At 60.3% G+C, this 56416-nt stretch carries 53 protein-coding genes and 2 tRNA genes (2 of these 55 running past the window's edge); 30 read left to right on the top strand and 25 right to left on the bottom strand.

Annotated elements, in window-relative coordinates:
• Positions 1-165, top strand: the end of a protein-coding gene (locus ACR0JC_RS03050; RefSeq protein WP_170338468.1) for an alpha/beta hydrolase. It extends 501 nt beyond the left edge of the window; the window shows 165 of its 666 coding nt (coding positions 502-666); its start codon lies off the left edge, out of view; the stop codon is at positions 163-165.
• A gap of 10 nt (positions 166-175) precedes the next feature.
• On the opposite strand, the gene ACR0JC_RS03045 is transcribed toward ACR0JC_RS03050, so the two are convergent.
• Positions 176-601 (bottom strand): VOC family protein, encoded by a 426-nt coding sequence (locus tag ACR0JC_RS03045; RefSeq protein WP_170339010.1) that lies wholly within the window; start codon positions 599-601, stop codon positions 176-178.
• A 31-nt stretch (positions 602-632) separates the two neighbouring features.
• Positions 633-1238 carry a pseudouridine synthase gene (locus tag ACR0JC_RS03040; RefSeq protein ID WP_170340050.1) on the bottom strand — a complete coding sequence of 202 codons (606 nt, stop codon included), beginning with the start codon at positions 1236-1238 and terminating at the stop codon, positions 633-635.
• 213 nt (positions 1239-1451) lie between these two features.
• Between ACR0JC_RS03040 and ACR0JC_RS03035 the strand changes: the two genes are divergently transcribed.
• Positions 1452-2039 carry an HNH endonuclease gene (locus ACR0JC_RS03035; protein ID WP_093962158.1) on the top strand — a complete coding sequence of 196 codons (588 nt, stop codon included), beginning with the start codon at positions 1452-1454 and terminating at the stop codon, positions 2037-2039.
• 2 nt (positions 2040-2041) lie between these two features.
• Here the strand turns inward: ACR0JC_RS03035 and ACR0JC_RS03030 are convergent, their stop codons facing one another.
• On the bottom strand, positions 2042-2506 hold the full coding sequence (locus tag ACR0JC_RS03030; RefSeq protein WP_170339012.1) for a disulfide bond formation protein B: 465 nt from the start codon (positions 2504-2506) through the stop codon (positions 2042-2044).
• The gene (locus ACR0JC_RS03025) at positions 2503-3081 is read right to left on the bottom strand and encodes a YqaA family protein (protein WP_093962156.1); all 579 of its coding nucleotides are present in this window, start codon (positions 3079-3081) and stop codon (positions 2503-2505) included. Before ACR0JC_RS03025 ends, ACR0JC_RS03030 begins: the two co-directional genes overlap by 4 nt.
• A 143-nt stretch (positions 3082-3224) precedes the next feature.
• Between ACR0JC_RS03025 and ACR0JC_RS03020 the strand changes: the two genes are divergently transcribed.
• The 5 genes from ACR0JC_RS03020 to ACR0JC_RS03000 all read left to right on the top strand — a co-directional run bounded on the left by ACR0JC_RS03020 (position 3225) and on the right by ACR0JC_RS03000 (position 7779).
• Positions 3225-3310: transfer RNA gene (locus ACR0JC_RS03020), tRNA-Leu, on the top strand.
• Positions 3311-3885: 575 nt separating this feature from the next.
• Entirely contained in the window at positions 3886-5304 is a 1419-nt protein-coding gene (locus ACR0JC_RS03015) for a UbiA family prenyltransferase (protein WP_170339015.1), read from the top strand.
• Positions 5301-5723, top strand: coding sequence for a GtrA family protein (locus ACR0JC_RS03010; RefSeq protein WP_170339017.1), 423 nt, complete (start codon positions 5301-5303; stop codon positions 5721-5723). Before ACR0JC_RS03015 ends, ACR0JC_RS03010 begins: the two co-directional genes overlap by 4 nt.
• Positions 5720-7045 (top strand): FAD-binding oxidoreductase, encoded by a 1326-nt coding sequence (locus tag ACR0JC_RS03005; protein ID WP_170339019.1) that lies wholly within the window; start codon positions 5720-5722, stop codon positions 7043-7045. Before ACR0JC_RS03010 ends, ACR0JC_RS03005 begins: the two co-directional genes overlap by 4 nt.
• Before the next feature lie 2 nt (positions 7046-7047).
• The gene (locus ACR0JC_RS03000) at positions 7048-7779 is read left to right on the top strand and encodes an SDR family oxidoreductase (protein WP_254430705.1); all 732 of its coding nucleotides are present in this window, start codon (positions 7048-7050) and stop codon (positions 7777-7779) included.
• 23 nt (positions 7780-7802) lie between these two features.
• On the opposite strand, the gene ACR0JC_RS02995 is transcribed toward ACR0JC_RS03000, so the two are convergent.
• Positions 7803-8792 carry a hypothetical protein gene (locus ACR0JC_RS02995; protein WP_480763181.1) on the bottom strand — a complete coding sequence of 330 codons (990 nt, stop codon included), beginning with the start codon at positions 8790-8792 and terminating at the stop codon, positions 7803-7805.
• A 474-nt stretch (positions 8793-9266) separates the two neighbouring features.
• On the opposite strand from ACR0JC_RS02995, the gene ACR0JC_RS02990 reads away from it, so the two are divergent.
• The 3 genes from ACR0JC_RS02990 to ACR0JC_RS02980 all read left to right on the top strand — a co-directional run bounded on the left by ACR0JC_RS02990 (position 9267) and on the right by ACR0JC_RS02980 (position 13385).
• Entirely contained in the window at positions 9267-10235 is a 969-nt protein-coding gene (locus ACR0JC_RS02990) for a TAXI family TRAP transporter solute-binding subunit (protein WP_170338481.1), read from the top strand.
• A 112-nt stretch (positions 10236-10347) separates the two neighbouring features.
• Positions 10348-12957 (top strand): TRAP transporter permease, encoded by a 2610-nt coding sequence (locus tag ACR0JC_RS02985; protein WP_170339024.1) that lies wholly within the window; start codon positions 10348-10350, stop codon positions 12955-12957.
• Positions 12954-13385, top strand: a complete 432-nt coding sequence (locus ACR0JC_RS02980) for a universal stress protein (protein WP_170339026.1) — start codon at positions 12954-12956, stop codon at positions 13383-13385. Before ACR0JC_RS02985 ends, ACR0JC_RS02980 begins: the two co-directional genes overlap by 4 nt.
• Here the strand turns inward: ACR0JC_RS02980 and ACR0JC_RS02975 are convergent.
• From ACR0JC_RS02975 to ACR0JC_RS02965, 3 genes are read right to left on the bottom strand one after another with little or no spacing between them, the layout of a single operon-like run.
• A complete protein-coding gene (locus ACR0JC_RS02975) occupies positions 13309-14424 on the bottom strand; it encodes a lipocalin-like domain-containing protein (RefSeq protein ID WP_480763177.1) in 1116 nt (371 codons plus the stop codon). The genes ACR0JC_RS02980 and ACR0JC_RS02975 overlap by 77 nt on opposite strands.
• Positions 14414-16828, bottom strand: coding sequence for an ABC transporter permease (locus tag ACR0JC_RS02970; RefSeq protein ID WP_170339030.1), 2415 nt, complete (start codon positions 16826-16828; stop codon positions 14414-14416). Before ACR0JC_RS02970 ends, ACR0JC_RS02975 begins: the two co-directional genes overlap by 11 nt.
• Positions 16825-17472 (bottom strand): ABC transporter ATP-binding protein, encoded by a 648-nt coding sequence (locus ACR0JC_RS02965; protein ID WP_170338488.1) that lies wholly within the window; start codon positions 17470-17472, stop codon positions 16825-16827. The genes ACR0JC_RS02970 and ACR0JC_RS02965 overlap by 4 nt, the downstream gene beginning before the upstream one ends.
• Positions 17473-17643: 171 nt before the next feature.
• On the opposite strand from ACR0JC_RS02965, the gene ACR0JC_RS02960 reads away from it, so the two are divergent.
• Entirely contained in the window at positions 17644-18078 is a 435-nt protein-coding gene (locus ACR0JC_RS02960; protein ID WP_093962966.1) for an ion channel, read from the top strand.
• Here the strand turns inward: ACR0JC_RS02960 and cls are convergent.
• The 10 genes from cls to ACR0JC_RS02910 form a co-directional block, all read right to left on the bottom strand.
• Positions 18075-19487, bottom strand: a complete 1413-nt coding sequence (gene cls / locus ACR0JC_RS02955) for a cardiolipin synthase (RefSeq protein ID WP_170339032.1) — start codon at positions 19485-19487, stop codon at positions 18075-18077. The genes ACR0JC_RS02960 and cls overlap by 4 nt on opposite strands.
• A 23-nt stretch (positions 19488-19510) precedes the next feature.
• Complete coding sequence (locus tag ACR0JC_RS02950) at positions 19511-20485, bottom strand: HAD family hydrolase (protein WP_170339034.1); 975 nt, start codon at positions 20483-20485, stop codon at positions 19511-19513.
• A 75-nt stretch (positions 20486-20560) separates the two neighbouring features.
• Positions 20561-22171 carry an arylsulfatase gene (locus tag ACR0JC_RS02945; protein WP_093962145.1) on the bottom strand — a complete coding sequence of 537 codons (1611 nt, stop codon included), beginning with the start codon at positions 22169-22171 and terminating at the stop codon, positions 20561-20563.
• Positions 22172-22429: 258 nt separating this feature from the next.
• Positions 22430-23656, bottom strand: a complete 1227-nt coding sequence (locus ACR0JC_RS02940) for a BatD family protein (protein WP_170339036.1) — start codon at positions 23654-23656, stop codon at positions 22430-22432.
• Positions 23653-25155, bottom strand: a complete 1503-nt coding sequence (locus ACR0JC_RS02935; protein ID WP_480763174.1) for a vWA domain-containing protein — start codon at positions 25153-25155, stop codon at positions 23653-23655. Before ACR0JC_RS02935 ends, ACR0JC_RS02940 begins: the two co-directional genes overlap by 4 nt.
• The gene (locus tag ACR0JC_RS02930) at positions 25152-26135 is read right to left on the bottom strand and encodes a vWA domain-containing protein (RefSeq protein ID WP_170339040.1); all 984 of its coding nucleotides are present in this window, start codon (positions 26133-26135) and stop codon (positions 25152-25154) included. The genes ACR0JC_RS02935 and ACR0JC_RS02930 overlap by 4 nt, the downstream gene beginning before the upstream one ends.
• Positions 26135-26608, bottom strand: a complete 474-nt coding sequence (locus ACR0JC_RS02925; protein ID WP_170339042.1) for a DUF4381 domain-containing protein — start codon at positions 26606-26608, stop codon at positions 26135-26137. Before ACR0JC_RS02925 ends, ACR0JC_RS02930 begins: the two co-directional genes overlap by 1 nt.
• Complete coding sequence (locus tag ACR0JC_RS02920; protein WP_170339044.1) at positions 26605-27552, bottom strand: DUF58 domain-containing protein; 948 nt, start codon at positions 27550-27552, stop codon at positions 26605-26607. Before ACR0JC_RS02920 ends, ACR0JC_RS02925 begins: the two co-directional genes overlap by 4 nt.
• 20 nt (positions 27553-27572) lie before the next feature.
• On the bottom strand, positions 27573-28550 hold the full coding sequence (locus ACR0JC_RS02915) for an AAA family ATPase (RefSeq protein ID WP_170339047.1): 978 nt from the start codon (positions 28548-28550) through the stop codon (positions 27573-27575).
• A gap of 131 nt (positions 28551-28681) precedes the next feature.
• Positions 28682-29767 carry an AI-2E family transporter gene (locus ACR0JC_RS02910; protein WP_170339049.1) on the bottom strand — a complete coding sequence of 362 codons (1086 nt, stop codon included), beginning with the start codon at positions 29765-29767 and terminating at the stop codon, positions 28682-28684.
• A gap of 171 nt (positions 29768-29938) precedes the next feature.
• Between ACR0JC_RS02910 and ACR0JC_RS02905 the strand changes: the two genes are divergently transcribed.
• The 3 genes from ACR0JC_RS02905 to ACR0JC_RS02895 all read left to right on the top strand — a co-directional run bounded on the left by ACR0JC_RS02905 (position 29939) and on the right by ACR0JC_RS02895 (position 33028).
• Complete coding sequence (locus ACR0JC_RS02905) at positions 29939-30805, top strand: YihY/virulence factor BrkB family protein (RefSeq protein ID WP_170339051.1); 867 nt, start codon at positions 29939-29941, stop codon at positions 30803-30805.
• Entirely contained in the window at positions 30802-32724 is a 1923-nt protein-coding gene (locus tag ACR0JC_RS02900) for a multiheme c-type cytochrome (protein WP_170339052.1), read from the top strand. Before ACR0JC_RS02905 ends, ACR0JC_RS02900 begins: the two co-directional genes overlap by 4 nt.
• Positions 32725-32821: 97 nt before the next feature.
• Positions 32822-33028 (top strand): hypothetical protein, encoded by a 207-nt coding sequence (locus tag ACR0JC_RS02895; protein ID WP_170339054.1) that lies wholly within the window; start codon positions 32822-32824, stop codon positions 33026-33028.
• On the opposite strand, the gene ACR0JC_RS02890 is transcribed toward ACR0JC_RS02895, so the two are convergent.
• The 3 genes from ACR0JC_RS02890 to ACR0JC_RS02880 are packed head-to-tail and all read right to left on the bottom strand — an operon-like array spanning position 33029 to position 35262.
• Positions 33029-33745, bottom strand: coding sequence for an RlmE family RNA methyltransferase (locus ACR0JC_RS02890; RefSeq protein ID WP_170339056.1), 717 nt, complete (start codon positions 33743-33745; stop codon positions 33029-33031).
• Positions 33746-33797: 52 nt separating this feature from the next.
• Positions 33798-34133: a hypothetical protein gene (locus ACR0JC_RS02885; RefSeq protein ID WP_170339059.1), complete on the bottom strand. Its 336-nt coding sequence runs from the start codon at positions 34131-34133 to the stop codon at positions 33798-33800.
• A 16-nt stretch (positions 34134-34149) separates the two neighbouring features.
• On the bottom strand, positions 34150-35262 hold the full coding sequence (locus ACR0JC_RS02880; protein WP_093962132.1) for a Ppx/GppA phosphatase family protein: 1113 nt from the start codon (positions 35260-35262) through the stop codon (positions 34150-34152).
• 237 nt (positions 35263-35499) lie between these two features.
• On the opposite strand from ACR0JC_RS02880, the gene ACR0JC_RS02875 reads away from it, so the two are divergent.
• From ACR0JC_RS02875 to ACR0JC_RS02815, 13 genes are all read left to right on the top strand, one after another.
• A complete protein-coding gene (locus ACR0JC_RS02875; RefSeq protein ID WP_093962131.1) occupies positions 35500-35796 on the top strand; it encodes a virulence factor in 297 nt (98 codons plus the stop codon).
• Positions 35797-35822: 26 nt separating this feature from the next.
• A complete protein-coding gene (locus ACR0JC_RS02870; RefSeq protein WP_170339061.1) occupies positions 35823-36749 on the top strand; it encodes a methylenetetrahydrofolate reductase in 927 nt (308 codons plus the stop codon).
• A gap of 9 nt (positions 36750-36758) precedes the next feature.
• Positions 36759-37823, top strand: coding sequence for a methyltetrahydrofolate cobalamin methyltransferase (locus tag ACR0JC_RS02865; protein WP_170339064.1), 1065 nt, complete (start codon positions 36759-36761; stop codon positions 37821-37823).
• 109 nt (positions 37824-37932) lie between these two features.
• A tRNA-Gly gene (locus tag ACR0JC_RS02860) sits at positions 37933-38006 on the top strand.
• 237 nt (positions 38007-38243) lie between these two features.
• Positions 38244-38426: a Flp family type IVb pilin gene (locus tag ACR0JC_RS02855; RefSeq protein ID WP_093962121.1), complete on the top strand. Its 183-nt coding sequence runs from the start codon at positions 38244-38246 to the stop codon at positions 38424-38426.
• Between the two features lie 162 nt (positions 38427-38588).
• A complete protein-coding gene (cpaB, locus tag ACR0JC_RS02850) occupies positions 38589-39413 on the top strand; it encodes a Flp pilus assembly protein CpaB (RefSeq protein WP_170339066.1) in 825 nt (274 codons plus the stop codon).
• A 19-nt stretch (positions 39414-39432) separates the two neighbouring features.
• Positions 39433-40914 carry a pilus assembly protein TadG-related protein gene (locus ACR0JC_RS02845; RefSeq protein WP_170339069.1) on the top strand — a complete coding sequence of 494 codons (1482 nt, stop codon included), beginning with the start codon at positions 39433-39435 and terminating at the stop codon, positions 40912-40914.
• A complete protein-coding gene (locus ACR0JC_RS02840) occupies positions 40911-41402 on the top strand; it encodes a TadE/TadG family type IV pilus assembly protein (protein WP_170338526.1) in 492 nt (163 codons plus the stop codon). The genes ACR0JC_RS02845 and ACR0JC_RS02840 overlap by 4 nt, the downstream gene beginning before the upstream one ends.
• Positions 41399-42037: a TadE/TadG family type IV pilus assembly protein gene (locus tag ACR0JC_RS02835; RefSeq protein ID WP_170339072.1), complete on the top strand. Its 639-nt coding sequence runs from the start codon at positions 41399-41401 to the stop codon at positions 42035-42037. The genes ACR0JC_RS02840 and ACR0JC_RS02835 overlap by 4 nt, the downstream gene beginning before the upstream one ends.
• Positions 42038-42048: 11 nt before the next feature.
• Complete coding sequence (locus ACR0JC_RS02830) at positions 42049-43254, top strand: CpaE/TadZ family protein (protein WP_170339074.1); 1206 nt, start codon at positions 42049-42051, stop codon at positions 43252-43254.
• A 46-nt stretch (positions 43255-43300) separates the two neighbouring features.
• Positions 43301-44695 carry a TadA family conjugal transfer-associated ATPase gene (locus ACR0JC_RS02825; protein ID WP_170339076.1) on the top strand — a complete coding sequence of 465 codons (1395 nt, stop codon included), beginning with the start codon at positions 43301-43303 and terminating at the stop codon, positions 44693-44695.
• A gap of 11 nt (positions 44696-44706) precedes the next feature.
• On the top strand, positions 44707-45735 hold the full coding sequence (locus tag ACR0JC_RS02820; protein ID WP_170339079.1) for a type II secretion system F family protein: 1029 nt from the start codon (positions 44707-44709) through the stop codon (positions 45733-45735).
• A gap of 15 nt (positions 45736-45750) precedes the next feature.
• On the top strand, positions 45751-46737 hold the full coding sequence (locus ACR0JC_RS02815) for a type II secretion system F family protein (protein ID WP_170339080.1): 987 nt from the start codon (positions 45751-45753) through the stop codon (positions 46735-46737).
• A gap of 75 nt (positions 46738-46812) precedes the next feature.
• Here the strand turns inward: ACR0JC_RS02815 and ACR0JC_RS02810 are convergent, their stop codons facing one another.
• The 4 genes from ACR0JC_RS02810 to ACR0JC_RS02795 form a co-directional block, all read right to left on the bottom strand.
• Complete coding sequence (locus ACR0JC_RS02810) at positions 46813-47307, bottom strand: A24 family peptidase (RefSeq protein WP_170339082.1); 495 nt, start codon at positions 47305-47307, stop codon at positions 46813-46815.
• Positions 47304-48332: a helix-turn-helix transcriptional regulator gene (locus ACR0JC_RS02805; RefSeq protein ID WP_170339085.1), complete on the bottom strand. Its 1029-nt coding sequence runs from the start codon at positions 48330-48332 to the stop codon at positions 47304-47306. The genes ACR0JC_RS02810 and ACR0JC_RS02805 overlap by 4 nt, the downstream gene beginning before the upstream one ends.
• A 78-nt stretch (positions 48333-48410) precedes the next feature.
• On the bottom strand, positions 48411-49268 hold the full coding sequence (locus tag ACR0JC_RS02800; protein ID WP_170339087.1) for a class I SAM-dependent methyltransferase: 858 nt from the start codon (positions 49266-49268) through the stop codon (positions 48411-48413).
• A 24-nt stretch (positions 49269-49292) separates the two neighbouring features.
• Positions 49293-51335 (bottom strand): ASKHA domain-containing protein, encoded by a 2043-nt coding sequence (locus ACR0JC_RS02795; protein ID WP_170339089.1) that lies wholly within the window; start codon positions 51333-51335, stop codon positions 49293-49295.
• A gap of 215 nt (positions 51336-51550) precedes the next feature.
• Here ACR0JC_RS02795 and guaB point away from each other — a divergent pair, with 215 nt between their 5' ends.
• From guaB to ACR0JC_RS02780, 3 genes are all read left to right on the top strand, one after another.
• Positions 51551-52999: an IMP dehydrogenase gene (gene guaB / locus ACR0JC_RS02790; RefSeq protein WP_170339091.1), complete on the top strand. Its 1449-nt coding sequence runs from the start codon at positions 51551-51553 to the stop codon at positions 52997-52999.
• 28 nt (positions 53000-53027) lie between these two features.
• Positions 53028-54188, top strand: a complete 1161-nt coding sequence (locus ACR0JC_RS02785; RefSeq protein WP_170339093.1) for an RsmB/NOP family class I SAM-dependent RNA methyltransferase — start codon at positions 53028-53030, stop codon at positions 54186-54188.
• 104 nt (positions 54189-54292) lie between these two features.
• Positions 54293-56416, top strand: the 5' portion of a protein-coding gene (locus ACR0JC_RS02780; protein WP_170339095.1) for an ATP-binding protein. Its footprint extends 168 nt past the window's final position; only the first 2124 of its 2292 coding nucleotides appear in the window; the start codon lies at positions 54293-54295; its stop codon lies off the right edge, out of view.

Below are 56416 nucleotides of genomic sequence, written 5' to 3'. Positions count from 1 at the left end.
GATGACGTGGTGCCGCCGCAATCGCTGCCCGAGGCCGCCGAGGCCCTGCAGCGCGCAGGCTTCAAGGAGGTCTTTGCTCATGTCATGAAGGGCACCGGCCACGGTATCGCGCCCGACGGGCTGGGCGTCGCCTTGGCCTTCATGCGCGACAAGCTGAGCCTGTGACGCGGGAGGGTCACCCCCAGAGGTGACCCTCGGCAAACTCCACCGAATTTCCGGCCGGGTCTCGCACATAGAGCGATCGTGCCCCGTTGGGCCAGTCAAACTCGGCCTCGACCGGGACGTTCCAGTCCAGCAGATGCTTGCGCATCAACGCGATCTGGTCGCGCGTCAGGATCAGGCACACATGCCCCGGACCGCGTGCGCCATGCGGCGGCACCGGCAGGTCAGGGTTGGTCGTGGGCTGTTTCGTCTGGTCCGGGTTGAACAACAGCAACACCGAGGCGCCGACCCGAAAGAACACATGCCGACCTTTGACGCGCTGAATGCGTTCCAAGCCCAGTACCTCGCCATAGAACCGTTCGGCGGCGTCCAGATCATCGACATACAGCGCGGCCTCGAGAATGCCCGAAGGCGACGGGATTCCGGCTGCTACTTTCATGGAGATATGATAGCGGAAATCGCCGAAAAAGTCACCGCCGCGGTCGCCGGTCCCGTTTGCGTTGGGGGGCGGTTTCCAGAACGGGCATCGGCAAGCTGTCCCAGCTGCCGGGTGCGAGATCGTCCAGTGTCCAGTCTCCGATCTGGGCGCGGATCAGGCGCAGGGTGGGGTGGCCCACGGCGGCCGTCATGCGGCGCACCTGCCGGTTGCGCCCCTCGCGCAGGGTCAGTTCCAGCCAGCAATCCGACACCGTCTTGCGTTCGCGGATTGGGGGCGTGCGTGGCCACAGACCCTCGGGTTCGTCGATCAGCCGCGCCTTGGCTGGGCGGGTCATGCCGTCATTCAACTCGACCCCGTCGCGCAGGGCCCGAATGGCAGCCGCATCCGGGATGCCCTCGACCTGGGCCCAATAGGTTTTGGGCATTTTGTGCTTGGGATCCGAGATCTGGGATTGCAGCCGCCCATTGTCAGTCAACAGCATCAGCCCCTCACTGTCACGGTCCAGCCGCCCGGCCGGATAGACCCCCGGCAGGTCGATGAAATCCGACAGGTTGCTGCGGGGCGAGTCGGCATTTTGCCGGTCGGTGAACTGCGGCAGCACGTCAAAGGGTTTGTTGAAGCGGATGAACCATGACATGAGCTCCGCCATACTCTCAGTTCCGGACCTGCGCAAGCTGTGGATAACTGTCACGTGATTGTTACGGATTCAGAATAGTCCGTTACCGAGATGTTGTGGAAAAACAGGACTTGTCAGAGTTTTAACACGATATATAGTTAAGTTAAGACCGGGGCGGGTGCTCCCCGCTCTGGTGTCCCATACAGGCAGCCGAGAGCGAGGAGCGATTCAGCCATGGACGGAGATTTCAGGACCGAATTTGTCAGGGAGCCAGGTGCCCTCAAGCACCATCCGGCATTGGTTTTGAACGCCGATTATCGCCCGCTTTCCTACTATCCGCTGTCGCTGTGGCCCTGGCAGGAGGCGATAAAGGCCGCCTGGCTGGACCGGGTCGATATCGTCGCCGAGTATGACGAAGTGGTCCGCAGCCCGAGTACGGTGATCCGAATACCGTCGGTGGTTGTCCTGAAAGACTATGTGAAACCCAGAAAGCGCGTGGCCTTCACGCGCTTTAATTTATTTCTTAGGGATGAATTCCGCTGCCAGTACTGCGGCAGCCGGGGCGAACTGACTTTCGACCATGTCGTGCCGCGTGCAGCAGGGGGTGTCACAAGTTGGCAGAACGTGGTGGCCGCCTGCAGTCCATGCAATCTGCGCAAGGGGTCGAAATCGCTGCGTCAGGCGGGGATGAGCCTGCGCAAGCCGCCTCGGCAGCCTGACGCCAGTATGCTGCAGAATATCGGACGGAAATTTCCGCCGAACCACCTGCACGAAAGCTGGATCGACTTTCTGTATTGGGATGCGGAACTGGACGCCCAGTAGGGTCAGCGCGCGCGCCAGGCGGCCAGCCACACCAGAACCAGACCTGCGGACAGCAGTGCGTTCCACCCAGCCATGGACAGCCCGAACATTTCCCACGGGATATCATCGCACCGCACCAACGGGGCGGCCATGATCTGCTCCATCAACTCCTCGGCGGACAGGCCGCTGATACTGCCCGATGTGCAACTGGACGGACCTTCCCACAGGCCGCGCTCGACCCCGGCGTGATAGACGCCGATGCCGGACGTGGCGGCGGCAGCGGCTGCGCCGAGGAGGGGCAGCAGGCGCACGCCCGGAAATGCAAAAGCCAGCACGCCGAGCAGCACAGCCGCACCATGCGGGTAGCGTTGCCAGATGCACAATTTACACGGTGCCATGCCGCCCAGATTCTGGAACCCCCAAGCCGCAAGAAGCAATGCTGCAGACCCACCCGCTGCCAGCAAAATGAGTGTCCGTTTCCGCGTCATATGTATTTCACCACCAGAAATCCGCCGATCAGAAGAATGATGAACAAGGTGAACATCAGCCCAAGCCGTTTTTCGATGAAGTCCCGGATAGGCTCGCCAAAGCCCCAAAGCAACCCGGCGACGATGTAAAACCGCAAAGCGCGGGCGAGAATCGAAGTGGCGATGAAAGTTCCCAGCGGCATTCCTGTCCAACCGGACATGATCGTGATGACCTTGTACGGGAAAGGCGTGACACCGGCGGTCAGAACGGCCCAGAACCCGAAATCGTTGAACCGCTGGTTGAATTCCTGCATCGCGTGACCCTTGCCCATCGCTTCGAGGATGGGTTGTCCGATGCTGTCGTAGAAGAACGCGCCGATTGCGTATCCCAAAAGGCCGCCCAAGACCGAAAAAACCAGCGCAACGGTGGCAATCAACCATGCCCGCGATGGGCGTGCCAGAATCATAGGGATCATCAGCACGTCGGGTGGAATCGGAAAGACCGAGCTTTCGATGAATGCCACAAATGCCAACACCCATAGTGCGTGTGGGTGGTCGGCCAGTCGGATCGTCCGATCATAAAGCGATTGCAGCATCAGCGCGTGTTCCCAAGCTTTGTCATGACGAGGCAAACCACGCGTCCGACGGGGCGTCAACCGATCTGTCCCGGGCTGTTCGTCGATTGACCGTTTTTTGCCTCTGGACCTTCGGCCAGATGGGCGGTAATTCAATGCGCGTGGCCCAAGTGGCGGAATGGTAGACGCAGGGGATTCAAAATCCCCCGCCTTCACGGGCGTGAGAGTTCGAGTCTCTCCTTGGGCACCACCACCGCACCCGTTTTGGTATAGTGTTCAGGGCATTTGCTCTGTCAAAGCTCGCGTGCTCGGCTGGCTGCACCTCGAGCATCCAGCCTCGAATTGGTGCGACGAAACTGCACGCGGAACAGTGGGATCCGGACCGTTGTCTGATGCGGTATCAGGTGCGGCGGTAGAGTTTCCAAATCGTCAACTATAGTCAGCGCAGGGGTCGTCTGTGTCTCCGTTGCACGGTGTCTCTGGCAGCGTATCCGCGCGTGACTGGGCGCTGAAGTGGGCGCATTCCAGAGTGACGTGATCCTTGAAGCTCGCGCAATATGAATACGGCCGCTTTGGGTGCGGAGCCGTCAAACACTTGAAAGAACGCGATTATGGTACAGCGTCACTGGGATAGGCCGTGACGCCATCATTTGGCCATAGAAATTGGTGAAACAAAGAGCCGTGACAGGCACTGACGTGATATCGAAGCAGGCTATGACGAGAAAGGTTGGCGGGCACGGCTGTGCAGTTGCCATGCCTTTTGAGCTTTGCAATAACGGACCTCATAGTTCCCCGTCCCGGGTAATGATTATAGTTGGTTGATTTATGTGCAAAATCCTTGTGGTAGATCTGGATGGCACTCTTTTGAAGAGTGACATGCTGTACGAAAGCTTTTGGTCGGCTTTCGGACGGAACTGGCGCAGCCCGTTTCACTCCGCCGCGGCTCTGTTGGGTGGACGCGCTTCTTTGAAACGTTACCTGGCCGAAGAGGCCGAAATTGACGTCACCTCGTTGCCTTATGATCCCAAGGTGGTGGAGTACGTCGAGAAATGGCGCGCTGATGGCGGCAAGACCGCCCTTGTGACGGCCTCGGATGAAGGCATTGCCCAAAGCATCGGAGCCCATCTGGGTATTTTCGACGAGGTTTATGGTTCCGACGGGTCGCTGAACCTGAAAGGTGAAAACAAGGCCGAGTTTCTGGACGAACGCTTTGGTCCGGGCGGATACGCCTATATGGGCGATTCCTACGCCGACCTTGCGGTGTGGCGAAGGGCCAATCTGGCGGTTTCCGTGAACGCGGGGCTGGGACTGGCGAAACAAGCGGAAGCGGTCGCACCCAAGGTCGAGCATCTGCACACACACGAAGTGACCGCCCGGTCCTATCTCAAGGCGCTGCGTCCGCATCAATGGATGAAGAACCTGCTGGTCTTTTTGCCGATGCTGGCGGCCCATCAACTGACGGGGCAGGTGTTTTGGTTGTCGTTGCTGGCTTTCATATCGTTCAGCCTGATCGCATCCAGTGTCTATGTTCTGAATGACTTGCTGGACCTTGCAGCAGATCGGGCGCATCCGCGCAAACGCGCGCGGCCGTTTGCTTCGGGCAGCATTCCGATTTCGTCCGGAACGTGGATGGCTGCCGGTTTGCTGATTTCAGGCTCGGTCATTGCAGCCACGGTCGGGCTGGAGTTTTTCCTGGTGATGGTGGCGTATTATGCACTGACGACCGGGTATTCATTGTATCTAAAGCGCCAGTTGGTCATCGACATCTGTGTCTTGGCCGGCCTTTACACGACCCGGATCGTGGCGGGTGGAGCGGCAACAGGGTTGGAGCTTTCGGTGTGGCTCCTGGCATTTTCGATGTTTCTGTTCCTGTCGCTTGCGGCGGTCAAAAGGCAGGCCGAGTTGGTGGACTATGCGGCACGCGGTAAATTGTCGGCAACCGGGCGCGGCTATCACGTGGATGACCTTCCGATTATCTCCATGATCGCCGTCAGTGCGGGTTATGTCGCCGTTCTGGTGATGGCGCTCTATGTCAGCTCGCCGGCGGTGGTGCAGCTCTACTCCTACCCGCAAGCCCTATGGGGCGTGTGTGCTGTCCTGCTGTTCTGGATCACCCGGACCGTCATGATTACGCATCGTGGCAACATGCACGATGATCCCGTGATCTACGCGGCCAAGGACCCTGTCAGCCTGCTTTGCTTTGCCATAATTCTGCTGTTCGTTGTCGCGGGGTCAATGCTGTGACGGTTCAGGGATTGATTCTGCGCTATTCCGCCTTTGCCATCGTGGCGATGGCCTTGAACCTGGCTGCGCAGCGCGCAGTCCTGTCGCTTGGCGAGGGTGGCTGGTACTTCGCGGCTGCAGTGTTTGCGGGTACTCTTGTCGGACTTTTGGTCAAATATACCCTCGACAAGCACTGGATTTTCTATGACCGGCAGACGGGACTGAAGGCCCACGGTCAGAAATTTTCGCTTTATACAGCGATGGGTGTGGTCACCACCGCAATATTTTGGGGCACCGAGACGGCCTTTTGGGTGGTTTGGAAAACCGATCTCATGCGCGAGGTTGGCGCGGTTATCGGGCTGACGGTGGGTTACGTGATCAAGTACCATCTGGATAAGCGCTTCGTATTCAACACCGGCGCGGCGGAGGCGCGGGCATGAGGCTTTCCGGCTGGGGCAGGTACCCCGTTCTTGAGACCAGAGTGATCGCGCCGCGCAGCGTCGAAAGCCTTCGATCGGTCGTGCGGGCAGGACCAGATGTGATCGCGCGCGGCAATGGGCGCGCCTATGGGGACAGCGCAATTGGCCTCACGACAACCGTACATACCCGGCATCTGAACAGGATGGTGTCCTTCGACAACCAGACCGGAGTGTTGGTTGCCGAGGCGGGGGTTCTGCTGGGCGACGTGATCGCAGCGTTTCTGCCTCGGGGTTGGTTTCCGATCGTTACACCGGGCACCAAATTCGTCACGATCGGCGGTGCCATCGCCGCAGATGTTCATGGCAAGAACCACCACCGCGTCGGTAGTTTCCGCCATTGCGTCGAATGGGTTGAGGTCATGGGCGATGACGGGGAGATCACCCGATGCAGCCGCGCGTCGAACAGCGCATTGTTCGATCACACCTTGGGCGGCATGGGCCTTACCGGGATCATCGTGCGGGCAGCGGTTCGGTTGCAGCCGGTCGAGACAGGTTGGATCAAGCAAAAGACCATAGCCGCACCCAGCCTTCAGGATGCGATGAATGCATTCGAGGCCGCACAGGATGCAACATACTCGGTCGCGTGGATCGACTGCTTGTCCACAGGCCGAAACCTGGGGCGGTCTTTGGTGATGCTGGGAGAACACGCTGCGGTCTCGGACCTGCCGGGGCGGTATGCCCGGCAACCCCTAATCTGCCCGACCAAGCGCAAAAAATCCGTTCCGATGGATCTGCCGTCGTTTGCCTTGAATCGCCATACGGTTCGGGCATTCAACGCCGGTTACTACTGGATGGGGGTTCGAAACGGCGATACCAAGCTGGTGAACTGGGATACGTTCTTTTATCCGCTGGACGCCATATTGGGATGGAACCGTATCTACGGTCGCAGCGGCTTTGCCCAGTTTCAATGCGCGTTGCCTATTCATCGTTCACGCGCCGGCCTGACCGAGCTTTTGCAAGCCATCGCTGGCAAGGGCATGGGTTCGTTTTTGTCCGTTCTTAAAAGATTCGGCCCGCAGGACAGTCCGTTTTCCTTCCCCATGGAGGGATACACGCTGGCGCTAGATTTCCCGATTTCCGACAAAACGCTCATCCTCATGGACAAGCTGGATCGGATCACTCTGGAACATGGTGGACGGTTCTACCTGGCCAAAGACAGCAGGATGTCGGCCAATACTTTGAACAGATCAGACGATCGCGTGACCCGATTCCGCGAGGCGCGCAACGTCAATGGTTGGCGGGACCGGTTCCGCTCGGCCCAGTCAGAAAGGCTTGAAATATGACAATGGAACCCGTTCTCGTTCTTGGTGCCCGGTCGGATATCGGCAAGGCCATCGCTCATGAGTTTGCCGAGCGGGGGCACCCGGTCCAGCTGGCCGCCCGGAATGCTGAGACGCTCGAGGCCGACAAGGCCGATATCGAACTGCGCTATGGTATAGGGGCAACCTTGCACGAGTTCGACGTTCTGGAAGCCAACAGCTTCGATGGGTTCATCGATGCGTTGCCTGAATTGCCGGGCATCGTCGTTTGCGTTGTCGGGTACATGGGCGAGCAGGCCGAGAACGAAAGGGACGCCGCCGCGGCTTCTCTGGTGATGCGCAGCAACTTCGAAGGGCCGGCTCAGATCCTCGGAGCCTTTGCCAACCGGTTCGAAGAGCGCGGATCGGGTACGATTGTGGGTGTCAGTTCCGTGGCCGGTGATCGGGGCCGGGCGACCAACTATGTTTACGGATCGGCCAAGGCCGGCCTGACTGCTTTTCTGTCCGGGTTGCGCAACCGACTCGCCAAGAAAGGCGTGCATGTCGTGACGGTTCTTCCGGGATTCGTCGACACACAAATGACCGAAGGAATGGACTTGCCCGAGCGTCTGACGGCGCAGCCGTCCGAGGTTGCCGCCGCAACGGCCCGGGCGGTCGAGCGCGGTCGGAACGTGATCTACGTTAAGCCGATTTGGCAACTGATCATGGCGATCATCCGAAACATCCCCGAGCCGGTGTTCAAGAAGCTCAGCATCTGACCTCGCGTTGCCGGGTGGCCTCGTCACTCATTGCCGTCTCTAGACGAAGTCGCGCGCCAGTTGTCGCTGGCTGCGAGGGCCTGAATGCAGCCCACGACAAAAAACGGCATGAAGTACATGACCAGCCGACCGATATTGAACTGTACGTTCAACATGGCGATGAGCGAGAAAAACGCCAGCAGCGCCAAAACGTCCGTCCGGCGTAGGACCTGATGTTCAGCTTGACCGGTCACGGCAATCCACCAGCAGGAGGTCAGAACCAACAACGGCCAGACGTTCAGATACAGTCCTTTGACACTTGTGCTGCCTTTCAGCGTGGACAGCGCGCTGGAGATGAATTGCCCAATCTCTCTCTGATTGTCGTTCACGCCCGGAAACGGAAATGCGGTAATGACAACCAGAAATCCAACGAACAGGCAAAACAGAGCGGCCGTGACCTTGGCCTCGTCGCTGCGCAAGGACATTATTGCCAATGCGCGCAGACCAAAGATCAGCAGCGTCACGATGATGATCTTTTCATTGATGAACGCGCCAAGAAACACGGTAAGAAGAAACCACTTCCATTTCTTCTCGGCAGCAAACAGAAGGGCCACTGTCAATGGAAAGACCGAGATGCCGTCATTGCCTTCCAGCGCCAGAAACTGCCCCAGAAACAGAACTGACGCGGCGCCGATGAATGCCCACTGCGCATTGGTTCCAACACGCCGCAGCAAATAGACGTAAACCAGAAGCGCCGTCAGAACCAGGTAGAAGACGTTGGCGGCACACATCGCGGCCAATGCCTTGGCATCAGCAACGCTGTCAGGAAGAAAGACTTCTCCCGACCCGGTGGACAGCGAGACGAACGGCAGATTGTAGAACGGCAGCGCAAGTATAACCGAGCCTATGCGGTAAACATGCGGCGAAGGGGGAACCCGGCCACGCTCTTCATCCAGAAGATACAGCAGGTAGTGGGAATAGTCGTCGAAAGAGACCGCGCCGAAGTAAACGACGCGATATGTGTCGAAAAACATCTCACCGGCGGCGACCGTGAAGACCAGCGCCAGAAACAAATGCCAGCGGAACTCGCTGATTGATGACGATTTGCTTTGCAATGAAGAATAACCAATCACGCTGTGAACTCACACGAACAGGAAAAAAACAAATAACCGATTGTCAGAAAACAAGAAATCTTCGAACTCAGCGACCTGAGAGATCATACTTGACGCGCCACAGACCGGTCAACACGGTGCGACACCCCTTGTTGCGGGGTCAAGCCGGGGAAATTTTTGGGTTCCACGTCATATGTGCGTCCCGACGCCGGGGTCGGGCGCTTAACGCTTGACAACAGAGGTACTGGCAACAAACCATCGTGACTGTTGGGAGAATTCGGGAAAATTTGAGCTCATCCGTTGCCTGCTCATGCGGATTGTCATAATGGCTCGTCCCCCGGACAAGGGGCCTTTGGCCTGTCTTCCGTCCACAATAAGAATCTTGGGAGTTCCTAAATGATCAAGAAAAGCAAGCTCAGCCTCGGCGCGGTCGTGACCGCTGCCCTCATGGCTCCGGCGGCTTATGCCGAAGAATTCATCACCATCGGCACCGGCGGTGTGACCGGCGTGTACTATCCCACCGGTGGCGCGATCTGCCGCCTGGTGAACAAGGGCCGCAAAGAACATGGCGTGCGTTGCTCGGTCGAATCGACGGGTGGATCGGTCTACAACATCAACACCATTCGCGAAGGCGAACTGGAATTCGGTGTGGCCCAGTCCGACTGGCAGTACCATGCCTACAACGGCACCTCGAAATTCGAGGAAAACGGCCCGTTCGAAGAGCTGCGCGCCGTATTTTCTGTTCACCCCGAGCCGTTTACCGTGGTGGCCCGTGCCGATTCCGGCATCAAGAACTTCGAAGACCTGAAGGGCAAGCGCGTCAATATCGGCAACCCCGGTTCCGGTCAGCGCGGCACCATGGAAGTTCTGATGGAAGCCCTGGGCTGGACCACGGATGACTTCGAACTGGCAACCGAGCTGAAGGCCGCAGAACAGTCGGCCGCGCTGTGTGACAACCAGATCGATGCGATGGTCTACACCGTCGGCCACCCGTCCGGTTCGATCCAGGAAGCCACCACTGCGTGCGACTCGGTTCTGGTGAACGTCAGCGGTGAAGCCGTTGACAAGCTGGTTGCCGACAACTCGTTCTACCGTACGGCCACCATCCCCGGCGGCATGTATCGCGGTTCGGACGCTGACACTCAGACCTTCGGTGTGGGCGCGACCTTCGTGACTTCGGCAAACGTGTCTGACGATGCGGTGTACGCGGTTGTCAGCTCGGTCTTCGAGAACTTCGACGACTTCAAAAAGCTGCACCCGGCCTTTGCCAACCTCAAGCCTGAGGAAATGATCAAGGACGGTCTGTCGGCTCCGCTGCATCCGGGCGCCGAGAAGTACTACAAGGAAAAAGGCTGGATCCAGTAACCCACCTTCAAGTCCAGAAACGAGGCGCTGTTCGCGCCTCGTTTTCAACCGGTGAGACGCCGGAAAGACCAAAGCTGCGCCGGAAACCGGCCGTTGGACGGGGAGACATTTGATGAGCGCTGATCAACAGGGCAATCGTCCGTTATCCGAAGAAGAACTACAGGAACTGGTCGCATCCTCGGATGCGGGTGCCCGGGACCCGGCTGGAAATGTCGGCTTGTTCCTCGCGATCGTGGCCGCAATCTGGTCGATCTTTCAAGTCGTTCTGGCGTCACCGATTGCCAACTACGTCCTGCCCGGCAGCGTTGTGAACAACGCGCGTCAGTTTCATTTGGCCTTCGCGTTGTTCCTGGCCTTCGCGGCTTATCCAGCGCTGAAATCCAGTCCGCGAAACTACATTCCGATCCAGGATTGGATCATGGGTGTTCTGGGGGCCGGTGTCGCCCTTTACGGTTATTTCTTCTATGACAAGATCGTCAATGCGGGCGGTCTGGCGGATGATGTCGACAAATGGATCGCCCTCGGCGGCTTGATCCTGCTGTTCGAAGCCGCGCGGCGCGCGCTTGGCCCCGCCATGGCGATCATTGCGACGATCTTCCTGGCCTATGTGTTCTTCGGCTCGTCCGAGTGGGTGCCCGAAGTGATCCGGTGGAAAGGCGCCAGCCTGAAAAAGGCGATGAGCCACATGTGGATCACGTCCGAGGGTGTGTTCGGCATCGCCTTGGGTGTTTCGACGAAATTCGTGTTCCTCTTCGTTCTGTTCGGCGCTTTGCTGGATAAGGCCGGGGCAGGGAATTACTTCATCAAGATGGCCTTCGGCGCGCTGGGTCACCTGCGCGGCGGTCCGGCCAAGGCCGCCGTTGTCGGTTCGGCCGCAACCGGCCTGATTTCGGGCTCGTCCATCGCCAACGTCGTCACCACCGGCACCTTCACCATCCCGCTGATGAAGCGCGTAGGCTTTACCAGCGAGCAGGCCGGCTCGGTCGAGGTTGCAAGTTCGGTCAACGGCCAGATCATGCCGCCCGTGATGGGCGCCGCCGCCTTCCTGATGGTGGAGTACGTGGGCATCTCGTATGTCGAGGTCATCACCCACGCCTTCCTTCCGGCGGCGATTTCCTACATTGCGCTGGTCTACATCGTCCATCTCGAGGCCGTGAAGCGGAACATGCCCACTCTGGGCGACCGCGACGTGCATCTGGCGCGGACGGTCGTGGGGATGCTGATGTTCTTCCTGGTGTTTGCGGGGCTCTGCTATGGTTCGCAGTTCCCGGTGGATGCTGTCACAAGCTGGGCGCCGTCCAGCGCTGGTCTGATCCTGAGCCTGGCGGTGTGCGCCGTCTATGTTGCTCTGCTGTTCCTGGCGGCTCAGGTTCCCGACCTTGAGCCCGATGACCCGAACGCGACCGAAGTGAAGCTGCCGGTGATCTCCGAGATCTACAAGGCCGGCCTGCATTACCTGCTGCCGATCATCGTTCTGGTCTACTTCCTGATGATCGAACAGAAGTCGCCGGGTCTGTCGGCCTTCTGGGCAACCGCGCTGCTGTTCGTGATCCTGCTGACGCAGAAACCGCTCAAGGCGATTTTCCGGGGTCAAAGCGATCTGGCAAACTCCTTTGTCGATGGGGTTGCCGATCTGTGGCAGGGCCTGATCGACGGCGCGCGCAACATGATCGGCATTGCGCTGGCCACGGCCACGGCCGGCGTTATCGTCGGTACCGTGACCCTGACCGGTGTGGGGCAGGTGATGGCCGATCTGGTCGAGTTCCTGTCCGGCGGCAATCTGATCCTGATGCTGGTGATGGTCGGGCTGCTCAGCCTGATCCTGGGCATGGGTCTGCCGACCACAGCAAACTATATCGTCGTCAGCTCGCTGATGGCGGGCGTTGTGGTCGAACTGGGCGCGCAAAGCGGCCTGATCGTGCCGCTGATCGCGGTGCACCTGTTCGTGTTCTACTTCGGCATCATGGCCGACGTGACGCCTCCTGTGGGTCTGGCCAGCTTTGCTGCGGCCGCCGTATCGGGCGGTGACGCGATCAAGACCGGCTTCACTGCGTTCTTCTACAGCCTGCGTACCGTGGCGCTGCCTTTCGTGTTCATCTTCAACACCGACCTGCTGCTGATCGATGTCACCTGGGTTGAGGGGATCATAGTGGCCATATTCGCCACGATTGCGATCCTCGTGTTCACGGCCGGAACGATGGGCTACTTCCTCACCCACAGCCGAATCTACGAAAGCGTTGCGCTGATTGCGATCGCCTTCGCGCTGTTCCGGCCGGACTATTTCATGGATCGCATCTCACCCTCGCACCTCGAGGTTGAGCCGGCCGGATTCGTGCAGGCCATTGGTGAGGCTGAACCAGGCACCGACGTGCGGGTGGTGGTCAGTGGTCCGGATTTCGACACCGGCAACATGACCGAGACCACGGTCGTCGTCAGCGTGGGGTCCGAACCTGATGGTGCGGCGCGTGTAGATGCCATGGGCTTTTTGTTGATCGAGGAAGATGGCCTGGTGAAGATGGACGAACCTATGTTCGGCTCGCCCATCGCCGATGACCTGGCCAATTTCGACTATTACGCGGACGAGCCGGTGCGTATCGCATCCGCCGATCTGCCGGTCACCCAGCCGCCAAAACAGTTGATCTATATCCCGGCCATGCTGCTGCTGGGGTTGATCGCCTTCCTGCAACGCGGCCGTGCCGCCAGACAAGAGGTGCCCGCATGACAAAGTCCGTCCTGTGCGCCGTTGATATCAGCAACGGCAATATCGATGCTCCTGTCCTGAAAATTGCCGCGAAACTGGCCGATCTCGACGGGGCCCAGCTGGACGTGGTGACCGTGCTGCCGGATTTCGGTGAAAGCTGGGTGTCCGGCTTTTTCCGGCCCGACTTCCACGACAAGGCGCAGCATGAAGCGCATGACAAGCTGGTTGAGCTGTGTGTCGATGCAGTCGGGTCGGAGCGCAATGCCAAGATCCGCCATGTCGTTGCAACCGGCACGGCCTATCAGGAGATCCTGAAGACCGCCGAAAGTGCCGGCAGCGATCTGATCGTGATCGGTGCGCACAAGCCGGATTTCAAGGACTACCTGCTGGGACCGAACGCGGCGCGAGTGGTGCGCCACTCGAACGTTTCGGTCTACGTGGTCCGCTAAACCCGCTAGTGCCGGTCATCTCAAGGTAGCCGCGCCCCTCGTGGCTGCCTGACACGGTGACTGGACCCTCCCAGTATTGAAAGCGCGTCCCCATCCAGGCTTGGGTGTTCTGAGCTTGGACGCGAATGTCCAGATCCTCACCCGGGATGGTCACGCGCCAATCCGTCGGAACATCGCGGTCCGCCACCCGGCTGGTTTCCAGTGGTGTGAATATAACCGACCCGTCCGACAGGCTGCGGCTGGAACCGTCCGCGTTGATCCAGGTGGCCGAGGTATAGTCCCCACGTCCGCCGCGCAGGCGAAACGCCATCAACTTGTCGCCGTCCTCGAAACTGAGTGAGAACCAGTCCCACCCGGATTGATCGGCGGACAGAGGCTGGGAAGACCACTCTCGGTCCAGCCATCCGTTCCCGGTGACCGCTACATCGCCGTCGGGCAGATGCAGCGTGCCCTGGACGGCGTAGCCCGGCTGCGAATAATAGTAGCTGGCCTGCCCATCAGCGGATTTTACGGAAAAGCCATTCTCACCATGAAAAACCAGCGGCCCCGAGGCAGACAGGTTCAGGTCGTACCCGAAATCGGCTCCGTTTGCAGTCAGGGTCAGGGTCTGGAGCGTTGGTCCTGCCATGCGCCATTCGTCGATCCATGCTTCGAACGGGTCGGCCGTGACACCGGCCTGACCAATTCCACCACGAGACAGGCGCTCGGCAAAAAAGTGGCGTTCCGGAGTTGTCAGCGCGGCATGGCCCATCCAGATCTGTGGGCTTTGCCAGCCGGCGGTTTCAAATGGCTTCAAGGCAGAGCGAAACAGAGTCCACTGTATGCCGTAGTCCCGACCGTCCTCCCCGGTCAGGTTGGCCGTCAGGTACCACCATTCGATCCGATAGGACGGATGCGGGCCGTGGTCGGCGGGGAATTCGAACTGGTACTCTGGTTGTGGTACGTCAAACCCGTCGGCTGAGCCGCCCAAACCGGCAAACCCCTGCGCCATTGCCGCAAGGGGCCAGAACAGCGCACACACGAGTAGTTTAGCGTTCATTGGCAAAGACCCTCAGCAGATCGGCCGGCGGCATCCGCCGAAGCCGCCAGGCAGGCAGCGCCGCGGCAAGGGCGGCGGCCACAAGTGTCCACAGCATGAGCTGCACCCATGACGACGGGAAAAGGTGCATGGGTAGCCGCCATCCAAACGCCTCGACATTGATGACGGCCAGCAGAATCCAAGCCAGTGCCAGACCCAGCGGCAAGGCGAGGCAGGCGGTAAGGAAAGCCAGAACCATGCTCCGCGCCAGTTCCAGTTTGGACAAATGCGACAGCGTCAGCCCCATTGCCCAGACCGGAGCGATCTGAGGCAGCCGCTGGGTCCAGAGCGTAAGCAAGCTGGTCAGAATGGCGAAGCCGGCCACGCCAAGCGTCAGGATGTTCAGCGCGGATGTCACGACAAATGTCTTTTCGAAGATCGCCATGGACTGCGCCTTCACCGCGGCCTGCCCGATGATCGCGCCGGGGTCCAGATCAAACCTGTTCTGCAGATCGGCCGCCAGCTCATCTGAGCGCTCCGGAGCGATGCGAATACCAAACTGTCGGTTTTCGGCATTTGGCGCGATCCTGCCGAACAGGTCCATTGAGACGATCGCTTGCCCGGTCGGATTGCCGTAGTCGGAATAAACGCCAGCGATTGCCAGAGTGTGATCGGCGGTCAGAGCAATCGAATCCCCAGGCCACAGATCAGCACGGCGGGCCAGCTGTTCGTTGATCAGGATGGCGCCGTCGGACAGAACCTTGGTCCATACGTCCGGGGCAGCGGCGACAAGGGGCCAGTTGTCCCGGTAGGTCGCATGATCGACCACTCCGTACAGAAACAGCGGGCCTGTGGGATGATCCAGCTCCACATTCCGTATCGGCAGGACTGCGTCAACGCGCGGGGTCAGCCATGTCTCGATCTCGAGACCTTGATCCGAGTCCTTTGCCGTGATGTACAGCTCGGCCATCAGGCGCTGGTCCAGCCAACCGACGAAGGTAAGCCGGAAGCTGGACACCATGGTTCCGACACCGATATTGGCGGCCAGGGCCAGCAGCAGGGCCTTCAGCGCAAGCGACAGGCCCGGCAGCTGGGCCTGCATGTCGGCCAGCACCCACTGCCGCACCGGGTCACGGACGCGCCCTGCGCACAGGTGCAATATGCTGGACAGAACCAGAGGCAGCAAAAGGGCGCTGCCGGTCAGAATGCCTGCCATCAGAGCGAAACCAGCGACCAATCCGTCAAAAAGAAGAAAGATCACGAACCCGCCAAGAGCGAGCCACACACCCGCCAGTCCGGTCACGACGGCTCTTGTGCTGCGGCCACGCCATGCCTGCAAGCCTGGGCCGGACAATATCGGCAGTCGGCTCAGACGCCACAGGGCGTATCCGCTGGCTGCCAGGGTTCCTGTGATGGACATACCCAGCCCGGTCAGCACCCAACCGCCTCTCAGTTGCAACTGGCCATCCACCGGAGCCCCATAGAGCCCGCGCAGGGTTGCGGCGACATCGGGCAACAACGCTCCGGCCAGAAAAAAACCCAGCAGCAGGCCCATGGATCCACCGATCAAAGCCAGACCTACAAGTTCGGCCAGAATGATGCGGGAAAGCGTCCCCATCGGGACTCCCATCGCCCGCAGACTGCGGACCATTCCGCGGCGCTGCGCAAAGGCCAGCCCAACCGTTCCATTTACAATGAACAGCCCGACGGCGAAGGACAGCAGGCCGAACGCGGAAAGGTTCAGGTGGAAGCTGTCGGTTAGGCGGGCAGTGTCGACGCTGTTTCCGGGGGGCTGGCGGTTCAGCTCTGGCGCAACCTGGGACAGGGGCGCAACTCCGCGAGGCTGATCGGGCAGGATGGCAAGTCGCGAAATCTCACCCGGTTTGTTCAGCAACGTCTCAGCTACGCCGATATCGGTCAGAACCACATTGGGGGGAAGCGCGGTACTGGCGATAGCCGGTGGAAGATCGGGCCGATCCTCCAGCATCGGCACCAAGTCTGGTGGCGCCAGCAGTCGGCCGGGCGCGGTCAGCATGGTCGCCGGGTCGGGTGAGGCCTCTTCCTGTTCCAGTTGCGTTACCGCCGGAAGCGGGGGGTAGGAGACAAGGTCCACTCCGGTCAAAAGAACCGAGCGATCCCCAACCCTGTACCGACCTTCCAGAACGGCCGCGACCTGCCATCCGGCGCGACGCAGATTTACGTATGTGTCCAAAGGAATGTGGCCGGATGGATGCCGCAGCATCTCTATCTGCCCAAGCGCCAATTGTTGGTTGGCACGCGCATAGCTGGCCCGGGCTTCGGCGTTGATGGCCTGGACCGCCGACCAAAGGCCTGTCGCAAGCGCGATTCCGATCAGCAGCGTGGCCAGTTGGATGCGGTGCCAACGCCAATGCGACCAGAGGGCCTGGATCACGGTGCGAGTCATGCGATCCGACCGTTTGCCAGATGCGCCGTTCGATCAAGCCGAGCCGCGATCACGGGCGAATGCGTCACCAACAGCAGGGCTGCCCCGGTATCCGCGACCAAGGACAGCATAAGGTCCAGAACCGCCGCGCTTGCAGTCTCGTCCAGGTTTCCCGTCGGCTCGTCCGCCAGCAGCAGCTTGGGCCGGACGGCAAGGGCCCGGCCAATCGCGACCCGCTGTTGCTGGCCGCCCGACAGATGTTCGGGATAGCGTTGGGTCAAATCGGCGAGACCGAGCGTCGCGGTCAGATGCGCGAGCCACTCGGGGTCAACTCGATTTGCCAGCCGGGCATGAAATGACAGGTTCTGCGCAACCGTCAGTGACGGGATCAGATTGAATTGCTGGAACACCAGGGACACGTCTTCGCGCCGTAGCAATGCGCGGCCGCGATCGTCCAGTCGCGACAACGCCGTGCCATCCAGAACGATCTCACCGCTGTCAAAACTGTCCAGCGCGCCGGCAAGGTTCAGCAACGTGCTTTTGCCGCTGCCACTTTCGCCGGTGATAGCAAGCGTCTGACCGCGTTCCAGCGACAACGAAACGTCGTTCAGGACAGGCCGCCCGCGCGGGTAGGTTTTGTGGATATTCTGTATTTCCAACAACATGATCAGTCTCACTTGGTGCGCTCTACAATGTGCGGCGCGCCGATCCGCTGTCCAGCCTTCAAAAAGTTTCGGTTCTTTTCGTCGCACGACCGCCCGCTGTCCGGCCTTGTGCCTTGAGAGCAGAGCCGCCATTGTGCAGTTTCAGTTTCCGGGCCGATGCAGGGTATCACCATGACATTGTCGCAGCAGATCCTTTGGGGCAGCTTCTATCTGGGGCTGTGTTTCCTGATCGAGATCGGGCTGCTCACATGGTGCACTATCATGGTGCGCAAGGTGATCGACAGGTGGGACGGGCAGGGAACCTTTCTGCCCACGGCAGGCCCGATCGCCTTGGCGCTGGCCGTCATCGTAGCGACGCATACGATTCAGGTGTGGATCTGGGCGATTGTCTGGGTGATGGGAGATGTCCTCCCGGACTGGAACTCGGCCTTGTATTTCTCGCTCGTGACCTTCACGACGCTGGGCTATGGCGACATTGTATTGGGAGAGGGGCTGCGGATATTCGGGGCCTTCGCCTCGGTCACCGGATTGTTGGCCTTTGGTCTTTCCACGGCATTCATGGTCGCGTTGATGACGCGCGTGTTCCAGGAACGGTTCCTGACCTAGAGGATCGGCGAGAACAACCGCGCCAAAGGCGCGCCATAGCGGATATGCGGCGGTTGCTGGGCTAGGCTTCTGGTCATTTCGTAGCTGGCTTCGAAATCGGTCTTCAGCATGTTCTCGGTGGCAGCGGCTGCCCGGCTGTCGAAAAACAGCGCCATCGCTTCGAAATTCAGACGGAACGAGCGGTTGTCCAGGTTGGTGGTGCCAACTGCGGCCAACGTGTCGTCCACCAGAATGACCTTTTGGTGCATGAATCCGTCAGTATAGCGGAATACGCGCACGCCGGAATCCCGGATTTCATCGAAATAGGCAAAGGCCGCCAACCAGGGCAGGCGGTGGTCAATCATGTCCGGCACCAGAATGCGGACGTCGACTCCGCGCAGCGCGGCATGTTCCAGTGCTGTCATCACGTCGATATCCGGCACGAAATAAGGTGATGCGATCCACAACCGCTCCTGTGCCGCAGCGATGGTGGAAAAGAACATCAACGACCCAGTTTCAGTCGCGTCGCCCGGTCCGGTGGCGACCAGCAGCGCGTTCATGTCCTGATCGGATTCCGACCCCGCCCAGTCCAGAACGTCAATCAGGTCTTCTCCGCGGGCCCAGTGCCAGTCCTCGGTGAAAATCAGCTGCAACTGCCGAACGATATGGCCGGTCATCTTGATGTGGGTGTCCCGCCAGCGGCCAAAATACGGATCCTGCCCCAGGTATTCGACGCCCACATTGTGCCCGCCGATGAACCCGGTTTCGCCGTCGATGATCACGGTCTTGCGGTGGTTGCGGTAATTCAGCTGAAACCGGAACTTCGGCCCGCGCTGGTCGCGTGGATCAGCGACATCCACACCGGCCGAGCGTAGCTCCTCCAGGTATGAGGAGGGTAGGCCATAGCTGCCCACCGCGTCAGTCATGAACCGGACGCTGACCCCGCGTTTGGCCGCATTGATCAGCCTGTCTTGTAGTTCCAGTCCCAGCGCGTCATCGCGCACGATGTAGAACTGAATGAGGACGTAGTTCTTGGCCACATCGATCGCACGGAAGATGGATTGAAACGTCGCCTCGCCGTCGATCAGCAGTTCAGCCCCGTTGCCGCGGGACAGGGGCAAGTGGGCCAATGCCTCGAACGGGCGCGGATTGACGGTCAGCGTTGCGGGATCGGGCTTCGAGTGATCGGCAAAGCTGCGGATCCCTTCGACCACGCGCTCGCTTTCCTTGCGGGCGATCCGATACCCTTTGAACCGGTGATGTCCCAGAAACAGGTATAGCGGCACCGCCAGAAACGGTGCCGAAAGCAGAAACACCACCCAGCCCACGGCGCCCTGCGGGGTGCGCGCCGTCTGGGCGGCCCGTACTGCGAAAAACACCGCGACACAGTAGATGGCAAAGACGGACAGCGAGGCGATGAATGTCCACATAAGTGTGCCGACCTTTCCGCGCTTTAGTTCGAGCCGGTGAAAACCCGGGACCAGTCTTTGGCCATATCCACGATAACCCAGCCCATTTCTGGGCCTTTGTCCAGCCCGTCGACAAGCCGCCCGATGTGGCTGTCGCGATCATAGGCCCATTCCCGTTCGGCATCTGTGTGGTGGATCAGAACGCCCATCCGCGGCCCGTCGCCGGCGGTGGTCCATTCCAGCATCGCAAAATCACCGTCCGAGTTGCCGACCGCCAGGATCGGGCGTTTCCCGATCGTACGCTCGATGTTGATTGGCTTGCCCTCCTTGTCGTCGATGAACGCCAGCGCGGGCGCCTTCATGATCGTGGGAGTGCCGTCGACAAGTTCGTAGGTGCTGTCCGCATAGGTACCCAAGATCTGGTTGGGCGGTATCCCATAGGCGTCCTCGGCGAACACGCGCATGAAATGCAGGCCTCCACCCGAGACGATGTAGGTCGTGAACCCCTCGTCGCGCAGATACCTGAGCAGTTCGACCATGGGCTGGTACGTCATCTGGTCATAGGCCAGCCCCGTATCGGGATGGCGTTCCGTCTGGAGCCATTCGGCGACGGAAGCATGGAAGGCATCGACGCTGAGCCCCGAATGCGTGGCGCTGACGACTTCGATCAGGGCATCTTCACCGCCCTTCAGCACGGATTCGGCGTCGCCCTTGGCCGCTGCCTCCAAGGTCGGCGTGGTCAGGATCGAGGGATCGTCCTGCGCCATCTCGGCCAACTCATCCATGGCGTAGATGAACTGGAAATAGACCGGCTGCTCGGCCCAGAGCGTTCCGTCATTGTCAAACACCGCCACCCTGTCTGCGGGGGTGACATAGTCGTCCGAGTTCGGCGTCGTCACCGTATCGACAAAGGCGATGATCCGTTCCTTGGCCGGACTGTCGGTCCAACTGGGCAGAGGGTCCGCCGCAAGGCCCGCAGGCAACGCGAAAACGGCGGCTGAGAAGATCAGGCGGAACATGAAATATCCTTTCGCATCAAAGAAATGAGGGTCGCCGATCAAGCCGGCGACCCTCGAGAGTAGAACCGACCTTTATCAGTTGTTGGTCGGCGTCAGCATCTTTTCCATCACCTGATCCAGGCTGAAGCTCGCCGCCTTCTGGCGCGGCGGGAATTCTTGGAAGGTCGCGAGGAAATTCGCCACGTATTGCTGCGCGGGCACTAGGAAATACACGCGGTCGATCATCCAGTCATAATAGGTGTTGGACGTGCGATATCCGCGTTCATAGGGATCGCGGCGCAGGTTCACGATGATCGGAACGCGCAGTTCGGTCCATGGCTCCATCCAGGCGCGCAGGGTGGCCCAAGCCTTCTGCTCCAGGAAGATCAGCTTCCAGTCTCCGAAGCGCAGCGCCGTCATGTCGCCGTCATCCGAAAAATAGAAGATCTCCTTGCGCGGGCTTTCTGTGGTTTCACCCGTCAAGAGTGGCAGGATGTTGTAGCCGTCCAGATGCACCTTGTAGTCGCGACCCATCCCCGAGGACGAATAGCCTGCCTTCAGCTTGTCCTTGATCTCGGGATCTCCGGCCGCCGCCAGATAGGTCGGGAGCCAGTCCATGTGATGCACGATCTCGTTGGTGACCGATCCAGGTTCGATCTTGCCGGGCCAACGCACCATCGAGGGCACGCGCCAGCCGCCTTCCCAGTTGGTGTTCTTTTCGCCCCAGAACGGCGTGGACGCAGCATCGGGCCACGTATTGTAGTGCGGTCCGTTGTCTGTCGAGTAATGGACGATCGTGTTGTCGGCGATGCCCAGCTCGTCCAGCAGATCGAGCAGCTGGCCCACATGCATGTCATGTTCGATCATGCCGGCCGAGTATTCGTCCATCACACGTCCGGTCATGTCATTGGCCTGCTGGCGCATCTCGTCTTTGACATGAGTGCGGAAGTGCATGCGCGTTCCGTTCCACCAGACATAGAAGGGCTGGCCTTGCTCGTGGGCCCGCTTGATGAAGTCGATCGCCGCAGCCACCGTTTCCTCATCCACGGTCTCCATCCGCTTCTTGGTCAGCGGTCCGGTATCTTCGATGGTTCCGTCGGCCTTGGACTTGATGACGCCACGGGGACCAAAGGCTTCGCGGAAAGTCCGGCCATCGGGCAAAACGGTATCACCCGGATAGTCTTCGTTCTCGGGCTCCTCTTCCGCGTTCAGGTGGTAGAGATTTCCGAAAAACTCGTCAAATCCGTGGTTTGTCGGAAGATGTTCATCTTTGTCTCCCAGGTGGTTCTTGCCGAATTGACCGGTGGCATAGCCGTGGTCCTTCAACAACCCAGCAATGGTCGGATCTTCGACCTGCATACCAAGATCGGCACCTGGCAGGCCAACCTTCGACAGCCCTGTGCGGAACACTGACTGACCCATGATGTAAGACGACCGCCCTGCGGTACAGGACTGCTCACCATAATAGTCGGTGAAGATCATACCTTCATTCGCGACCCGGTCGATATTGGGCGTACGGTATCCCATCATGCCTTTGGTATAGGCCGAGATGTTCGACTGACCGATGTCGTCGCCCCAGATGACCAGAATGTTGGGTTTCTGATCTTGCGCCCAGGCCGGCGCGGCCAGCGCGACAGAAACCGTAGCAACTGCCAATCGTCGCAATCCTCTGCGCCATAGATGCGTTAAATTTCCCTGTGATGACATCTTTTTCTCCTTATGTGGTCAGGCAAAAACGGCCTTGCAGGAAAGTCAAAAAGGGGAAAATGCGTCCCCCGATCGGTCAATCATTCAACACGCCCTTCGCAGGTCAGGCGGTTCGGCAAAAAGGGGGAATCAAGACAAGCCCCTCTAGGCAATTGATAACTATCACAAAGACCAATCTAAAAATACTTATGTTTGAAGATAGCGCCCTGGGATTTGGCTCAGATTGGGTTGACGTTAGGTAAGTAATTGGCAGCCGCGTCAGGGATTGAGCTGGGGCAAAGCGGATTGAGAGTGGCCTAGGGGGCGGGCGATACGGTCAAGGCAATCTCGGACCTTGCTCCAGTTTTCCGCTTGCTGATCGCCGCCGCCATATCTGGACGCGCCGATTTCGCCCAGAGAAGCCTCGAATTCAGCAGTGTCTGGCGGGTCGGCCAGTCGCCGTTTCCAGACTTCCAACTTTTGATAAACACGGGCCAAGTCTTGTTGGCGCACAGCCTGCTTGAGTTCCGAAAAGGCATGCGCTGCCGAGGCCAGCCTGCGTTGCCTGGCCGCTGCCCAGCGTGCCAAAAGAACCGGATGTAGTTTGCGAAAAACAAACCATAATATCACGACCCCAATGAAGAAATAGCCGACCAGCTGCAGAACGGTTTCCCGGTCCGGAGGCTGCCAAGGCGGCGGCGCAAGAACGAGGTCGACGGAATCGGCGCGCGCAGTTTCAACCTTGTTGGTCTTGAGGTTGAACCAATCGATCTCGACAGCCGGCAATTGGGTCTGTCCGCCGTCCTGGGCCACATAGGTCACGCGGTCGGTGCGCTGGCCGGACAGAACGCCCCGGTCTTCGGTTTCCGACAGTCGGGGCTCATTGGGATAGGCTCGCAACAACGGGTCCTCAATCCCGGGTAACAAAGGCGGGATCATGATCGGGGTCGTTCCAGTGATCTTTGCCGTCAGGGTGCGGGTCAGTGCGTCTCCGGTTTGAAGGCTGGTATCGCCCTCAATCTCCTGCGACAGTTCGAACCCGTCAGCGATTATCAGGGGATCCAATCCTCGGGCTGCGTCAGGAATCCCGACTGTCAGGCGAACGGCAGGCAGGGGAACCGAGACCTGAACGGGATCGTTGGTTTCGGGATCGGCAAATGTCACCTGCACCTCGGCCGCCGCAAATTCATACGTACCGGGGGCCAACGGATACAGCCGATAGCTGCGCTGAACCCCGGACCATGTTTGGCCTTCGACGCTCTCGCTGACCGGCCCCGAAGCGCGATCGGGCAGGCGTACCAGAAGGTTTTCCTGTTCAAGCGATGGAAAGACCGGCGGATTTGGCATGTAGGTCGGCACCAGCACCTTCAGGCGAACGATGGCGGGCTGGCCGACGATTGTCGGATCCGGCGGCACTTCGATCGTGACGCGGGGCTGGATGTCTGGTGCTTGCGCCGAAGCCTGGGCGGGCCACAGAAGCAGCATCAAGAGCGCGAAGTACCTCATTGGGAACGCTCCTGATTTTCAAGAACAAACCGGCTGCGCAGGAAGTCCTGCATGTCGGTGTCGATGGCGCTGATCCACTGGTCGGCTGACAGGGGCGCGGCGTCCCCGGTCTCGGCCTGTTGCGTGGTGTCCGCGCCCAGACCGGCTTCGTTGTCGAATACCACGTCATCCGCCCCGATGCCCGCCTCCTCGCCGGTATCGGATTGCTCGCGGGTGGATTCGACCTCGGCCAGAATGGCCTGTGCGACGGCCAGGTTGTACGCGGCTTCCGGCCAATCCGGGCGGCGCTCCAGCGCGGTTTCAAAGGCTACGATGGCCGGGCGATACTCTCGATTTCGGATGCGGGCCATGCCTTCGGCAAACGCCGCTTCGGGCGTGGAAAGCTGGGCAAAGGTCTCGGAGGCTTCGGCATATTGCCCGGCTTTCAACTGGGCATAGCCTCGGTGATACGGATCGTTAAACAGCGTGCTGGCGGCGGCGTAGTCCTTGCGGTTCATGGCGATCTGGCCCTGCTGGTCCGGGGTCAGGAACCAGTCCCGCCAACCGTCTGCGCGCGCGCCGGACTGTGGCAGAAACAGCAATACCACGAACCCCCAGCGGATGACCCAGCCGCGTCGGAACCACAGCAGCGCGATCAAGGCGACGGGCCAGGCCAAAATCCAGGCGCGGTCCTGCCAGTCGACGCGGTCATCCTCGCCCAGGGCCGTGGAAAAACTGCGGGTGATCCCGCGGTTCAGCCGGGTGATGTCACGGTCGTCGCCCGAGAAGGGAACGATCGTGGCGCTGCGCAGGCCGTCCAGTTGCGGAATCTGGCGGCCATTCGGAAGCATTGTCAGAAAAAACAACGGGGTATCAGATTGTCCCAATGCGGAAACCTGTTGCGGATCGACATCGTCAAGTACGAAGAGAACCGCGCCCGTGCCTATCTGATCGCCCAGAATGTCCTGCGCCAGCGTCAGCGCGTCACCGGCGGCATCGCCCGCGACCGGCATGACTGCCGGGGTCAAGCCTTCGAGCAATGGGCGCAAGATGTTGGCGTCTTCGGTCAGCGGCGCGACCCGGTGCGCCGTTCCGGCATAGGCGATCAGGGCGGTGGGCGCACCTGCGCGAGTGTTGATCAGATCGGTGATCTTCAACTTTGCACGGTCCAGCCGTGACGGCGCCAGGTCTGCCTCCTCCATGCTGTCGGTGACCTTGAGCGCGATCACCAGCGGCGCGGTGTCCGCGATCAGAGGGTTCGGCGCCCGTGACCATGTCGGCCCTGCCACGGCAAGGGTCAGAAGACCGGCGGCGAGCGCGGTGAGGTCCAGCGGACCGACCCGCCGTTGATCTTGGGCCCCCAGACGCAGTGCCTGCGCGAGGTGGGATGCAATGCCCGCAGGCAGGTCCGAGCTGCCCGGTCTGCGGGGCCGGGTCAGCCACCAGACGGCGGCAATAGGCAGCAACAGCAACAACCAGTAGGGGCGCAGGAAATGGAACTGGGCCAGAGCGTCGATCATGTCGCGCGCCTCCGACCCTGTGAAAGGCGAAAGCCCAGGGTGCTGGCGAGGATGAGGAGCAGTGCCGCCGCCAGCGGATAATGTGCAAGGCTGACCCTCGGGCGGTAGCTTTGGGTTTCCACCACGCGGGGATTCTGGGCGTCGATCTGTTGGTAGACCTTGGTCAGGGCGGCCTCATCATCGGCAAAGAAATACTGGCCTTGGGTTTTGTTGGCGATGTCCTTGAGCGCGTCCAGGTCGACCCGGTCTTCGCCCGTGGCATTCGGGTCGCCGACGCCAATCGTGTAGATCACGACCCCCTTGTCCGCCGCAATCGACGCGGCATTGATCGGCGTCATGCGGCTTGAGGTGTCGGCACCGTCCGACAGTACGATCATCAGGCGTTGGTCAACCTCGCTCGACTCGAAGGTGCGGATGCCCAGTCCGATCGCATCGCCCAGCGCCGTGTTCGGACCGGCCATGCCGACGGCGATCTGGTCCAGAAAGCCGTTGAGGCTTTGCACATCCTCGGTGAACGGGGCCTGAACGAAAGCGCGGGTGCCGAAGATGATCAGCGCCATCCGGTCACCGTCGCGCGCGGCGATGAAGGCGCGCAGAACGTCCTTGACGGCCTCCAGCCGCTGCTTGGGCGTGCCATCTGCGGCCTTGAAATCGCGCTGGTCCATCGAACCCGAGATATCCACGGCCAGCACAACGTCGCGGGCGGATTTCTCGATGACGATCGGGTCGCCCAACCGTTCGGGCCGAGCCATGGCCAGAACCAGCAGCACCCAGATCAGGATCGCCAGACCGGTTTGAATCCGCGTCCGTCTCAGGGTTACCGAGCCGGATTGCGGCTCGGCCCCGGCTGCTTTGGCGACGTGGCGAAAGAACGGGATGCGAATGGCATCGACCCGTTGCCGGTGTGGCGGAGCAAAGAAATAGACCAGTGCCGGCAGTGGCAGCAGAAGAAACACCCAAGGCGCGGCGAAACTGAACATCACGCCACCCCCTTGGACCGATGCGACTTGATCCAGTGCCGCGCCAGTTCGGCGGTATCGGGGTCGGTGACCCCCTTGCGGTAGGGGGCGGCCGCCAGATTGCCGAGGGCCGAGGCGGAAAACCTCGACATGTCAGCGGTTTGGCCCAGAAAATTCGTCCAGTCGGCACCGGTCAAACCGGCGACCTGAGACCGGGGAAAGGCGACAAGGGCGGCGCGGCGCACGATCTCGGCGGCTTTGGCCGGGTCATTCTGACACCGGTCCAATTCCTTCAGCGCAAGGCGCCGATAGGCATTTGCCTGCCGGTGCCGCCAGATCGTCACGAGGACCAGACCAAGCACCAGCAACAGCGCCACCGCCAGAACAACCCAGCCCCAGGTCTGCGGCACCATGGAAATCGGTGCCGGCTCGGGCGCCGGTTTCAGCATGTCCAGCAGCTCGACCAGCGATTTGTCTTCGGTGTCCGGGGTCATGACCGCCCCCGTTGGTGGCCGAACAGCCTCAGGATCTGGGCCAAAGCGGGCTCGGCGGTGGTCAGCGGGACAATGGGAAACCCGTATCGGCGCGACCAGGATTGCAGCTGCGCCAGTCTTTGCTCCATCGCTTGAGTCACGCGGTCCGACATTTGACGGTCTGACGCGTCCAGTTCGATCTGCTGGTCGCCGTCCGAGACCGTCAGCCGAAGCTCGGGCGGCATGTGGTGCGAGATCGGGTCGGAAATGTCGAACAGGATCAGGTCGTTGGAATGGGCCAGGCGGCTAAGCAGCCGTTCGGACCCGTCGGTCAGGCCGTCAAAGTCCGAGAACACGCAGACCAAGGCATTGGTATGTGCGATGCGCGCAGCCTGTTGCAGCACCTGGTTCAGCGAGACCGTGGCTTGTGGGCGGAGCCCGGCATTCAGGCTGCAATTGAGTGCGCCGAGCGAGGACAGAAACCGGCGCAAGGCCGCCGGGCGGCGCTGTGGCCGATGTTCGGCCAAATTGGTATCGCCGAACACGATCCCGCCGACGCGGTCGCCTTGCGCCAGAACCCGATGGGCGGCGATGGCCGCAGCCTCGGCCGCTACCACCGATTTCATGTAGACTTGTGTGCCGAAGAACATCGAGACCCGCTGATCCACCAGCAGAAGCGTCGGGCGGTCGCGCTCTTCGGTGTAGACGCGCACATGCGGCTCGCCGGTTCGGGCCGTCACTTTCCAGTCGATCGTGCGGATGTCGTCGCCGGGCAGATAGGTGCGCAGTTCCTCGAAATTCAGACCGCGCCCGCGCAGGCGCGAGGCATGGCGGCCGTTCAGCACCGAACGGGCAGGCTGTCGCGGCAGAAGGCTGAGCGCGCCGGTGCGCCCGCCGAGGCTCAGCAGGTGGCGGGCATCGACGTGGATGCGTGGGTCGCGGGATGTCGCTGCGGTCGGGGACACGCGGCTCTCCTTTGTTGCGATCAGGGCAGGGCGACGAGCTTCAGGATCTCGTCGATCACGTCATCGGCGGTCTTGGCGTCCCCCTGCGCTTCGAAACTCAGCGTGACGCGGTGGCGGAACACGTCATGGGCAATGGCACGGATGTCGGCCGGGTCGACATAGTCGCGCCCGTTCATCCAGGCATGGGCCCGGCCGCATTTGTCCAGCGCCAGCGACGCCCGCGGGCTGGCGCCGATCTCGATCCAGGCGGCGAGGTCATCGCTGAGCGCGGACGGCGTCCGGGTGGCCTGAACCAGATCGGCCATGTACCGATCCATCGCATCCGAGACATGTATCTGCCCGATCTCCTGCCGGGCGGCAAAGACGGCATCTTGCGGGATCGGTGAGGGTTTCTCGGCGGTGGTTCCGGAATTGGCGGCGGTGTCCTCGCCGCGGACCAGACGGATCACCAGCACCTCGTCCTCTACCGGGGGGTAGGTGATCTGCACATGCATCAGGAACCGGTCCATCTGCGCCTCGGGCAGCGGATAGGTACCTTCCTGCTCGATCGGGTTCTGGGTGGCCATCACGATGAACAGCGGCTCCATCTTGTGGGTGGTGCCGGACACGGTGACCTGCCGTTCCTCCATCGCCTCAAGCAGCGCGGCCTGAACCTTGGCCGGCGCGCGGTTGATCTCGTCCGCCAGGACGATGTTGGCGAAGATCGGACCGGGCTCGAACCGAAAGGTGCCGCCCGCGTCGGTCTGGGTATAGACCTCGGTCCCGGTCACGTCGGACGGCAGCAGGTCGGGCGTGAACTGGATGCGGCTGAATTCGGCATCAAGATTGCGCGCCATCGCCTTGACGGCACGGGTTTTGGCCAGGCCGGGCAAACCTTCGATCAGCAGGTTCCCGTTGGCCAGCAGCCCGATCAGAAGGCGGTCGATGACCTGTGTCTGTCCAATGATCGATTGGGCCATCCGGGCTTTGAGATCGTTGATTTGGTCAAGCGGTGTCATGGCGGTCCAATCATCAGAAATGGTCAATCATGCGTTTGCGCCGGACCCGCTGGATCTTTTCGGTCAATCCATTGCAATATTTGAAAGTTAGCAGCGCACCTCGGGCCGATCCACCCCCGATTTCAGGGCGTTCAGCCCCGATCAGGACCGTGCGACTTGACGTCGTCGGCCAGACGTCCATCCAGCGACATGAGGACGGCGATAGGGCGCAGGGCCGGAATGTGGCTGAAGATGATCAGAATGCACACGGTCAACGGAACGCTGAGAAACGCGCCGATCAGGCCCCAGACTGTCGTCCAGAACGTCAGTGCGAGGATGACAAGAAAGGTCGACATGTTCAGCGAGCGGCCCAGCAGGGCCGGATCAAGGAAGTTGCCGATCAGGAATTGGATGGTACCGCACCCGAAGACGATGATCAGGAACGGGCCGATCGTCTCGAATTGAACGAGTGCGATCATCGCGGGAAAGATCACCGCGATGATCGACCCGATTGATGGGATGAAGTTCAGGGCAAACGTCAGAACGGCCCAGGTTTCCGCGTATTCCAGACCCAACACGCGAAAAACCGAATAGCTGATTCCAGCGGTAACGAGGCTGATGAATGTCTTGACCCCGACATAGCGCTGCAAGCTGAAGGTTATCGCATCCAGAACCGAAGAAAGCTCGGCTCCGGTGACGGGGTTGCCGGCTGCAATCCGCAGCTTTTTGCGGAATGCCAGCCGTTCGGCCATAAGGAAGGCCACATAAAGGCTGATCAGGAAAAACTGGTTCAGCATCGAGGTGGCGCTGCCCAGCAAAATCCGGGCGACCGAGGTCATGTCGATGCTGATCAGGTTGTCCCGGACAAAAGAGGTGACATCATTCCCGACCAGACCGGTGACGCGGTTGATCACGCCGTCGAACTGGCTTTCATAGGTACCCGCAGTTCGCGCGAACTGCGTGGCCTGACTGCCCAGGATGTAGGTGATCATGAACAAGCCTGCCAGAACCACTGTGACGGCGGCCAGGTTGGCAAGCCAGACCGGAGCACGGGTCAGCGCGATCACCCGATCGCTGAGTGCGATGATCAGCACGTTGATCAGCAAGGCCATGGTCAGCGGAATCAGAAAGCTGGCGCCTGCGTAAAGCCCCAGAACCACAAGCGTCAGCACGATGGTGACGTCGCGAACGACACTCAACCTCAGCGGTGTGCGGGTGGGGGGCTCTGATGGCGTCATGCGGGGCCTCGGCTATACCGGCGCAAGCCGGCAGCGATTGGAGTTTTGTGGAGCAATCCTGCACAGGCGGCGGGCTTTATGCAATCGGGCCAGACAGTTATTCGGAAGAATCTCGTGCAATTGGCACATTGGCTGGTTCTTCCAACGCGGATTGCAGGCTAGAGTTTCCCAATGACACGTCTTTCGATTCCCGTTTTTGGCCGGTTTGGCCGGGCGCTGTGGCTGGCGGTCCAACGCTTCGGCGACAAAAACGGTTTCGTCATGAGCAGCCATGTGGCGATGTCGCTGATGCTGGCGCTGTTTCCGTTTGTTCTGTTCACCGTCGCTTTGGCCGGATCGTTGTCGCAGGGATATGTGACGGACGAACTGATCGAATTGATATTCGGTGCGTGGCCACAGGACGTAGCCCAACCCATCGTGGCCGAATTGCGCGCGGTTCTGGACGGGTCGGGTTCCGGTGTGATCACGCTGGGCGGTCTGCTGGCCGTCTACTTTGCCTCGAACGGAGTGGCGGCCGTACGTGCCGCCATGAACCAGGCATATCATGACAATGACAGCTGGCCATTCTGGAAGACGCGCCTGCTGTGCCTCGGGTTGGTCATTTTGGGCGGAGCCGCGATCCTGCTGATCGCGGCGGTTGAACTGGTGCTGCCGGTCTACACACGTCTGGTGTCCGAGAATACTGCCGTGGACGTGGGCGAATGGCTGTCGGTTGACCGTTTGCGCTGGACCTTCACGGTGGCGGTGCCGGCGGGAACGGTTCTGCTGGCCCATCTGATCCTGCCGACCAAGCGTCACCGCATCATGCAAATCCTGCCCGGTGTGGCGCTGACCCTTCTGTTGTGGGCGGCCGGAGGGTGGGGGTTCTCGGTCTATATCGCGCAATTCGCGACCTACAGCGCCACCTATGCTGGTCTGGCGGGGGCCATGGCCGCGTTGATTTTCATGTATCTGTGCGCCGCCATCCTAATTTTCGGCGCAGAGTTCAACGGCGCGCTAATGGACATCGACAACCAGGGCGAGGTCGGAGCTTCATGAGAAATTGGCACCGCATCGCCTGGGGTATTGCGTTTTCCGGATGCGCCCTTTTGCAGAACGGCGGTTTGGCTTGGGCGCAGGACTATGTCGGCTCGGACGCTTGTCGTGATTGTCATGACGAACAGGTGCAAGCCTGGGCGGGATCCCACCACGCCTTGGCCTGGACAGAGCCCACGCCTGACACCATTGTGGCCGACTTCGATGATACGACCTTTTTTCATGACGGCATGACCGTCACGTTTCGACGGGAGGGGTCGGACTATCTTGCCGACGTGACTGAGAAGGACGGCCAAAGCCGGCAATACAGGGTTCATTCCGTCGCGGGGGTTGAGCCGTTGCAGCAATATCTGTTTGAAACCGAGCCCGGCCGATTGCAGAGCTTTGATGTGGTTTGGGACACGCAGGCCAAGCGCTGGTATCACCTGTATCCAGATCAGGACTTGCCGCCAGACGATGGGTTGCACTGGACCGGCCCCTACAAGAATTGGAACGGCCGCTGCGCGGAGTGCCACGCGACAGGGTTCGAAAAGAACTTTCAGCCGCAGACCCAGTCCTTTGCTTCCGAGCAGGTTGAGATCGGCGTGGGTTGTGAGGCCTGCCATGGCCCCGGCTCGGCTCATCTGGATTGGACAAAAGGTCAGCCCGCGCCTGCCGGGCTGAACGAGTTTGGATTTCCGATCATCTGGGGTACGGGCGACACCGAGGTCGAGATTCAGCAATGCGCCGGCTGTCATTCCCGCCGCGAAGCGCTGGAGGACGGAAACCCGCTACCGGGCACGCCATTTCACGATGCCTACAATCTGGCGCTTCTGCGTCCGGGTCTGTACCAGCCTGACGGCCAAATACTGGACGAGGTCTATGTCTATGGATCGTTTCTGCAGTCCAAAATGTATGCGCAAGGCGTCGGCTGCCTGAATTGCCATGAGGCGCACAGCGCAACTTTAAAGGCCGAGGGCAATGCGGTCTGTACGCAGTGCCATTCTCCGGCCGGCAATCCCGATTTTCCATCACTGCGAAAGGCGCAATACGACGATCCCTCACACCACCACCACCCGGAGGGAGGCGAGGGGGCGCAGTGCAAAAGCTGCCACATGATCGAACGTCTCTATATGGGCGTCGATGGCCGGCGCGATCACAGTTTCCGTGTGCCGCGCCCCGATCTGGGCTTGGGAGAGGATGCCTGCACTGATTGCCACGCGGATCAGGATCAGCCATGGGCCGCCGCCGCCATAAATGACTGGTTCCCGAACTCCGATCATCGTACGCCCCATTTCGGGACTGCTTTCGCCCCCGCATTTGCCGGAGAGGTCGACGACCCGGCCGCGTTACTGGCTGTTGCTCAGGACGGCGCGCAGCCCGGCATCGTGCGGGCGACGGCCGCCTATCTGCTGCAACCCTTCGCGACGCCCGAAATGGCCGAGCAAACAGCAGCGATGCTGACCGATGAAGACCCGTTGGTTCGCGCCAACGCGGCGGTGTTGCAGCGGGCGGCAGGGCTGGACGACAGGGTGGCCCGGTTGTCGCCGCTGTTGTCCGACCCAGTGCGAAGTGTGCGCCTTGCCGCTGCCAAGGAGTTCCTGCCCATTCCCGCCGCGGCTTTGACGCCTCTGCAGCGCAACAACGCGCGTGAGAACATGGCGGATTGGCAGCGCTCGTTGTCCAACCGTCTGGATTTCCCGGAAACCCACCTGGTCCTTGGGGGGATGGCGCTGACGCTGAGAAACCCTGTCGCCGCCGAACAGGCCTTTCGTCAGGTGATATCCTTGGATCCCCAGCGCGAGGATGCTTGGCCAATGCTGATCCAGCTGGCCCAAATCAACCGCGGCACGGATGCAGCCCGACAAGTATTGGATGAGGGTCTTCGGACTCTGCCCGACAGCCCAGCGCTTCAGGATCTTGCGCGGGAACTGGGCCGGTAAACCGGCATCGAAGCGACGCAGTTGCGCCATTTTGCAGTCCCATTTACGGGTCAACATCCAAGGTCAAGGCATTGACCAGTTCAGGATGTGGTAATCCATGTTGTATTTGAAACGCCCGTCGACAAAGCTCGACCAACCTGTGGCCACGCGCCGGGTCTCGCTGGATCAGCGGATCGACGAGTTGCGCAACAAGCCGGCCAGGTATCTTAACCATGGCGAGGCGTTGCTGCTGCAGGGGATCGCGGCGGCGTCGTTGCGGCCGCAGCGGATTGTAGCCGACAAAATCGCACTGGACGACGACTGATCAGCCCCGAAAACCGGTTGCCACCACGAATTTTTCCGAACTGTCCGACCGTGAAGCTGGCGGTTTGACGTTTGCCACTTTCTCGAACTTCTGCTTCAGAAGTTTTTGCAGATCGCCTTCGGCGCCACCAGCCAGAACTTTTGCGACAAAGGTTCCTCCGACCTCCAGCACGTCAAAGGCGAAATAGGCGGCGGTTTCGCACAGCGCCATGATCCGCAGGTGGTCGGTCTGCTTGTGCCCGGAGGACGCGGCGGCCATGTCCGACATGACAACGTCGGCCTTGCCGCCAAGCCACTGTTTTACCTTCTCGTCGGCATCGTCTTCCATGAAGTCCAGAACGTGGGTTTCGGCACCCGCCACGGGCTCGACCTCTTGCAGGTCGACACCCAGAACCGTCCCGATCCGCTTGCCCGATTTCTCGCCCAGCGCATTCACACGTTTGACCGCGACCTGGCACCAGCCACCGGGCGCGCAGCCAAGGTCGACCACGCGTGCGCCAGGAACCAGAAAGCGGAACTTGTCGTCCAACTCCAGAATTTTGTAGGCCGCGCGACCCCGATACCCCTCGGCCTGCGCACGCTTGACATACGGATCATTCAGCTGCCGCTCGAGCCAGCGGGTCGAACTGAGCTTGCGTCCGCGCGCGGTTTTGACCTTGACCTTCAGGTCACGTTGCCCGCGTCCCGAAGTGTTTTTGCCGCTGGGTTTCTTGGCCATTAAAAAGGTCTCCTGAAGACTGCGAGGCCTTTACCCGCTTGTTCATGTGGCATCAAGCCGATGATATCGACCGCTCCATCAATAGCAGATCGGGCCAGGGCGTAGAAATACCAAATGCCACCCATCCAAGACCGTTCAAGACCTTCCCGCCGAGGGTGCCAGATGTCGGCGGTGGGCTCGAAAAACTGTGCAACAGTTCTAGCGCCTCTGCCGAGTCGACCACCGGCACGGCGATCCCAATACCGCCAATCGCCAAAGCATAATGCGGAACGGTGTTGGCGATGTGAAAACCCGGGCTGAACACCTTGAACCCGGCAGCCTCAAGCGCACAGATCGTGGTTGCAGCCGTCGAAACCCGGTAGGCGATCGCTATGGTCGCAAGCGGCATGCAGCGCAGAGCTTTCTCAAAACGGCCCGTCTTCCAGGACGCCATCGGCGCTCATCTGTGCATAAAGCAAACCCTCGCGCAGCCCGCGGTCCGCCACCGAGAGGCGGTCGGTCGGCCAGCAGCGCAACAGCGCCTGCAAGATGGCAGATCCGGACATGATAAGGGCCTGCCGGTCCTCGCCGATGCGCGGATCGCGACGGCGGCCTTGAGGGCCGAGCTCCAGATAGCCGCGAATGACCTTGTCGATCTGATCGCTGGTCATGCGCAGGCCGTCCACCTTGGTCCGGTCATAGCGTTTCAGGCCCAGATGAGAGGCAGCAACGGTTGTGACGGTGCCGCTGGTGCCAACGATCTGAAACCCCTCACGGGCCTGTTCGTCCTTATAGGGCGCAAAATCGGCGAGGTTTTCTTCAAAAAACCAACTCATCAGGGCAAAGCGGGCAGCATCGTCTTCGACATCGTGGAACTGATCGCGCAGTGTGGCGACGCCCAGTGGAACGCTGATCCAGTCCACCACCTTGGCGGCGGGAAAGGGACTGTCGACGGTGTGAAACCCGTTATGCAGCCGCATGATCGCCGTTGAACGGTCGCGTCGCGGAACCGAGGACAGGTCAATCCAGACAAGCTCGGTCGAGCCGCCGCCGATATCGACGACCAGCAACTGCTCGGTCTTGGTGCTGACCAGCGGAGCACAGGAAATGACCGCCAGACGGGCTTCTTCCTCGGGTTGGATGATTTCAAGGGTCAGGCCAGTCTCACGCTTCACCTGACGTATGAAGTCGCGTGAGTTTCGGGCGCGGCGGCAGGCCTCGGTCGCCACCAGCCGCATGCGCTTGACCTTGTTGCGCTTCAGCTTCTGCTGGCAAATGCGCAAGGCTTGAATGGTACGCGCCATGGAGGACCGCGACAGCCGTCCGGTCCTTTCAAGCCCCGAGCCCAGTTGCACGGACTTCGAGAAGCTGTCCACCACATGGAACCCGCTGCCCTTAGGCTGGGCGATCAACATGCGGCAGCTATTTGTTCCCAGATCCAGCGCAGCATACAGGGCGTCTGGATCGGGTCTTGCCGGCGCGGGGCTTTCGACCACCTTCGGGAACGCGCCCGCACCTTTGGGACGCTTGGGCGCCATCGTCACGCCCTCCGATTTTCGAGTTACCCCGACCTTAGGTCGCGGGCGCGCGTCGTGCAAGACGCTCATTAAAGTCATGAGGATTTTGATGGACCCCGACACTGGAGAAACCGGTGCAGGGCCTGTATCCCGAATTGCAAAACGTCGCTGGAAAAGCCCCGGGTGTCGAAATCCGACCGACCCGGCCCCACATAGCCGTTTAGAACCGGACCATCTGGTTAGGAGGAATCAAGACCAATGCCTGACGTCACCATCGTTTACTGGCGCGACATCCCCGCTCAGGTCATCGTGGGCAAGGGCCGCCGTGGCGCAAAACGACAGTTGGATGTGCGGTTCGAGCAAGCCATCGACCGCGCCGCCATGAAGGTGAACGCCAAGGACAGTGATGCCTATCTGGCCGAGTGGCGCAAAGCCGAGCCGTTCGAGGTTGAGGGCGACCCGACCGAGATCGCCGAGGCTGAAGCGTTGCGCCTGGAAACGGAATACGATCAGGACCGCATCAAGGCTCTGATCGCAAATGACGGTTGGGCATGAGCCCCAGATCTTTATGGGAGGCCGCAATGGCTTTGCTGAACTTCAAGAAACGTGATGCGGCCGATAAGGCCCCGGTGAACCCGACCGTCGAAGCCTTCTTGCAGGGTTATTCGATCGAAGTCATGCCGCGTACTGCCGAGAAGGTCGAGGATTTCCGCGACCTGCTTCCCGAAGGCACGCGCGTCTACATCGCCCATATCGAGGGCACGCCCATCGAGGATATGGTCAAGACCGCGAAGCGGATCGCGGCCGAGGGCTATCCGGTAATGCCGCATTTTCCGGCCCGCATCATCAAGGACGCGGCGACGCTGGAGAACTGGATCAACATGTATCAGGGCGAGGCGGGCGTCGATCAGGCGTTGCTGCTGGCCGGAGGCGTTGCCAAGCCGCATGGCGAGTTCGAGAGCTCGATGCAGTTGCTGGAAACGGGTCTGTTCGACAAGGCGGGCTTCAAGCGTCTGCACGTCGCAGGTCACCCCGAGGGCAACAAGGATATCGACCCGGACGGCTCGACCAAGAATGTGGACGAGGCATTGCGTTGGAAGCAGAAATTCAGCGAAACCACCGACGCCGAAATGGCGCTGGCCACCCAGTTTGCCTTTGACGCCAAGCCGATCATCGCATGGGCCGACGGTCTGAAGGCGGCCGGGATCGACCTGCCGATCCATATCGGCATCGCCGGTCCGGCCAAGCTGCAGACGCTGATCAAATTCGCGATCGCCTGCGGTGTGGGCCCGTCGCTGAAGGTGCTGCAGAAGCGCGCCATGGACGTGTCCAAGCTGCTGCTGCCCTACGAGCCGACCGACGTGATTACCGAATTGGCCCAGCACAAGGCGGCCAACCCCGACTTCAACATCACCAACGTACACTTCTTCCCGCTTGGCGGCATCAAGACCAATGCCAACTGGGCCATCGAAAACGGCGGCGCCTCGGCGAAGCCTGTAAACGCTTAAGGACCGGACATGACCCGTACAGTCGTAGAATCAAAGACCAAAACCGCGATCATCGGCTTCGATCAGCCGTTCTGCGTGATCGGCGAGCGGATCAATCCGACCGGCCGCAAGAAGCTGGCCGCCGAGCTGGAAGCGGGCGATTTCTCGACCGTCGAACAGGACGCGCTGGCGCAGGTCGCGGCCGGGGCGACCGTGCTCGATATCAACGCAGGCGTGGTTTACAACTCGAACCCCAACCCGAACGAGACCGAACCGCCGCTGATGCGACAGATCGTCGAGATGGTGCAGGGTCTGGTCGACGTGCCGCTGTGCATCGACAGCTCGGTTCCGGGTGCGTTGGAGGCCGGGCTGGAGGCCGCCGAAGGCCGCCCGCTGCTGAACTCGGTCACCGGTGAGGAGGACCGCCTGGAACTGGTTCTGCCGCTGGTCAAGAAATACAACGTGCCGGTCGTGGCGATTTCGAACGACGACACGGGCATTTCCGAAGACCCCGACGTGCGCTTTGAGGTTGCCAAGAAGATCGTTCAGCGCGCAGCTGACTACGGCATTCCGGCCCACGACATCGTTGTGGACCCGTTGGTAATGCCGATCGGCGCGATGGCTACTGCCGGCCAGCAGGTCTTTGCCCTGGTACGCCGCCTGCGCGAAGAGCTGGGCGTGAACACCACCTGCGGCGCGTCCAACATCTCGTTCGGTCTGCCGAACCGTCACGGCATCAACAACGCCTTCCTGCCGATGGCGATGGGCGCGGGCATGACCTCGGCCATCATGAACCCGGTGGCGCTGCCGGTGACGCAGAAGAAGATTGCCGAGAAAAAGGCCGAGGTTGCGGCGGCGGGCATCATCCTGCCCGACGGCATGGACGACGAAACCTTCGTTCAGATGTTCGGTCTGGGTTCGACCAAGCCGCGCGCCGGCAAGGAAATGGAGGCCATCCGCGCCGCCAACCTGCTGACCAACAACGACCCGCATGGCGGCGAGTGGATCAAGTTCAACAAACCGGCCGATGCTGCAGGCGCCGAAGGCGAGAGCGCACGTGGCCGCCGGGGCGGTGCTCGACGTCGCCGGGCCTGAGTAGGCTGCTTTGTCAACGGGCCGGGCAATCTGCCCGGCCTTTTTGTTTGCCGCGCTGATCGAAGCATCTTGAACTCTGCGAAGGACGGGTGATATTCAGCACCCAGCGGCGGGTATGATGTAATGGTAGCCTGTCAGCTTCCCAAGCTGAACGCGCGGGTTCGATTCCCGCTACCCGCTCCAAAACACTTTGATATTGGCCCGCTTGAAGCTCGAAAGCTGAGCTGGACTCGGACTATTTCGCGCCAAAATCCCGCCACAAAAAAGCCAAAATGAACGAATTCTCGCGTTAAACGGGAATTCCTTTTCGTTTGTGGGGAGGTTTGCCAGATGCGGGCTCGATACGATTTGAACTGACGGGGGAACCCTCGTTCCTGTGCGAAATACGCACATTAATGAGTACAAACTGGAGTTCAAATCATGTCGAAGGCAATTCGTAGTCTTTTTATTCGTCTGCGCCGTGACGAGCGTGGCGCCACTCTTGTCGAATACGGTATCGCACTGTTCATCGCGATCGCTGTTGGCGGGACCCTGCTGACCGGTCTGGGCGGCACAACCAACACCAACTTCAATGACGCCAACACGGCTGCAACACGGCCGTAATCCTGCTGTTTTGGCCTTAAAAGCAACTGGTTTTCCGCCGCGGAGAGGGCGGGAAGCCAGAACCAGTCCAGTCACAGCATTCGGTGTCCCGCGTGACGCAGTTTGGGCCTAGGACTGGCCCCACGTTTTCAGAATGACCGGCCCGGCTATTTGGAGGGACCTATGCGATTGAAATCCTTGATGATGACTATTCTTGGCGTGGGTCTGGCGGGTGGCGCCGTGATGATCGCGCAGGAGCAGCTGAGACGGAGCCAGGCCGCCGCTGATCCGACGATCGTTCGCGTGGTCGCAGCAGCAGAAGAGATCCCGTTCGGATCTCCGATTGAAGGTCACAAGTTGACCGCCATCGACTGGCCAGCGGATTCTGTGCCGGCAGGTGTATTTACAAGTTTCGAAGATGTTCTGCCCACAGCAGGTGTCGATCCGCGACGCGCCAAGCGCGCGTTGGCGCAGGGTGAAATCCTGTTGGCATCAAAGGTTTCTGACTTCGGTGAAAAGGTCACCATCGTTCAGACCTTGGGCGAGAACAATCGCGCAATGGCCATCAATGTGGATGCGCAGACCGGTGTTGGCGGCTTCGTCACACCAGGTGACTTTGTTGATATCGTGCTGACGCAGGGCAAGAACGAGTCGCTGCGGGCGGTGACGATCCTGCAAAACATCCGTGTCATTGGTGTTGATCAGACGGCAGATGAAGATGTCGACCAGCCCGGGATTGCCCGAACGGTGACTGTCGAAGTCACGCCGGACCAGGGACAGCGGTTGGCATTGGCTCAGAAGGCCGGGCAACTCAGCCTGTCGCTGCGGTCCCTGCAAATCCAGGAAGACAAGCCATTGGAGGCCATCCGCCTCAGCGACATTCTGCTTGAAAAGTCGCCGGTTGCAGAGGGCGCGCCCAAGCCGATCGTGAAGGTGCGTCGGGGTACCACGGACGTCCAGGAAGTTCCTGTTGCAGGCAACCCCTCGAATACAACCGTGTCCAACTGATCGCTCCCGAGGTCTGTTCATGCCCACGCTGCGCAACATAAAGGACGACGAACAGGGGACCATTCTGGTTTTCGTCGGAATTTGCATGACCGTGATCGTTGGCATGGCGGCGCTGACCTTTGATCTTGGGCGATTGGCTTCTACGCAGACCGACCTGCAGGCTTATACCGATCACGTGGCTCTGGCCGCCGCCGGAGAACTGGATGGCGGTAGTGATGCGATCACACGCGCCACGGCCGCTGCAGCCGGAATGATCGAAGACTCCCAGTTCTTTGCCGAGGGCAGCCAAGATCTGGGGACGGCCGCAGATTATTCGCTGCGGTTTCTGTCGGGACTGCCCGATCCTGCCGCCGATCCGGATGACAATGATCCAGTCGATGGGTTTGTGACGACCGATCCCGCTCTTGCCGTTCTGGTTGAGGTGACCGCGACCCCTAGAACCGTTTTCCTTCCGTTCGGTCGGGCCCTCTCGGATCTGTTGGGGGTGACGCGCCCGGATGAGGATGTCGAGGCCGTCGCGATTGCGGGTTACACCCAATATGCCTGTGATGTGACGCCGTTGATGTTCTGCATCCCTCCCGGCTGGACAGCGAATGCGAACAAAGGGTCAACCATCAAGTTGCGCACTGGAGGTAACGGTGCCGCTTGGGGGCCGGGGAATTTTGGTTTCCTCGACCCGACGGACATCGGCATAAACCCCAACGGTCCTTGCGCGGGGCAGACCGGATCAAAACTCTATATCTGCCTGATCGCGGCGCATGGAAACCTGACGCAATGCGTGTCTCAGCGCGGTGTTGATACCGAGCCCGGTCAGCGCAATGGCATTGGCAGCGCAATCTACAATTCACGGTTCGATATTTTCCACTCGACGATGAGCAACCTCAAGAATGATGAAGACTATGCGCCCGGACCGCAGGTCATCGCGGGCTGGGAAAACTCTGGCGGAAGCTGTCTGAAGAACAATCCCGAGGTTTCGACCGACTCGATGCCGTTTCCGCCCGACGATTGCTTCGCCGCCGGCACCTGCGCGCATGGCGGCCGTTTTGGAAACGGTGTCTGGACCTCCGGCAAAGCGGCTTATTTGGACATGAACTATGGCGACGGTCCGGCCAATGATCTGACGCCGCACCCGCTGGGTAACCCGACGGGTAACACGCGATACGAAATGTATCTCGACGAGATCACCAGGGCTGGTACGGGTGATGTGCTGTTTGGGCGCAGCGAGTCCGGCCGCCCGCAATGCGCGAGCACAACGCTGGACGACCCTGACCGCCGCACATTTATCGCAGCCGCCATAAACTGCGGTGCCAATCCCGTCGCGGGACGCGCGGAGAACGTTCCGGTGCAGGAGTTTGTAAAGGTTTTCCTGATCCAGCCGCTCGAAGAATCCTCGGGGACGGATTTTGACATCTATGTCGAAGTGGTCGAGCAGGTCGGTGGTGGAGTCGGTGGCAGCAGCGATGACGGCATTTTTCGCGATGTCGTGAGGTTGTATCGATGACTCGGCTTGTTCGGCATATCCGACGGTTGCGGTCGTGCGAGGCCGGCGCCCCGATGGTCGAGTTCGGGATCGTACTTCCGTTGATCCTGCTGTTCTTTGCCGTGATCATCGAAGGTGGGCGTATCACCTGGATTCATCAGGCAACGTCGGCCGGGGTGCGCGATGCCTCGCGTATGATCGCGCGGATCGCGCCGTTGGACTTGTGCGCAGCGGGCGGGGTCGGCAGCTATGACGCGCTGGCCACGGACATCGTCCAGAACCAGTTGGGCGGTTCGTCGATCATGCCGCATGGCACAACCGTCATCGACGTCACACCGCGCTGTATCTCGCGGGCTGGCGTGTACCGGATCAATCCGACTTCGGTGGTCGAGGTCACGGCTCAGATCCGGATCGAGTACCTTTTTGGAAACGTTTTCAGCCTTTTCGGGGCAGCGCTGGGGCCTCTCGACACCGAGATCTCGGATCAGAGCCGGGTGTTTGGGGTATGACGGGTAACCTGCATATGCTGCGCGCTTTCTGGCGACGTGAAAACGGATCGGCCCTGGTCGAGCTGGGCATGGTCGTTCCGTTGTTCCTGGTGCTCGTGTTTGGAATTCTCGAGTACGGACGGCTCTACTGGTCCACGACGATGGCGCAGAAAGCGATGCAAAAAGCCTCTCGGCTTGCCACGGTCGGGCCGCCACTGTGTGGCGCGATGCCAGCCACGCACACGCTGGCCGGTGGCGCCCCCGCAACAACCAAGTTCGGCGCGCTGTGCCGCAGCGGCAGCATCTGCGCCACTCCGAACCTGCCGGCGCCGTGTCAGCTTGACGCATCAACCGCCTATGGCAGCCGGATCTGGGACGAGATCGAAATGCTGCTGCCGCCCGGAGCCACCGCGGCAAATGTGCAAATCAACTATTCGCACGATCCTCGTCTTGGTTTTCTTGGTGGACCCTATACGCCGGTGGTTACAGCCGAACTGGTAAACCTGGACTACGATTTCGCGCTGCCAATTGGGCCTCTGGTCGCCCTTGCTGCTGGCAACCCTGCTATATCCGCCAGCAGCCCCAACACCATTTCAATCCCAACGATGAGCACATCCGTCCCGGCCGAGGATCTTGCCATCGGTGCCGTTGAGTAAGGAGAAGAGTCATGAGTGCCAAGCAGATTTCAGTGCTGTTGATTTCACCGGACGAAGAGATTTTCGCGGCAATCGAAACGTCGTTGGAGGGGCTGAGCAATTGCCGCTTTACGGGCCGCAAGGACACTGTCGCGCGGGTCAACGGGTCGGCCGTTGCCTTGTCAGCGCGTCATGACGTGGTTCTGTTCGATGTGGATGACAGTTCGCCAGAGCTGCTGCAGACCGCGCAGCAGATTTGTGATGCGCGCATGCCCAATGCGATCATTATCGCCCTGGCGTCTGAAGATCTGCCGCTTGAGAAGGCCCGACAGCTCAAAAAGCTTGGAGTTGATGACGTGCTGCCGCGCAATGCAATCCATGAGGAGATCATTCCGCAGGTGGATGCGATCCGTGCCCGGCGGCAGGCGCAGCTTCCCGCCGTTTGGGGTGGACAAGCCACACTTGGCAAGTTGATCGCGGTTGGCAAATCTCGCGGTGGCGTCGGATCGTCCTTGGTTGCCGCCAATATGGCGAACGAGCTTCAATCCAAGGCCGGCTTCCTGAAAAAGACGGCGTCGAACTCGGTTGCACTGGTGGATCTGGACTTTCAGTTCGGCTCGATTGCGGCCTTGATGGATGTCGCCGAAAGCGACGCGATGTGGCGCATGGCCATGGAAGGCAGCATTCCCGATAGTGCCTTTTTGGAACAGGCGATGGTCAAGTCGCCCTGCGGGGTCGATATCCTGGCGGCTCCGTCGCGCTATGGTCCGTTGACTGCAATCAAGGAAGAGCAGATTTCGGCCATTCTGGATTCCCTCAAACGTACCCATGACTACGTCGTGGTAGATTTGCCGCGGGCGCTGGTGGAATGGATTACGCCCGTCCTGACGCAAGCGGACCGTCTATATTTGGTGACGGACGTTGCCGTTCCGTCCGTTCGCTCGGCCCGCAAGCTGATGGATTTCTACCAAGCGGAAAATCCAGCACTGGAAATTCAACTGGTCGCCAACCTTGAAAAGAAACCCATCATTCCGGCGGCGCACCACAGAGCGGCGGCAAAACTCCTTGAAAAGGACTTTGCATTTTGGGTGCCTCGCGACGAGCGCACAGTACGCGAGTCGGTCGATCGGGGCGTGCCGTTGGAAGATGTTTCATCCCGCGCACCGATGACACGCGCAATCCGAAAGCTGGCACACGAGACATGCCTGTCTTTGCCGCCTCGGGTCGGCCAGCACTGAGGCAGAGTGTTTCGGAATAGTTAAATATTTGCAGAAGGTTAAGTAGATGTTTCGAGAATTCGACCGACCAGGCCAGGAAAAACCGGACGCTTCGAAAGTTGTGCCGTTGGACACCAAGCAGTTTGCTCAGATCGGCAAGCCGGTTCATGGCTCCGGCGATGACCTCGTATTGATGCATGACATCCAGAACGATCGGATAGATCTGAAGGCGCGACTGCATAACTCCTTGCTGGACAAGCTGAACCTCGCCGTTATCGAAAAGGTCGAGGAAGAAACGCTGCGGGGCGAAATTGGGCGACATGTTACCGAACTGCTGCGTGCCGAAGGCCGTGCGATGCGCAGCGAGGAGGTCAAGCAGCTTGTCGAAGAGCTGATGCACGAAGTGCTTGGACTGGGTCCGCTGGAACCGTTGTTGGCCGACCCCACGATCAACGATATCCTCGTGAACGGCCACACGCAGATTTTTGTCGAGCGCTCCGGCATCCTCGAAAAGACATCGGCACGCTTCCGGGACGAACGTCATCTGCTGCGGATCATCGACAAGATCGTCAGCCGGATTGGTCGCCGTATTGATGAACGGCAACCGTGGGTGGATGCGCGGTTGGAAGATGGCAGCCGCGTCAACGCGATCATTCGGCCCTGCGCACTGGACGGGCCGGCGCTGTCCATTCGAAAATTCTCGCGGGTTCCGCTGACGATGGAACGCCTGATCAAGAATGAGGCCTTGAACGAAAGCGCGGCCAAGCTGCTGCGGGGATTGGTTGAAGCCAAGATGAACGTGCTGATCTCGGGCGGAACCGGATCGGGCAAGACCACGATGCTGAATGCATTGTCGTCGTATATCAGCCCTCGGGAGCGGATCGTCACGATTGAAGACGCGGCAGAACTTCAGCTTCAGCAGGAACATGTCTTGCGCATGGAAACACGGCCTGCTGGCCTCGACGGTACTGGCGCCGTTGTCCAACGAGACCTTGTGCGAAACGCACTGCGGATGCGTCCGGATCGGATCATCATCGGCGAGGTGCGCGGCTCCGAAGCATTCGACATGTTGCAGGCAATGAATACCGGCCATGACGGGTCGATGACGACGGTACACGCCAACAGCCCACGCGATGCGCTTTCCCGGGTCGAGCAGATGGTGCAGATGGGCGGGCTGGAGCTGCCGCATGCAGCAATCCGCGCGACCATCGCTTCGGCAATTCACTTTGTTCTGCAATTGAACCGCCTGTCTGATGGTACCCGCCGTGTCACCTCGATTGCCGAGATCACCGGCATGGAGGGCGATATCGTGACCATGCAGGACATCTTCGTCTTCAAACGTGAAGGCAAAGACGAGGCCGGCAACATCCTCGGGCGCTTCATGCCGACCGGTATCCGACCGAAATCCAGCGATGCGCTGGCGGCGGCGGGTGTCGACCTTTCATCGATCAAGTTCAACTGAGGGACCCGGCCATGTTGGAAGATCTCAGATCCTTCTTTTCGACGCACAGCATAGACTCGTTGATCGGACCAGAGATGGAAGTGGGCGGTTACGATGTCCGGTTTGTTCTGTCACTCTTAATATTTCTCGGCGCCCTGATTGCCTTCGAAGGGGTCCGTCAGCTTTTGAAGCGCGGAGAAAACCGGGAAGAGGCGATAAACCGGCGCATCCAGATGCTGAACCAGGGAAAGACTGGCGAGGACGTTCTGGAATTGCTCAAACCGCGGGAGAGCAAACCTCTCATGAAGTCGTTTCCGCTGGTCGGCGACTTGCCGGGTGCCCTTGCGGCATCGGGCCTGCACATGGTGCCGGAAATGTTCCTGTTGGGATGTGGCGGTGCTTTTCTGGTTTCGGCGATCGGAGGCTCAATGGTGGCCAACCCACTGACGGTCATACCTGTAAGCGCCGTGTGCTTCCTGTTGGCCCCGTTGGTCTACCTTGGCGCCAACCTCAGACGGCGCAAGGCCGCGTTGATCAAGCAATTGCCGGATGCGTTGGACCTGATGTCGCGTGGGTTGAAGGTCGGACATCCGTTGAACACGACCTTGCAGAGCGTGGCAAACGAAATGCCCGATCCGATCGGAACGGAATTCGGTCTGGTCGTCGATCAAGTCGCTTATGGGGAAGAGTTGACGACCGCCATTCGCAACATGGCAGACCGAGTAGATGAAGAGGATATCCAGTACCTCTCGGTCGCGCTGACGATGCAGCACGGTACTGGCGGCGATCTGGCCGGCATTCTGCGGACATTGGCGCGCGTCATCCGTGCCCGCATGTCCTTGCGGCGCAAGATCAAGGCCATTTCTGCCGAGGGTCGGATGACCGCCTATATCCTGTCGTTCATTCCTGTCGGGATTGCCCTCGTGATGACGGTCATGACGCCGGACTATTACGGAAGCGTGGTGCAATACCCGATTTTCTGGCCCGTCATGAGCGTCATTTCAGCGGCCATCGTTCTGAACGCCATCGTTTTGTTCAAGCTTGTCAATTTCCGGATCTGAGGGAGGGTTGTCGAAATGGAAATCGTGAACTCGCTACTCGACACCGGTCTTTTTTCCCAACTTATGATCCTGGGCGTTGTTGCCGCCGGCGCGATCGTTGCATTCTTTGGGATATCATCGTCGCTCGGCGATCGGTCTACAGCAGCCGAACGGATGCTGCCCAAACGAACAAGGGGCCAGAGCCTTGCACGTCTTGTGCCGGAAAAGGTGGAGGGCGAAACACCGACCGGGCTGAGCGCCGCACTTATCCCCAGCGATGCAAGTGTCAGGTTCGAAGTTGGCCAAGTGCTTGCGCGCTCAGGGTTTCGCGGCCGGAATGCAATCGCCAATTTCTATCTGATCCGTTTGAGCTTGGCGACGTTTCTGCCGCTTGTCTTTCTTGTCCTCATGTCTTGGCAGCCTGCGTCCAGTATCGGCGCCACGATCAACGATTATGTGTCTGGTCTGAACTCATTTCAGATCTTGCGGAACCTTGGCATCCTCTGCGGCATCGGGTTCTTCATCCCCCAACTTTGGATGAGCGCCCGGATCAAGGAGCGTAAACGTCGGATGGAAAACGCGTTCCCGAACATGCTGGACTTGCTCCAGATTGGGATCGAGGCGGGAATGGGCTTTGACCAGGCGCTTCTCAAAGTTGCAGTGGAAATGCAGACTGTATCGCCCGAAATGTCCGAGGAAATTCTAATTGCCCTGAGCGAGATTCAGGCCGGGCGCGACCGTGAAGTCGCGTTGATGAGAATGGCGCGCCGGACGGGCATCGACGAAATGAGTTCGTTCGTGAGCGTCGTTCTCCAGTCGTCCCGGTTCGGCGTCCCGTTGTCGGCCGCCTTGACTACGTATTCCGAAGAAATGCGCGAACTGAGAGAGCTTCGCGCGCAGGAGAAAGCCAACAAGTTGCCGGTGCAGATGTCCGCGGTTATGGCTAGCCTGATGTTGCCCTCGATCGCGGGGCTGATCCTTGCACCGATCATCATTCGATACGTCGAAACCTTTGTGAAATGACGCTGCTTGTTTAGGTGCGGCGCTCCCGGGTCCGCACGAGGTCAACTGTGCGTCCCCGACTTGGGTCGCGCTCTTTCAGGCGCTGTAAAGCAGCATCGACCAGCCGGCCAGGATCAGGCCCGAAAGGCCTATGGCAATCCCAAGAGGAAACTCGCGTCCGCTGAGCGTTGCTGCAAGCTTTCCTGTCGGTTGTCGGACGAACAGGCGCAGCAGGGTCAAGCTGGTCAGTCCAAACGCCATCGCGGCAGAAAGCAGCAGCATGTATGTCGAAAGGGCTTGGGTCGGTATCGCCAGAAAAACCACCGGTAGCATTTTGGCGTCTCCGCCCCCAAGCCAACCGGCGGCGAAAAGGGCAAAACATATCCCAAAGCAAAGCCCGGCGGCGATCAATCGCAATCCAACTTCATGCAAACCGAGGGCAGGGGACCCGACCAGAAACAAGGCAACCCCTATCAGGCAGTACAGGTTCGGTATCCGGTATTCGGTTAGGTCCGTCCACGCCACCGCCACAAACAACGGCACCATCAACCACAGAGGTGCCCAATTATGCCAAGGCAGATCAATCATCATGCGCGTGCCTGATTGTGTCTGCCGTGCAAGGCTTCGCGTTCTTCGATCGAAACCAGCCGTCTGGCCAACATGTGGAAGTTCTCCATTCCTGTCTTGCCGTAGATATGCTTGAGATGCGTTCTCACAGTCGCGGGACCAATCTCGAGCTCGGATCCAATGGACTGTTGCGACAGTCCCCGGGAAATTAGAACGCAGACCCGCCATTCGGCCCGTGTCAGGCCCGCTGGGTTTTCGAGGCTCATCAGCGGCGCGTCATTCACCGCCCTTTGGATGGTTGTTACGGATTGGCGGGACAGTGCTTCGGTAATCAGACCGGCGCGTCTGTTGCGGTAGATCTCGGAGATTTCGGGTGCGATTGTCTCTATCGCTTCGCGCCAGCCGGGTTCGAGGCCTTTGGCGAAATGCAGCTCCAGAAAATCGATTTCGCAGCCTTGGTTGTCGAGACAGACGAACAGGATATCGTGCAGCTTGCGGTGCGAGATCCAGTCCAGAACAACGGCAGAAAACTCGTTTACGGGTTTCCCGTGATCCTTGAGACTGAAGACGACGCCTTTCTTTGGCTTGCTCGCAAACGGACCAATCACGTCGTTCGTGAAGGAAAGGAAAAGCGGCCGACTTATTGTCTGGTCACGGGTATCTGCGCGCGCAGCTACTCGGCTGCCACCTTTATTGAGCCAGACACGGCTGAGGGTACCACAATCGGCTCCAAACGCGTTGACAACTTCGGTCAACGCAGCGTCCAGAACCACTCCGCCCTGGCTCCATTGAATGAAACTGATCAATGCGCGTGTGTGTTGCGTGTTCGGTAGCCACGCACCTGCACGGCCCATCCCCCTGTCCATATAGCACCAACTGGTAAACGTCTTACTCACTAAAGCGAGCCGGTTCAGCGGCTTCTGTAGATTTGAATTACTCTGCCCAATACATTCATATTTTACGATTTTTACGCAAAAATCACCAAGAATCTTATTAAGTTTCCGGATGGTGAGAAAAACATTGGCAAAAACGCAGACAATTAGGCTCAAAAGGCTGAAAAGAGTTGACGATCAGAAACAATAACAGTCAGCGGGTGTGATTGGCCAAGGGCGACACGCTCTTGTATTTCAGGAGGGCTTACGGGCCTGAAAGACGTTGATGACTGCCGGGATGCCAAACCCATCTGCCGTTTGAAAACTCGAAAACTCCTGGGCCACGGCGCTCTGGATTTTTCGTTCGTCGGCCTCATCGCCTTTAAAATGCGCTATCACGCGCGCAGCCGGCCCGACCCGGGTGCAAAGCTCAGCGGTGGCCTCCACCGATCCAAGCCCCGGTAGTCGGAGGCTTACGGGGTTGGCGAAGATGTCATCCAAACCCGCCGTTGCCATCATGCCGGTCACATGGTCGATGTCATGAAAGGCCAGTGGTCCCGGTGCGTACCGACCATATTTTGGTGGGTGGCCCAGATGCGATGTGGCGGCCATGTGGGGAATCCTGAACCAGGGATTGTCAGCCAGAGGTCCCCATGCGGCAAAAGTCATTTGTCCGCCGGGGGCCAGAGCCTTGGCGATGTTGGCGAACGCCGCAACCGAATCCTGAAAGAACATGACACCGAACCGCGATATCGCAGCGTCGAACGCGCCCTCGGGGAACCGGGCGACCTGAGCGTCGACGCATTGGAAATCGACGTTTTCAACACCCGCGGAAAAGGCCCTTTCCTGCGCTCGGCTTAGGAACGGCTCAGAAATGTCGCCGCCAAGAACATGGCCCTGCGGTCCGACACGCTGGGCGGCCGCGATGGTGCTGGCGCCAGTCCCGCAGCCGATGTCCAGCACGCGCATTCCGGGTTCCAGTTCGGCCTGATCCAGAACGAGGTCCAGAACCGGGGCCAGCATGTGGTCCAGTTTGTCCTCAAAAGTCAGCCACTTGGTGCCGGATTCGGAGTTGCCCCAGTATTCAGCCTGATCTTCGTTTGCTGTTTGCATGGGGGTCCTCCGCAGTTTTTCGGACTATGCCTTTCTGCGGCGACGACGGCCAGTTTTTTCCGTGTCGCCTCCGGTGTTAAAAGACGGGGTGGGCAGGGTGACGATCTTGGCCAGTTCCGGGAACGGGTCGGTCTTGTGCGGGATCGCGTTGGCGGCCACGAAATGCTCCTGAAATTTCGGCTCGATCGCGGTTTCGACCTTGGTGATCTCGCGCACCACGCGTTCGATCTCGGCCCGGGCAGCGATGTTGCACAACGCGATGCGTGCGCCGGTGCCGGCGGCGTTGCCCGCGCTTTGGACCTTGTCCAGCGGCGCGTCGGGGATCATGCCCAGAACCATCGCGTGTTTGGTCGAGATATGGGCGCCGAACGCCCCGGCCAGCACTACGCGATCCACACGGTCCACGCCCATCTCGTCCATCAGCAGCCGCGCCCCGGCATAGAGCGCGGATTTCGCCAGCTGGATCGCTCGAATGTCGCCCTGAGTCACGGTGATACGCGGGCCACCTTCGGCGCTGGCGTCATGGATCAGGTAGGAATGGGTGCGGCCCTCGGGGATGCAGCGGCTGGTGCCGGTCTGTTCGGCCGACCCGATCAGGCCGCTCTCGTCCAGCAGGCCGGCCATGCGCAGTTCGGCCACCGCCTCGATGATGCCCGACCCGCAGATGCCGGTGATGCCGGTGGTGGCGATGTCGGCGTCGAAACCCTCTTCGTCCGACCACTTGTCCGAGCCGATCACCCGGAACCGGGGTTCCTTGGTCACCGGGTCGATCTGAATGCGCTCGATCGCGCCGGGCGCGGCACGCTGGCCCGAGCTGATCTGCGCACCTTCGAAGGCCGGCCCGGTGGGCGAGGAACAGGCCAGCACGCGGGTCGTGTTGCCCAGCAGGATCTCGGCGTTGGTTCCGACGTCCACGATCAAAACCAGATCCTGCGACTTGCCTGGCTCTTCGCTCAGCGCCACGGCGGCGCAGTCGGCTCCCACATGGCCCGCGATGCAGGGCAGGATGTAGACCTGCGCACGGGGGTTCATCGTGGTCAGATCCATCTCGCGCGCGGGCAGCGAGACGCTTTCCGACGTGGCCAGCGCAAACGGCGCCTGGCCCAGTTCAACTGGATCCAGGCCCAACAACAGGTGGTGCATGACCGGGTTGCACACGAAAACGGTTTCCACGATCAGGGCCGGGTCGATCCCGGCCTCGTCGGCGATCGAGGTGACCAGATCGTTGATCGCCTCACGCACGGCCCGGGTCATCTCCTGATCACCGCCGGGGTTCATCATCGCGTACGACACACGGCTCATGAGGTCTTCGCCGAACCGGATCTGCGGGTTCATCAGTCCCGACGAGGCCTTGACCTCACCGGTGTCCAGATCGGTCAGATGCGCGGCGATGGTGGTCGAGCCCAAATCGATGGCCAGCCCGTACAGCCCGTTTTCGTGCAGTCCGGGCCAGATTTCGACGATGCGCGCCACTTTGTCCTTGTGGCCCTTGTGCAGGGCGACCGTGACCTCCCATTTACCCTTGCGCAGGGTCGGCTGCAGTTTGGACAGAAGCGACAGGTCGGCGGTGACGGCGTCGATCTGCCACTGCTCGCGCAGGGCACGCTCCAGCCGTTCCAGATCGCCGGTGGGCGAGTGCATGTCGGGTTCTTCGACCACGACGAAATACAGGCGCGTGGCCGGGTCCATGGTGATGGCGCGCGCGGCGGCGGCCTTGCGCACCACCTGGCGGTGCACCTGGCTTTCAGGCGGGACGTCGATCACCACGTCGCCCTGAACGGTGGCCTGGCAGCCCAGACGCCGGCCCGGTTTCAGACCGCGTTTGTCGTCATAGCGCTGCTCAACCGCGTTCCATTCGCTCAGCGCGTCTTCGCGGACCGTGACGCCGTGTTTGGGAAACTCGCCATAGCTGGGCGTGATCTGGCATTTCGAGCAGATCCCGCGCCCACCGCAGACCGAATCCAGATCGACCCCCAGTTGCCGGGCCGCCGTCAGGATCGGAGTGCCAACGGGGAAATGTCCGCGTTTGCCCGAAGGGGTAAAGACGACAAGGGGATCGGTGGTCATGACGGATGCCTTTTTGGTGTTCGCGCGTATGGCGGCAAGATATGGGTTTCGCGGCAAAGGGAAAGGCCAATCCGCGGCAGGTTTTGCGCGGCTTGCGTCGTTTTCCGCGCCATCGCGGCGGTTTGTGGGCGAACAAGTTGGGGCAGGGGCTTTTCCTTTGGTCGAAACCATGCAATAGGGTCACCGCCAAACGGGGTTTTGCATGGGGTTAGCAGATGCAGATTCGTGAGGCACTCACCTTTGATGACGTTCTTTTGGTTCCGGCGGCCTCGTCGGTGCTGCCGGCAACGGCGGACACGTCGACGCGCGTGACGCGCGCGATCACCATGAACATACCGCTGCTCAGCTCGGCCATGGACACGGTGACCGAGGCGCGGATGGCCATCGCAATGGCCCAGGCCGGGGGCATTGGGGTGATCCACAAGAACCTGACCGTCGAGGAGCAATCGCGTGAGGTGCGCCGGGTCAAACGCTTCGAATCCGGCATCGTCTACAACCCAGTCACCCTGCGCGCCGATCAAACGCTGGCCGATGCCAAGGCCTTGGTCGAGCGCTACAACTTCACCGGCTTCCCGGTGGTGGATGACGACGGCCGCGTCGTGGGTATTGTGACCAACCGCGACATGCGTTTTGCCACGTCGGACGACCAGCCGATCCGCGCGATGATGACCACTGATAATCTGGCGATGCTGCAGGAGCCGGCCGACCTGGAAGAGGCAAAGAGCCTGATGAAGGCTCGCCGGATTGAAAAGCTGCTGGTCGTCGACGGATCGGGCAAACTGACCGGTCTGCTGACCTTGAAGGATACGGAACAAGCGGTGCTGAACCCCACGGCCTGCAAAGACCATCTGGGTCGGCTGCGGGTTGCGGCGGCCACGTCGGTTGGCGATGCCGGCTTTGAACGATCCGAGCAATTGGTCGACTCTGGCGTCGACATCATCGTGGTCGACACGGCGCACGGCCATTCCCAAGGGGTGCTGGACGCGGTGAAGCGGATCAAGGCCCTGTCGAACGAAGTGCAGATCATCGCGGGCAACGTCGCAACGGGCGACGCAACCAAGGCCCTGATCGACGCTGGCGCCGATGCGGTCAAGGTCGGGATCGGGCCGGGCTCGATCTGCACCACGCGCATGGTGGCCGGTGTCGGCGTGCCCCAGTTGACGGCAATCATGGATTGCTCGGCTGCGGCTGGCGACGTGCCGGTCATCGCCGATGGTGGTATCAAGTTCTCGGGCGATTTCGCCAAGGCCATCGCGGCGGGCGCGTCCTGCGCCATGGTTGGCTCGATGATCGCCGGCACCGACGAAAGCCCGGGCGAGGTGATCCTGTATCAGGGCCGCTCTTTCAAATCCTATCGCGGCATGGGCAGCCTGGGCGCGATGGCGCGCGGCTCGGCCGATCGTTATTTCCAGAAAGACGCCGCAAATGACAAGTTGGTGCCCGAGGGGATCGAGGGACAGGTGCCCTACAAGGGCTCGGCCAGCGCCGTCGTTCATCAACTGGTCGGCGGTCTGCGTGCGGCCATGGGCTATACCGGCTGCGCGACTGTTGATGAAATGCGCCGCAATTGTCAGTTCGTGAAGATCACCGGAGCGGGTCTGAAGGAAAGCCACGTGCATGACGTGCAGATCACACGCGAAAGCCCCAACTACCGCGTGATGTGACGGTTTCCGTCGGACTCAGGACCTCGACATGACCCCAGGCGCGCGCGTTCAGGCCGCTATCGAAATCCTAGACGATTTTCTGGGCGGAACTCCCGCCGAGAAAGCGTTGACGGGTTGGGCGCGGCGCAGCCGTTTTGCGGGATCGAAGGACAGGGCGGCGATCCGCGACCATGTCTTTGACGCGCTTCGGCATCTTCGGTCTTTCGCTGCGATCGGCGGTGCAAGGACCGGGCGAGGCCTGATGTTGGGCGCTCTGCGGTCCCGGGGCCAGGACCCGGTCGATCTGTTCAACGGAGTTGGTCACGCCCCAGACCCCGTCACGGCGGACGAGGTCGGACGTCCATTCGAAACGGAAGCCGAACAGTTTGACATACCCGAGTGGCTTTGGCCGGTGTTCGAGCGGTCGCTTGGTGAAAGTGCCAGAGAGGCCGCCGCCGCGCTGCAATCGCGCGCTCCGGTTCACCTGCGGGTCAATTTGGCCCGCACGAGCTTGCAAGAGGCGGTGGACGCGCTGACGCGGGAAGGGATTTCCACTGCGCCGCACCCGGCCTGCGAGACAGCGCTTGAAGTTGTCGAAGGTGCCCGGAAGATTTCGCAATCCCAAAGCTATCGTGACGGCTTGGTCGAGTTGCAAGATGCAGCGAGCCAAGCTGTCGTTGCTGCATTGAACCTCAGGCCTGGCATGAGGGTTCTGGACTATTGTGCCGGGGGTGGCGGCAAGGCTCTGGCCATGGCCGCCACCGGCGGTGTCGAAGTCTTCGCCCATGACGCCAACCCCGGGCGCATGCGTGACCTTCCTGATCGAGCGCAACGGGCGGGAGCGCGCATTACCATCCTGTCGACAGATGACTTGGTAAAACACGGCCCGTTTGACGTGGTGCTGACTGACGCTCCCTGTTCCGGGAGCGGCTCGTGGCGGCGCGCACCTGCGGGCAAATGGGCATTGACGCCCGAGCAACTGGCCCAGTTGCCTAAGACGCAATTGTCCATTCTGGACGCGGCCGCACCACTCGTCGGTGATGGTAGTGTATTGGCCTACGCCACCTGTTCGATGCTGGATGTCGAAAACAGAGGCGTCATAAACACGTTCCTGTCGTCGCATCCGGAATGGCAATGCACGTTCAGCCGATTGTGGCAGGTTGTACACGGCACCGACGGCTTCTATTCCGCCCACTTGACGCGACGCTGATACGCTGAAAACAACTTAAAGGAGAATATTCGCCGGATTCCTTAAGCGGATATTAACCCTTTGTGCCACGATATGCCGTGGATTGATTTTGAATCGAGTTGTTGATGACCGAAGTCGCTCAATTTACGCCAAGCTTGACCGGGCGACATTTTCCGAGTTGGTCGAGGGCCATCTCTTTGGTCGGTGTCGCGCTCTTGTTGGTCATTCTCGCCCAGCTCTTTCCGATTTCACCCCAGTTGGTTTCGGGCCTGCTGGCGGTCGGAGGGTCTTTTCTGGCCGTTGGCGCGTTTGTTCTGTTGCGCGGATGGTTCTCGTACCGCGTTGACAAACAGGCGCAAACCATACTCGCGTCGTTTCTGGAAAAAGAGCCCGCCCCGGGTTTCATCACGGATGCCAACGGGCGGGTGCTGATCGTGAATTCCGCAGCGCGGGACAGGTTCAACGCCTCAACAGGCGCAAGGCTGGACATGTGTCTGCGGTCCGTTTTCGCCAATCCTGCGGCAATACTGGTTCGGATGCAGTCATTGGCGCAGGTCGAAGGGCGCGCGGCAGAAGACATCGTGACAAAGGGCACGACAATTCCAGTTCTGGCGATCGACCTCGGCGATGATCTGTACCTGTGGCGGATCAAGGCCTCGGGTCGGCAACCCTGGGCGTATGCTTCGCTTCCAATCGTGACGCTCGGGCGAAATGACGTGGTCCTGAACATGAATGCCGCGGCCGAGGCGATGCTCCAAGGCAGCGAGGTGGGCGCGGCCGAGGCTCTGACGCCGGAGGTCATATCCGGTGAAACGGTTCTACGCCTGCCTGCTCAAGAAGGTTCGCGGCGGGTATTCGTGTGCGAGGTTCAAAAAACCAGTGCGGGCCGGGATATCGGGCTGGTCGTGCTTGACGACGCGCCTGCAGATCAGTGGACCACGACTTTCGCCGACGTCCCGGTACCCATGATGCACCTTGCTCCGGGCGGAGAGATTCTGGATGCCAATCGATTGGCGCGCAAGCTGATCGGTGATGTTGAGTTGGGTCAGACCAATATCGACACGATCCTGAGCGGATTGGGACACCCCTTGCGAGACTGGCTGCTTCAGGTCGCCGCGTGCGATGGACCACCACGTTCGGAATTCCTGCGACTGGGTGGAAAGGACCGAGAGGTCTTCGTTCAACTGACCTTGACCCGCATCGTTAAGAACGGTGAGGTGCGCCTGGTTGCCGTGTTGAACGACGCGACCGAACTCAAGACACTGGAGGCTCAGTTCGTCCAAGGGCAAAAGATGCAGGCGGTCGGGCAGCTGGCGGGCGGTGTTGCGCATGATTTCAACAATCTGCTGACCGCCATTTCCGGACATTGCGACCTGCTGCTGCTGCGCCATGATCAAAGTGATCCGAACTACGGTGATCTCGTCCAGATTAATCAGAATGCCAACCGGGCCGCTGCGTTGGTCAGCCAGTTGCTGGCCTTTTCCCGTAAACAAACCCTGCGGCCCGAAGTGCTGGATCTGCGCGATACCATTTCCGACCTGATCCACTTGTTGAACCGCCTTGTAGGCGAGAAGGTCAAGCTGATCCTCAGTCATGATCCGGTTCTCAAGCCCGTTCGCGCAGACAAGAGGCAGTTGGAACAGGTCGTCATGAATCTGGTTGTGAACGCGCGCGATGCCATGCCCGACGGCGGAGAAATCCGTATCGAAACCGAGGTGTTTTCTTTGACCGAGCCGCTGATGCGGGACAGGGCGACCGTTCCGGTGGGTGAATATGTTTCGGTCAAGGTCATCGACAGTGGCGTCGGTATTCCGTCAGACAAGCTGCAGAAGATCTTCGAACCCTTCTACACGACCAAGCGGACAGGCGAGGGGACCGGGCTGGGTTTGTCGACGGTCTATGGCATCGTCAAGCAAACCGGCGGCTTCATCTTTGTGGACAGCACCGAAGGGCGTGGGACCGAGTTCAACGTCATGCTGCCGGTCTGCTCGGCTCGGGACCCCGAGTTGGCGATCGAACCGCAGGTCCAACCGGAACCGAATGCGCATCAAGGCGAAGGTGTTGTTTTGCTGGTCGAGGACGAAGCACCGGTACGTGCCTTTGCCACTCGTGCCTTGCGCCTCAAGGGCTATACCGTCTTTGAGGCAGGCTCGGCCGAGGACGCGTTGCGCATTCTCGAGGATCAGAACCTGCACGTCGACGTCTTCGTCACGGACGTGGTCATGCCCGGAATGGATGGTCCAACCTGG

This window comes from Ruegeria sp. CH5 (assembly GCF_056537025.1).
This window is presented reverse-complemented; position numbering and strand designations above follow the sequence as displayed.

Coding starts and splice junctions, on each gene's coding strand:
- ACR0JC_RS03045 (WP_170339010.1), bottom strand. CDS start 601: ATGAAAGTAGCAGCCGGAATCCCGTCGCCTTCGGGCATTCTCGAGGCC.
- ACR0JC_RS03040 (WP_170340050.1), bottom strand. CDS start 1,238: ATGTCATGGTTCATCCGCTTCAACAAACCCTTTGACGTGCTGCCGCAG.
- ACR0JC_RS03035 (WP_093962158.1), top strand. CDS start 1,452: ATGGACGGAGATTTCAGGACCGAATTTGTCAGGGAGCCAGGTGCCCTC.
- ACR0JC_RS03030 (WP_170339012.1), bottom strand. CDS start 2,506: ATGACGCGGAAACGGACACTCATTTTGCTGGCAGCGGGTGGGTCTGCA.
- ACR0JC_RS03025 (WP_093962156.1), bottom strand. CDS start 3,081: ATGCTGCAATCGCTTTATGATCGGACGATCCGACTGGCCGACCACCCA.
- ACR0JC_RS03015 (WP_170339015.1), top strand. CDS start 3,886: ATGTGCAAAATCCTTGTGGTAGATCTGGATGGCACTCTTTTGAAGAGT.
- ACR0JC_RS03005 (WP_170339019.1), top strand. CDS start 5,720: ATGAGGCTTTCCGGCTGGGGCAGGTACCCCGTTCTTGAGACCAGAGTG.
- ACR0JC_RS03000 (WP_254430705.1), top strand. CDS start 7,048: ATGGAACCCGTTCTCGTTCTTGGTGCCCGGTCGGATATCGGCAAGGCC.
- ACR0JC_RS02995 (WP_480763181.1), bottom strand. CDS start 8,792: ATGTTTTTCGACACATATCGCGTCGTTTACTTCGGCGCGGTCTCTTTC.
- ACR0JC_RS02990 (WP_170338481.1), top strand. CDS start 9,267: ATGATCAAGAAAAGCAAGCTCAGCCTCGGCGCGGTCGTGACCGCTGCC.
- ACR0JC_RS02985 (WP_170339024.1), top strand. CDS start 10,348: ATGAGCGCTGATCAACAGGGCAATCGTCCGTTATCCGAAGAAGAACTA.
- ACR0JC_RS02980 (WP_170339026.1), top strand. CDS start 12,954: ATGACAAAGTCCGTCCTGTGCGCCGTTGATATCAGCAACGGCAATATC.
- ACR0JC_RS02975 (WP_480763177.1), bottom strand. CDS start 14,424: ATGAACGCTAAACTACTCGTGTGTGCGCTGTTCTGGCCCCTTGCGGCA.
- ACR0JC_RS02970 (WP_170339030.1), bottom strand. CDS start 16,828: ATGACTCGCACCGTGATCCAGGCCCTCTGGTCGCATTGGCGTTGGCAC.
- ACR0JC_RS02965 (WP_170338488.1), bottom strand. CDS start 17,472: ATGTTGTTGGAAATACAGAATATCCACAAAACCTACCCGCGCGGGCGG.
- ACR0JC_RS02960 (WP_093962966.1), top strand. CDS start 17,644: ATGACATTGTCGCAGCAGATCCTTTGGGGCAGCTTCTATCTGGGGCTG.
- cls (WP_170339032.1), bottom strand. CDS start 19,487: ATGTGGACATTCATCGCCTCGCTGTCCGTCTTTGCCATCTACTGTGTC.
- ACR0JC_RS02950 (WP_170339034.1), bottom strand. CDS start 20,485: ATGTTCCGCCTGATCTTCTCAGCCGCCGTTTTCGCGTTGCCTGCGGGC.
- ACR0JC_RS02945 (WP_093962145.1), bottom strand. CDS start 22,171: ATGTCATCACAGGGAAATTTAACGCATCTATGGCGCAGAGGATTGCGA.
- ACR0JC_RS02940 (WP_170339036.1), bottom strand. CDS start 23,656: ATGAGGTACTTCGCGCTCTTGATGCTGCTTCTGTGGCCCGCCCAGGCT.
- ACR0JC_RS02935 (WP_480763174.1), bottom strand. CDS start 25,155: ATGATCGACGCTCTGGCCCAGTTCCATTTCCTGCGCCCCTACTGGTTG.
- ACR0JC_RS02930 (WP_170339040.1), bottom strand. CDS start 26,135: ATGTTCAGTTTCGCCGCGCCTTGGGTGTTTCTTCTGCTGCCACTGCCG.
- ACR0JC_RS02925 (WP_170339042.1), bottom strand. CDS start 26,608: ATGACCCCGGACACCGAAGACAAATCGCTGGTCGAGCTGCTGGACATG.
- ACR0JC_RS02915 (WP_170339047.1), bottom strand. CDS start 28,550: ATGACACCGCTTGACCAAATCAACGATCTCAAAGCCCGGATGGCCCAA.
- ACR0JC_RS02910 (WP_170339049.1), bottom strand. CDS start 29,767: ATGACGCCATCAGAGCCCCCCACCCGCACACCGCTGAGGTTGAGTGTC.
- ACR0JC_RS02905 (WP_170339051.1), top strand. CDS start 29,939: ATGACACGTCTTTCGATTCCCGTTTTTGGCCGGTTTGGCCGGGCGCTG.
- ACR0JC_RS02900 (WP_170339052.1), top strand. CDS start 30,802: ATGAGAAATTGGCACCGCATCGCCTGGGGTATTGCGTTTTCCGGATGC.
- ACR0JC_RS02895 (WP_170339054.1), top strand. CDS start 32,822: ATGTTGTATTTGAAACGCCCGTCGACAAAGCTCGACCAACCTGTGGCC.
- ACR0JC_RS02890 (WP_170339056.1), bottom strand. CDS start 33,745: ATGGCCAAGAAACCCAGCGGCAAAAACACTTCGGGACGCGGGCAACGT.
- ACR0JC_RS02885 (WP_170339059.1), bottom strand. CDS start 34,133: ATGCCGCTTGCGACCATAGCGATCGCCTACCGGGTTTCGACGGCTGCA.
- ACR0JC_RS02880 (WP_093962132.1), bottom strand. CDS start 35,262: ATGGCGCCCAAGCGTCCCAAAGGTGCGGGCGCGTTCCCGAAGGTGGTC.
- ACR0JC_RS02875 (WP_093962131.1), top strand. CDS start 35,500: ATGCCTGACGTCACCATCGTTTACTGGCGCGACATCCCCGCTCAGGTC.
- ACR0JC_RS02870 (WP_170339061.1), top strand. CDS start 35,823: ATGGCTTTGCTGAACTTCAAGAAACGTGATGCGGCCGATAAGGCCCCG.
- ACR0JC_RS02865 (WP_170339064.1), top strand. CDS start 36,759: ATGACCCGTACAGTCGTAGAATCAAAGACCAAAACCGCGATCATCGGC.
- ACR0JC_RS02855 (WP_093962121.1), top strand. CDS start 38,244: ATGTCGAAGGCAATTCGTAGTCTTTTTATTCGTCTGCGCCGTGACGAG.
- cpaB (WP_170339066.1), top strand. CDS start 38,589: ATGCGATTGAAATCCTTGATGATGACTATTCTTGGCGTGGGTCTGGCG.
- ACR0JC_RS02845 (WP_170339069.1), top strand. CDS start 39,433: ATGCCCACGCTGCGCAACATAAAGGACGACGAACAGGGGACCATTCTG.
- ACR0JC_RS02840 (WP_170338526.1), top strand. CDS start 40,911: ATGACTCGGCTTGTTCGGCATATCCGACGGTTGCGGTCGTGCGAGGCC.
- ACR0JC_RS02835 (WP_170339072.1), top strand. CDS start 41,399: ATGACGGGTAACCTGCATATGCTGCGCGCTTTCTGGCGACGTGAAAAC.
- ACR0JC_RS02830 (WP_170339074.1), top strand. CDS start 42,049: ATGAGTGCCAAGCAGATTTCAGTGCTGTTGATTTCACCGGACGAAGAG.
- ACR0JC_RS02825 (WP_170339076.1), top strand. CDS start 43,301: ATGTTTCGAGAATTCGACCGACCAGGCCAGGAAAAACCGGACGCTTCG.
- ACR0JC_RS02820 (WP_170339079.1), top strand. CDS start 44,707: ATGTTGGAAGATCTCAGATCCTTCTTTTCGACGCACAGCATAGACTCG.
- ACR0JC_RS02815 (WP_170339080.1), top strand. CDS start 45,751: ATGGAAATCGTGAACTCGCTACTCGACACCGGTCTTTTTTCCCAACTT.
- ACR0JC_RS02810 (WP_170339082.1), bottom strand. CDS start 47,307: ATGATGATTGATCTGCCTTGGCATAATTGGGCACCTCTGTGGTTGATG.
- ACR0JC_RS02800 (WP_170339087.1), bottom strand. CDS start 49,268: ATGCAAACAGCAAACGAAGATCAGGCTGAATACTGGGGCAACTCCGAA.
- ACR0JC_RS02795 (WP_170339089.1), bottom strand. CDS start 51,335: ATGACCACCGATCCCCTTGTCGTCTTTACCCCTTCGGGCAAACGCGGA.
- guaB (WP_170339091.1), top strand. CDS start 51,551: ATGCAGATTCGTGAGGCACTCACCTTTGATGACGTTCTTTTGGTTCCG.
- ACR0JC_RS02785 (WP_170339093.1), top strand. CDS start 53,028: ATGACCCCAGGCGCGCGCGTTCAGGCCGCTATCGAAATCCTAGACGAT.